We start from the raw sequence: 57,671 nt of genomic DNA, 5'->3' as shown, positions 1-57,671 counted from the left end.
TGCTGCGTGATGAGCGAGTAAGGTCCCGTGCTCCGAGCATGCACTTTGTCGTCGACCAAGTGATGCAACTTAAGCATGTAGATGTAACCGACCGTCGTTTCCTGCTCGAACTTCTCGCCAGTACGACCGTCGAACAACTTCGTCTTACCGTGGCGTGGCAAGCCGGCTTCTTGCAAAGCGTCGTTGATCTGTTCTTCAGTCGCTCCGTCGAACACCGGCGTCACCGAGCGGAAGCCAAGCTTCGCACCGGCCCAGCCGAGATGGGTTTCGAGAATCTGACCCACGTTCATACGGCTCGGCACGCCGAGCGGGTTGAGCATGATTTGCACCGGAGTTCCATCATCGAGGAACGGCATGTCCTCGATCGGCAGAATCTTGGAGATCACACCTTTGTTACCATGACGGCCAGCCATCTTATCGCCGACGGAGATCACCCGCTTGGTGGCGATGTAAACCTTGACCATCTGCAACACGCCGCTGCGGAGCTCGTCGCCGCGCTTCATCGAGTTGAGCTTACGATCGCGAATGTCGATGGCTTCATCCACCGCTGGCCACATCGTCTTGTAGGTCTTCTCGACGTCCTTGAGTTTTTGCGGGCTGTTGATGGCAATCGAATCCAAACGGAATCGCGTGGCCAAATCAGCGACGAATTGCGGTTCTTGATTGTGAACCTGCTCGTTGCCGTCTTCGTCGGTGATCTTCTTGCCCAAAATGCCTTCGATTTCGACGATCATCTGGGTGAACTTATTGGCGATCGCTTCGTTGCCTTCTTTTTCGGCCGTCTTGAGCGACTTCTCGAACAACTTGCGTTCGTCTTCCGACAAGCTCATGCGCCGCGAAAACTTCTGGGTGTCGATCACGATGCCTTCGATGCCCGAAGGAACTTCCAGCGAATCGTTCTTCACGTCTTCACCGGCACGGCCGAAGATCGCGTGGAGCAACTTTTCTTCCGGTGTGAGTTCGGTCTTCGACTTCGGCGAAACCTTACCCACGAGAATGTCACCCGGTTCGACAAACGTGCCGATTTGCACGATGCCGCTCTCGTCGAGATTCCGCAGGGCCTTTTCGCTGACGTTAGGAATATCACGAGTGAATTCCTCGCGGCCGAGCTTGGTTTCGCGAATTTCGACGTCGAATTCTTCAATGTGAATCGAAGTGTAAACGTCGTTGCGAACCAATTCTTCGCTAATGATGATCGCGTCTTCGAAGTTGTAACCTTCATAAGACATAAATGCGACCAACACGTTGCGCCCGAGAGCCAACTCGCCCTTGAACGTTGCGGCACCGTCGGCAATCACTTGGCCTTTTTCGACCTTATCGCCCACGCGCACCAGCGGCTTTTGATTCTGGCAGGTCCGTTCGTTGAGACCCACGAACTTACGCAGGTGGTGAATTTCGGGACCAATCTCGATCCGAGTGGCATCGACATAATTCACGGTGCCCTTTTGACCGGCGCGAACCAACATGCCCGAGTGCTGAGCTACGTCGCGTTCCAAGCCTGTACCAACGACCGGTGGATCGGCAATCAACAGCGGCACCGCTTGGCGCTGCATGTTGGAACCCATCAACGCACGGTTCGCGTCGTCGTGCTCGAGGAACGGAATCAAACCGGCGGACACGCCGATCATCTGGCTCGGGGCCACGTCGGTGTATTCAATCTTATCGACGGGCACCAACACGAAGTCCGACTTGTAACGGGCGACAACCGTATCACCTTGGATCTGGTTGTCCTTCACCGGTACGTCGGCCGAAGCCACGAAGGCTTCCGATTCTTGATCAGCACGCAGCCAAACGACTTCGTCGGTCAGCTTGCCACCCTTCACCTTGCGGTAAGGAGTGATCAAAAAGCCGTATTCGTCGACCGAAGCATACATCGCGAGACTGCTGATCAAACCGATGTTCGTGCCTTCCGGCGTCTCAATCGGGCAGATGCGGCCATAGTGCGAAATATGAACGTCGCGAACTTCGAAGCCCGCACGCTTACGGTTCAAACCGCCAGGGCCAAGGGCCGACAGACGGCGTTCGTGCGTAAGCATCGAAAGCGGATTCGTTTGGTCGACCACTTGCGAAAGCTCGCCACGGCCAAAGAAGTATTCGATGGCCGCTGAAATGCTCTTGGGATTGATTAAGCTGCGCGGCGTAATATCGTCGGCGTCCTTGAGGCTCATCCGCTCTTGGACCGTGCGGCGCAACTTGAGGAAGCCTTTGCGAATTTCGTCGCAAGCGAGCTCGTCAATCGTACGCAAACGGCGATTGCCCAAGTGGTCGATATCGTCGATCTCGACTTCTTGCTCACCGGCCGTCAGGCCCAGCAAGTAACGAATCGAGGCGATCAAATCCTCGGGCCGCAAAACCATTTCGGTCTCGGGCACGTTGATGCCCAACTTGCGATTCATGCGGAAACGTCCGACGCGGCCTAAACGATAGCGATTGGCGTCGAAGAACTTTTCTGAGAACAGCTGGCGGGCCTTTTCGAGTTGCGGCGGGTTGCCCGGACGCAAACGCTGATAGATACGCAGCAAGGCTTCTTCGTGGCTCGACGTGTTGTCGTCGGCCATCGCATTGAGCAAATGGGGCGACTTGGGCGGGTCCATGATTTCGACCTGCTTGACGCCCGATGTGCAAATCACTTCGGCGATGTTCTTGGTGATCCGCTGGCCACCTTCGATAATGATTTCACCGGCGCGATCACTACCGACCGGATAGATAATGTCGCCGACCGCGACCTTACCTTCGATCTTGGCGGCGCTGCGGCCGTCGACGATCTTCTCTTTTTTGGTTTCGTAGAACTGCTTGATGATATCAGCGTCGAGACTCAGCTCGGGGCTCATCGCGCGGAGCAACGTCACGGCCGAGAACTTGCCGCTCTGGTCGATGCGGACCGTGATGCTGTCCTTCTTGGTGGTATTGAGCTCGATCCAGCTACCACGCTCGGGAATCACGCGACAACTGTGCGTGCGGCGCTCACCGGCTTCGATTTCCGAAACGAAATCGATACCAGGGCTACGGTGCAACTGGCTCACCACGACGCGCTCGGCACCGTTGATGATAAATTCACCCCCACCGAGCATAATCGGCAGGTCGCCCAAGTAGACTTCTTCCTCGATCGGCTGCTCTTTCACCAAGCGCAGCCAAATACGGAACGGCCGACCATAGGTGAGCCGCAACTGCCGGCACTCGTCCGGTTCGTAGCGCGGCTTGCCCAAATCGTAGCGCAAGTACTCGAGCTTGATCGTCTTGTCGTAGCTCTCGATCGGAAAGATTTCGCGGAGCACACTCTCCAGGCCGTCATCTTTGCGAATGATCGTCGTGGTTCCGTCGTATTGCAGGAACCGCGCGTAGCTCTCGGTTTGGATTTTTGTCAGGTCGGGGATGTCGTAGGCAATACGTGCGCTCCCAAAGGTACGGACTTCGGGAACCTGTAAACGTCGTTCAGCCGGGACTGCCATAGGGCGCGTCTGCTCCGATATCACGAGTTAGAGTGAATACAGCAACACGAGCCCGCTAAACTCTCGGTTTTCGAGAGGCGGGCCCATTGAAGCCAAGCTAAACCGAGAGCGGGGACTCGAACCGCGAGGGTCCGAGCTACTATCGCGGGTAGGCTGCGATTGAGCGACTTCCGTGCCATCACCTTCCCCCCTTTGCCTCGGTACTAAGATTTGCACGTGGAAAATTCCCACGTGACTAGCGAACATCGAAGTTCGCGCTTCCGCGCGAGCTTCACTCACACCATCAAGCCATCGCGCGAGACCGCGTGCCGCATAGGCTGGCCGCGGTCTCGAACAATGCCAATCAATTACTTGACGGTGACAGTCGCGCCAGCTTCGGCCAATTCGGTCTTGAGCTTCTCGGCATCTTCCTTGGAAATGCCCTCTTTGATCTTGCTCGGAGCGGCTTCGACCAAGTCCTTGGCTTCCTTGAGACCCAATCCGGTTGCTGCACGAACCACTTTGATGACGGCGATCTTGTTGCCGCCGGCGCCTTCCAGCACAACGGTGAACTCGGTTTGCTCGGCTGCGGGCGCTGCATCGCCAGCGCCACCACCGGCAACCATCATGACGCCGCCGCCAGCGGCTGGCTCGATGCCGTAAACGTCCTTGAGGTAATCGCTCAGTTCCTTGGCTTCCTTGAGGGTCAGGCCGACAATCTTGTCGCCCAGGTCCTTGGTGGTGGCAGAGAATTCTGCAACTGCTGCATCGCTCATTTCAAAACCCTTTCTTGCTGTGCGGGCAAAAGACCCGCGTAAACTCTGATTCGATTTATGATTTCAAATTTCTAACCGTGGCTAGAAATCAGCTTTCTGCTGGACTGGCTTCGGGTGAACTTCCTTCTTCTTCGCTCTTCTTCTTGATCTGGCTGGCCAACTTGGCACCCGTACCAAGCAATTGGCTCGACAACTTGGCACCCGGGCTCAATATTTGACCCACGAGGATGCTGAGCTGCTCTTCGCGGCTGGGCCACTTGCTGACCGCCGTTACGTCCTCGGCGGAAAGCCTCGAGCCATCCATCGCGCCCCCCTTGGGAGCGAATGGCTTGTACTTGGCATCGGCTGCCAAACGGGTGATTTCCTTGGCGAGGGAGACCACGTCATCAGAGCCCCAGACAATCGCCGAGCTGCCGGTGGAACCCTCAAACGCTGGAGCCAAAGTCGAACCTTCGGTCGCGCGGCGGCCGAGGCTGTTCTTCAGCACCAACAGATGAATATTCTTCTTCCGCAACTCTTTGCGAAGCTCGACGTTGGAATTGGCTTCCATCCCGATGACGTTGACCAAAATCGCGTCGGAGACCCCTTCAAGGCGGCTCTTTAATTCGTTCGTAATCAGATCTTTGACGTACTTACTCATGACTGGGAAGGCTCTTAGCCGTTAGCTACTAGCCTTTAGCTCCGTATTCGTTGTTCTCTGCCTTGGCTAATAGCTGGATGCTAATAGCTGACAGCTTCTTTCTTAAACAGCCAACTCAACGCTGGGGCTCATCGTCGCGCTGATGTGAGCCGAACGCACGTAAGTTCCCTTCACGCCCGAGGGCTTCAAGCTCAAGATCATGTTGACGAAAGCTTGAATGTTCTCGGCCAATTTTTCGGAATCGAAATCGATCTTGCCGACGATCGCATGGACGTTGCCGCCCTTGTCGTTGCGGAACTCGACCTTACCGGCCTTGTATTCGCCGATGGTCTTGGCCACGTCGGGGGTCACCGTGCCGGCACGGGGCGAAGGCATCAAGCCACGAGGGCCGAGAACCTTACCCAACGGACCGACGACCTTCATCATGTCGGGGGTCGCGATGCAGACGTCGAAGTCGGTCCAACCGCCGAGAATCTTCTTGGCCAATTCGTCGTCGCCGACTTCATCGGCACCAGCGGAACGAGCGGCTTCGGCTGCGGGACCCTTGGCAAACACAACGATGCGTTGCACCTTGCCAATACCGTGCGGCAACACGATTGAACCGCGGACGATTTGATCGGCCTGCGTGGGATCAACGCCGAGCCGCATGGCGATCTCAACGGATTGCACGAACTTCGGGCCTTCGTATTTCTTAAGGGCGTCGACGGCCTCGGTCACGGCCAGCGCCTGCTTGGGCTGCTTTTCGACGGCCTTTTTCATTCTTTTTGCTATTTTTGGCATGATTCGATTCGCTTTTTCTTAAATTCACACTGCCCACTGAAGTGGGCGTGCCGAGCGTTATTATTAACCTTCGACTTCAAGGCCCATGCTGCGGGCGGTGCCGGCGACCATCCGCACGGCATGCTCCAGGTCGCGAGCGTTCAGGTCGTTCATTTTGAGGTTCGCGATCTCTTCCATCTGAGCGCGAGTCACCTTGCCCACTTTGGTCTTATTGGGGACCGAAGATCCTTTGGCCAAACCAACAATCTTCTTGAGCAACACCGCGGCGGGAGGACTTTTGGTGATGAAGTCGAATGAACGATCGTTGTAGACGTTCACCACGACGGGGATCATCATCCCGCCGGCTTCCTTGGTTTTGTCGTTGAATGCCTGAACAAACTGGCCCAGGTTCACGCCGTACTTACCGAGCGAAGTGCCCACAGGAGGAGCCGGAGTGGCTTGTCCACCGGGGATCTGAAACTTCGCGGTACCAACTAATTGCTTTGCCATGAAATTCTCGCTTTTCACCGGTCGCTCAAGCGACCAGCCCACTACAGCACTTCAACTTGCCAATATTCCAATTCGACCGGCGTACTGCGGCCGAAAATGTTAATCATCACCGTGATGCGACCATTTTGTTCGTCGATCAAGTTTACTTCGCCTTCGAAGCTCTCGAACGTGCCTTCCTTGATCTTCACGCGGTCACCAATCTTGAAGTTGATGTTCAACTTAGGCGATTCGGCGACTTCTTCCTCGTCCTTCTTGACGATGCGGGCCACTTCGTGCGCCAGCATGGGGGTCGGCTTCCCAGCCGAGCCCGTGAAATCGCCGATGCCCGAAGTTTCTCGAACCGCAAACCACGTGTCGTCGTTGATGCACATGTGCACGACGATGTAGCCGGGGTAGAGCTTCCGCTCGACGACTTTCTTTTTGCCTGCCTTGAACTCAGTTACTTTCTCGGTGGGAACAACCACCTGATCAAAGTAACGATCCAATCCCTCGACCTTAATCTTCCGCTGGAGCGCCTCGGCGATCGACCGTTCGCGGTTGCTTTGCACCTTGAGGATGTACCAATCCATGACGATTGGTCCTTCATCCTTTTTCTTGGGAAGCAGAGCCCGCTTAACGGGATCGAGTTCTTCTTCTTTTTCTTTCTTGGTGGCTGGCTTCTTCAAAACGGCTGGTTCTTCGACAACCACTTCGTCCGTGGCGCCTTCGTCGGTTTGGCCGTCGACTTCCTCTTCGGAGATCGCGGCTTCCGCCTGATCCACAGCCGCCTGCTCTTCTTGAGCGTCTTCGGTTGCGGTCGCGGCGAGGTTTTCATCCTCGGCGGTCGAATCGTCAACGATTTTTTCGGCTTCGTCGCTCACCGAGAGTTCCTTCGTTCTGATGCCAAACAGCCTAAATGCCTAACGATCCGCCACGTCCGGGGCAAATCGAAACTGATCCTAAAACCCGAAAACCCTGTGCAGGATCGAGCTCAACACAATGTCGTATAGGTAGAGAATCGCCGCCAGCAAAAAGATGACCGCAATCACTACCATCGAAGCCCGCCACAACTCAGTGCGGCCTGGCCACGAGACTTTGTTCATCTCCGCTTCAACCGAAATCAAAAAATCGGCAAAGCTGGGGATGTTCACAATCCGGAAAGCGATCCATGCACCCACGCCCAGGACGATCAACGGCACCACATAACGGCTGACGGCATCCGCCCCCGCCATGGAGTTAAGCTTCCATGCCGCCACCGCAAACACCAGCGCGATCGCGGCAAAGGTGACCTGTCGGGCAATCCTGCCCTGGCTACGCTTGTAACGCGAAGCCCCGAACATTCCAGAAATTAACTCGGCCACGGCCAATCTCACTCAGTTAAAACCAGGTCGTCGAGTAGTCCTCGACTCGCTTGCAACGCAATCTCGTCTTTTCTCTTCATTCCCAAGCAGGGGCGGCGGGAATCGAACTCGCAACCCCCGGTTTTGGAGACCGGTGCTCTGCCAATTGAGCTACACCCCTGTAGTGAAGGGGGAGGGCGGAAGGTGGAAGGTGGATTTAAATCCGAACCTTCCGCCTTCCCCCTTCCGCCCTCCGCCTTTTTCTTACTCCAAAATCTTCGTCACAACGCCTGAACCGACAGTCTTGCCACCTTCGCGGATAGCAAAACGAACGCCGTCGTCCATGGCGATGGGCTTGCCAAGTTCAATGCTCAAACGAACATTGTCGCCGGGCATGCACATTTCTGCGTCGCCCATCAAGTTGGCGGCACCGGTGACGTCCGTCGTGCGGAAGTAGAACTGTGGGCGGTAGCCGCTAAAGAACGGCGTGTGACGACCACCTTCTTCCTTCGACAGCACGTAAACTTCGGCCTCGAACTTGACGTGCGGAGTGATGCTACCTGGCTTGGCCAGCACCTGACCGCGTTGAATATCTTCACGCTTCACACCGCGGAGCAAGCAACCGACGTTGTCGCCGGCTTCGCCTTGATCCATGGTCTTGTTGAACGCTTCGACGCCCGTGCAGGTCGTCTTGGTCGGAGCAGCGGTCAAGCCGATGATCTCGACTTCTTCGCCGACCTTGACCTTACCACGCTCGATACGTCCCGTGGCTACGGTACCGCGACCTTCGATCGAGAACACGTCTTCGATGGCCATCAAGAATGGCTTGTCGGTCTCGCGGGTTGGCTCGGGAATGTAGCTGTCGATGGCGTCCATCAATTCGCCGATGCACTTCGACGCGGCGGGATCAGACGGATTGTCGTAAGCAGGCTTCGACGCACCACGAATGACCGGCACTTCATCGCCGGGGAAACCGTGGTGAGTCAACAGTTCGCGAACTTCGAGCTCCACCAACTCGAGCAACTCTTCGTCGTCAACGAGGTCGCACTTGTTGAGGAACACGACGATACGAGGCACACCCACCTGACGAGCGAGCAAGATGTGCTCGCGAGTCTGCGGCATCGGGCCGTCGGCAGCGGACACAACCAGGATCGCACCGTCCATCTGGGCGGCGCCGGTGATCATGTTTTTGATGAAGTCGGCATGGCCCGGGCAGTCAATGTGGGCATAGTGGCGATTGGCGGTTTCGTATTCAACGTGCGAAACGGCAATCGTCACCGTCTTGGTGGCGTCGCGGACGGTACCGCCCTTGGCGATGTCGGCATACGACTTACCCTTGGCGAGACCTTTAGCCGCCTGCACGGCCAGGATCGCGCCCGTTGTGGTGGTTTTTCCATGGTCAATATGACCAATCGTACCAACGTTCACATGCGGCTTGGTACGCGCAAAAGTATCCTTAGCCATTTTTCTCCCTACACTGATTTACTGGGTCGCTAACTTTGGAAACTACAAAAGGGAGGCACTCACCAACCCTTAAACTTTTACTTACCTACAGAGCTGCTGATGAGACTCGAACTCATGACCTCTTCCTTACCAAGGAAGTGCTCTACCAACTGAGCTACAGCAGCGACTTGTAAGCTATTAGCTCTTAGCTCTTAGCCATCAGCTATTAGCTCAAACGATCTTTCTCTAACTAACTTTTCTAAATTTTTCTGACTAAAAGCTAACGGCTCTCAGCTAATAGCTTTTCTCAAAGCGGGTGAAGGGAATCGAACCCTCGTCATCAGCTTGGAAGGCTGTTGCTCTACCATTGAGCTACACCCGCAATCATAAATGTCTGATTTATGACGTCTGATTTATGATTGCGAAATGCAATCCCGTCCAAGCTTTCCTCTTCACCCAATCAGAAATCATCAATCCTAAAATTTAAATTCAAATGGGGAGTGCAGGATTCGAACCTGCGAAGGCAGAGCCAGCAGATTTACAGTCTGCCCCGTTTGGCCACTTCGGTAACTCCCCGGTCTGCCAACCGCGCCCGTTCGCTTCCGCACCTCAGTCACTTCGTCCAATCAATCGTTAACGATCTTAGGAACCAAACAATCGACTCGCACCAATTGTCTGTTTCGTGATTACGGCGTATTCTGCTCCTGTGAGAAGCAGATTGTTTTCCACGAATAAGCAAAAGCTCACTCGCTTCAATCACTTAGGGCCACGTCCTTCAATCCGTTCGCATATGTCTCTTCATCACGCTTATCACTCGCTTGCTGAAAACAATTTTTCAACGCGCGAATTGATAAACTTCTGTAGCGCCGACAACGCTCCCCACACTTCAACTTGCGTCGAAACGAATGGGCGCACCGCGACTTGACGAGCTAGCGAAGGGAATTGAACCCCCAACCTGCTGATTACAAATCAGCTGCTCTGCCAATTGAGCTACGCTAGCCTGACTCCGACAAACTTACGCGAATCACCTAATATAGCTATGTCCAGAAGTGTGACAAGGCGACCCCAAGCGAATTTCGCGCCCAACTGTACATCAGTTGGGTAAGTTCTCGGCGGATTCTATCTAAGACGACCCAAATTGCCGCAAAGTTCACCTAATTTGACAAGCTAGCACCTACTTCGCCCAGGCCGCAGAACGAGGATTGGCACGATAAACTACGGATTCTTTCCCACCCTACTGCCTTGTTGGGCTAAAACATATCCTCTCATCGACTGGTCACTGGCACACCAATTGCCTCTGGATTGACGGTTTTCGCCGAGAATGGCGACCGATTCCTCAAGGAAAGGGCACGAAATAAATCCATGACCGACCAGCTGATCGTCTATGCGGTCCTCATCGTCTCGATGGTTCTCTTTGTTCAGGACCGGATTCGCTACGACCTGATCGCGGTCATGTCGCTCTGTGCGCTGACTTTTACTGGAATTGTGCCGTTTAAGGAAGCTTTTGACGGCTTTTCGAACCCTGCGGTTATTACCGTAGGCGCGATCCTGATCCTGAGTTTTTCCCTGGAAAAAGCCGGTTTAGTTCAATTAGTCGGCCAATGGATGACTCTCGTCGGTGAAAGCCAATCTCGGCAGGTAATCGCTCTGTGTGGGGCGGTAACAATTCTGTCAGCCTTCATTAATAATGTCGGGGCCGTCGCACTGCTGATGCCCGTGGCGATTCACTTGGCTCGCAAATCGAAGCGTTCTCCCTCGTTTATCCTGATGCCGATGGCCTTTTGTTCTCTGTTGGGGGGAATGGCAACGCTAATCGGCACGCCACCGAATATGATCGTGGCCGATTTTCGCAGCGACTATGCCGATGCTCCCTTTCGCATGTTCGACTTCACACCCGTCGGCGGCGGAGTGGCCCTGATCTGCTTTGCTTTCATTGTCTTGATCGGCTGGCGAATCGTTCCGAATCGCAAAAGCGGAGTCGAAGGCGATCTGTTTGAAATCGAAGATTACTTTGCCGAGCTTATCGTCCTCGAAGATTCCAAAGCCATTGGAAAATCGATCAAGGAAATCGTCAGTCCCGAAAGCGACATCAATGTCATGTCGATCAAGCGCGGCAAGGTCTTTGTCAAAGGTCGGCAGATGAAATCGCTCGCCCTGGACGAGGGGGATCGCATCCTGGTCCGCAGCGGTTCGCAGCATCTTCAGGAATTTATCGCCGAACAGAAATTGGTACTTAAAGGCGATCGCCCTATTCCCGATGACTCCCCCACGCCTGAAGAAGCGATCAATCCCGAAGAACTGGAAATTGTGGAAGCGGTCGTGATGCCGAACTCGATCTTGGTGGGCAACACGGCACGACAGGTTCATTTGCGCGAGAACTTTTATAGCAATCTGTTGGCCTTGGGCCGACGCGGCAGGCTTGTGGAGCAGCGGATGCGCGATGCGCGGGTTCGTTCGGGCGACGTGCTGCTGCTGCAAATGCCGCGTGACGAGATGGGAAATATCATCCGTGATCTCGGCATTCTGCCGCTAGTGTCGCGTGATTGGAAATTGCAGCCTTACCGAAAATTGCTCACAGCCATTGGGCTTTTTATCGCGGCCATTGTCGTCAGTAGCATCGGCTGGATGCCGGCCAGCATGGCGTTCGTCGCCGCCGCCCTGGGGATGGTCTTGTTCAAGGTCATCCGTGTCGGCGAAGTTTACGAAGGCGTTGATTGGCCACTGATCGTTTTATTGGGTGCGATGATCCCCGTGGGCGAAGCTTTTGAGACGAGCGGTGCGGCGGAATCACTCGCGAACACCACTGTCAATTTTGTCGGAACCAGCAGCCCGACTCTCTTGCTCGGTGTGATTTTAGTGGTATCCATCGTGCTCGCCGATTTGTTCAGCAACGCCGCCGCGGCAATTATTATGTGCCCCGTCGGCATCAGCATGGCCGAGCGAATGGATTTGTCAGCTGACCCTTTCTTGATGGCGGTGGCTGTCGGTTCCGCCGTGGGAATGGTCACGCCTATCGGTCACCAGTCGAGCACGCTCGTGTGGGGACCGGGCGGCTATCGGTTTAGCGATTATTTTCGCTTAGGCTTCGTTACCGAAATATTGGTGGCTGCCACTGCAATTCCGCTCATCCGTTGGTTCTGGCCATTTTAATGGTATGCTTGCAAAGAATGATACGTGATATGGCGATGCGAATAAAATGGAAAATACCGAACATCTTGAACTCTCCAAGCCCATCGTCCCGCAATTCGACGTTTCTGAACTGACACGTTCGGAGTACATCGGGGCGCTGGTTCATTTTTATCGTGGCGAACTGCACCGCTCGACCATCTGGCGTGTGCGACTCGACACGACAACCAACTGGTCAATTCTCTCGGTGATGGGTTTAGTCACCTTTACTTTCGGCGAACCGGCTCATTCACATGCTCCGTTGATTGTCGGCATGTTGCTCGTTCTTACTTTTATGGGAATTGAAGCGCGTCGTTACCGCATCTTCAACGTGTGGTGTGCTAGAGTTCGGAATTTAGAGGTGAACTTTCTCACGCCGATCCTGCAATTCGACATGAAGGCGGTCCGACAAGGTTGGGGTCGCTTGGTGGCCGAGGATTTGCTCCACCCGAGATTCAATATGACGTGGCAACAGGCCCTGCGAGCACGACTGTTACGGAACTACTTTCCCCTATTTCTCTTGTTGCTCGTGGGCTGGTTCGTGAAATTGCAGCCGGTCAAAGGAGACGAGCTACCGACTTTTTCTCAGTTGCTGGCGGACATGCGGATTGGCTTTATACCCGGCTGGGGAATTTTCGGGTTCGTGCTCGTGCTCTATACGTATCTCGTAGCACTCATGTTTACAGGGGGGAAAGTCGATGGCGAAGAAAAGTACTTCGGCGTCAACGACAGCCTGTTTCATAAATTTAGCATCTCAGATGTCGACGCGGCGGATTGAGCGCGCATCATTCACAAACACTTTGAGAGTGTTTGCCAAAATTGCCGATTCGCTTGACGCTCTTGCCGAGATAACTAGAGTGGATCGCACGAGCCGATCTCTCTTCTTGTCGCGCGGCGAGGCGGAATATGACGCGGTACTTTTTCTTGTCTGGAAATCTTGTGCTATGTGCGATTGCGCTGGCGGTATCCTTGCTTACGGTTACACAAGCATCCGCATACGACATCGTCAATCGTTGGTCGGCCACGCAGGTGAACGGTGGTGGGCTGTTGCGTGGCGACCCAGTGACGCTACGCTGGAGCGTTGTGCCTGACGGACAAAGTTATTCTCGGTCGGCCAACAGCCAACTTATTCAATTTTTGGACGATGGCTGGAACGTCCCGACAGGAGAACGTGGCTTCGACTATACCAACCGCCCTTGGTGGACCGTGATGAACAATGCGTACGCGCAGTACGAGCGCGTCGCTGGCTTCACGATGGTTTATGTGCCTGAACTGACTTCGGGCGGAGCAGATGCTGGCATGGAAGGCGATATCCGGATCGGCGGCGAAAATCTCGACGGCACTCCCGGTGGTGCCCTGGCCGACAACACCTTTCCCAACGATGGCGATATGCGGATCGATGTCACCCGCGAAACCAACGGCTCCGTGGGTTTTTATTTCGCCACCGAACCTGGATTTCGCAATCTGATCATTCATGAATCCGGCCACGGCGTCGGCTTGGGGCATGTCGAGTTTGTGAATGGTTCGGGGAAAGCGGTGATGGAAGGCGGCCTGCGAACCGACATCTGGGGCTTTCAGTTTGACGATATTTATGGGCTCAACCGCCAGTACGGCGATCCCCGCGAAAAGATCGGCGGCAATAATACTCCGGCCACGGCCAATCTGTTGGGCAACTTCACGACGTCTGCTGCGGTCTCGTGGGGGACCGATGCCACGGATGGAACCATTGAACAATTCGACGACGATTTTCTGAGTATTGACGGCTCGAACGACGCCGACTGGTTTCGCTTTTCAATCACCGGCGATACGTTCGCCAATATCAAGCTGTCACCCATCGGGCCCAGTTACACGACCGTTCAGCAGGGTTTCATCGACGCCACGATCTACAGCGATCTCAACATGCAGTTCTTCATTCAAAACCCAGGCGGCACGTTGAGTTTGCTCTCGACGGTTAATCAACACGGCCTGGGCGAAGCAGAGCTCATTCCCGCGTGGCAACTCACAACTCCTGGTGATTACCTGGTACGCGTGCGGGGCACGCAAGATTTCAACCAGTTCTATCAACTCGATCTCAATTTAAGCGAATTGCCGCTGCCGGGAATGTCGGCGGATATCAATTTGGATGGGCTCACGACGATCGACGATTGGCAAATCTTTGTCACCAATGCTTACACTGATCTCGGTGGTTTAAGTCAGCTCGATGCCTTCCAACTCGGCGATCTTGATCTAGATGGCGACAACGATTTCGCCGACTTTCGTTACTTCAAATCGGCGTACGATTTGGCCAACGGCTCGGGCGCGTTCGCAAGTATTGGTCAGATTCCCGAGCCCCAAACTTTGCTGCTCGCTTTATTCATAGCAACCGGCGGCGTCTGCTGGCGGCGACGGTCAGCACTCCGGTAATCAACAAGAGACTGCTCGGTTCCGGCACGGCAATTGTCGCGGTGAGCAAACCACCGTTGTATTCCACTTGCCACGTGGCAAGGTCTGCGGGGCTGAACGGATCGGGCGACTCACCACGCTGCCAGGCCAAAAAATCGCGACCATCGACGTCCCCATCGGAATCGAAATCGCCCAATGTGTTTAATATCTCGAAAGCGCCAACATCGGGGAGCGTGCCGCGGGGATTTCCGAAAATGTCGACTGCTGGCGACTGACTCGGCAAGGCGTGATCCACTCCAGCACTCGTACTTGCTGGCATGCCGTACTCCATCACCAAGTTTGTGAACACGTCTTCAATCGTTGCCGAACCGTCAGCAAATTCACTTGTCGCAGAATTCCAACGTGGGATGACAAGGCCACCGAGCGAAGTCAGGCCGGGATTGCTGACAATGCGATTAGGATCGGCCGTGTAGTTGATTGCTTCGCTTGGATCGGACGGAATCGCGGAACCGCCGTTGTAGTATTGATTGTTGAGCAACGTCCAATTATCAACTTCGCTTGGTGGTGCATCCGAGAAATCATTGGCCCCGCCGAAGGACGAACCCATCGTGCCCGTCGGGTCGCTCCAAATGTTGTTGTAAAAGTTGATTTGGTCGTTGGTCACGGCGGCATTTTCGACGTTCACCCGCATCGTATAGGCGAGTGACGGCAGATCGCCGGTGACCGTGTTGTTGCGAAACGTAATCTGCTCGCCGCTCTTCACGCCGAGCGCTGCGCGCATGGCGTTCGTCGAATTGCCGAGCATAAGATTGTTTTCGATCATCACGTTGCGTGCTTCGATAAACGGCTTGCCATCCTCGCCGATCAACACGAAGTTCGAGCCCGTGCTCCCTTGCCAATTCAGAAACACGTTGCGTTCGACATTGACTCGATCCGTGCCCAGAAAAATATCATCGTCGTCGTTGCTATCCTTGATGACGATGTAGGCCGACGTGTCGTTGCCGTTGGTGCGTCCTGAGCCGCCGAAATCGTTGAAGAAGACGTTACCCCGAACCGTTACGTCTTCGATCGAATTGATATCAATATGTTCATCCGACCCGGCTTGGTTGTAGAACATGTTGCCTTCGACCAGGACATCGGTCACGCCGTTATTGATCTTCAGCAGGTCATTGTTGTAGCTGTCATGAATGACGTTGTTTCGTAGCGTAATGTTACCCACGCCACTGTTGCCGCCACCGCCGTCGATATGAAACACGAGCGGTGAAGCTCCTGCACCAGAGTGCGCGATGTCGAATCCCTCGAATGTGATGCCGCTCGCGCCACGGCCATTCACATAAGCCACGACTGTTTGGCTAGAATGCCGAAGACGAGCTTGATAGGGAATTTCCGAGCGGACGGTCACCCCTTCCGCAAAGGTGCCCACCAACGATTGGCGACCCGTATACGTTCCTGGGCGCACCAAAAGGGTCGCACCATCGACGTTGTTGTCGTGCAATCGACCGAGCGCGCCGCCGATCGTGGCCCAGGGGCTCGCGAGTGAACCGTTGCCGGTTGAGTCATTGCCAGTAGTAGCGACGTAATAAGTTTGTGCTGCAGCGGTTGAAGCAAGCTGAATTAAGATGTGGCAAATAACAATTGGCGCAAAGCGAGCAATTGGCGCGAGAGAATGACGGTTCATATCGACGCCTGTTCCCAAAGGCCCCTGCCCAACACGTTAGAGGAAACGGCCACGAGAGTCAAAGACAATCACGTTAAAGGCTCGATTTGGTCAGTCAGCAGAACGCTGGCGGCGAATTCCTACGAAGCACAGAATCGAAAGCAATATCGTGCTGGCTGCGGGCTCGGGCACCGTTGTGCTGGCAGCCAGCAAACCATCGTTGTAAGCCGCTTGCCACTGGGCAAGATCGCCGATCTCAGGATTACGCTGCCAGGCTAAAAAATCACGGCCGTCGACGTCGCCATCGGAATCAAAATCTCCCGGCAACGAAGGTTCGGTGAGGATCACTTTCCAACTCACGAATTGTTCTAGTTGGTTTTGATTTCTGCGAACCCAACCATTCACGGGATCGAAGGCGGTAGGATCGTAACCACGTGCCTTCACCAGATACTCGCCTGCCCCGAAACCAAAATCTGCAATCGCGAATGTGGAACTCGTTGCCATGGGAACTAGCGTATCGTCCACAAACCACTGAACATCAATCACCGAGTCGTCGATCAGATCAACGCTTAATTCGTCTGGGTCAATCTTCGGGCTGTTGTTGATGGTCCACGAATCGAACGGATTTACGCGAGCGTAAATGTCGAGAATGATCTTCTCTCGCGAAACCGCATCAAAGGGATTCTGCAGCGATCGCATTTTGGAGTTGGGCGAGGGGCGATAGATTCCTTGATCGTAATATTTTCCTCCTTGATAGGCGCCGATTGTGCCGACCCCTGGTTGCTCGTAGCCAAGCCAATGCGACCACTTCGCGCCGGTTGAATTCTTAGTGACGTTGACTTCGCTCGGTTCCGAGCCAGTATAAGTTCCGGGGTTGCCGCCGTATTCATCGGCAAGGTTGCTGAAGGAATGGGCGACCTCATGCAGAGCGACTTCAGCGGCAAAGGAGTTACCTCCGGCGAAGGTCGCATAAGTTCCACCAGCACCACCATATTTGGTGTGATTGATCGTGACGTATTGCATTTCCGCGGTGAATGGAGCACCGACGAGTGCCGCATTGCGAGCTGCATTGGCCTTCGACGTGTTGACGGTTAGCAACCGCTCGGTTTGGCCATCGCCATAGTAACTGGCATCGAGCGCTGTGTTGCGGAAGATGCCTTCGGGTGGAATGTCCGCCCCCGACTGATTCGACACGACTTCAATCGTGTGGATGTTAAAGAAATTGCGATACCGATAGAACGGATCGGAATTGAGCGTGTTCGCAAACATGTAGTCGACGTACTGATCGACATGCTGGCTGTAGGTTCCCGCCGCGATATTCGCAGCCGTGTAACCATCGCCGAGAAACACGATGTCGACACGATTGCTGGACGGCCCATTATTGACAATCGTCGTGTACGCCGCGAAGGTGGACTCGCGACTTGCAAAAAAGCAGATCGCGAATGCTATCAACTTGAAAAATCGCCGGCGCAATGTGACATCCTTAATGATCAGAAGACCCCCAGTTGGCATCAAATTAGCAGCAGCGAGACCATGAGTCAACAAATCGGACAACTAAAAACGCTTTGTTCGACAGCAACCAAATCGAAAGGTGACGGCAAAACAGAAAAGTGCCTTAAAACCGAGCGTTCCTGGCTCTGGAACGGCGACTATCGCGGTTAATGAGCCTCCGCCATAGGCTGCTTGCCAAGTGGCGAGCGTGCCAACGCTTGTGTTCTGCTGCCACGCCAAAAAATCTCGACCATCGACGTCCCCATCCGCATCGTAATCACCGAGCAAGCTGGCAATATATTCATAGGCACCACGATCCACGCTGGCCCCCATGGGTCGCATATTTTCGAGCAGATCGTTGAGAGGTGCAAGCTGGGAGGTTCCCGAATCACGGGCAAGGGAGGTCGCCGAAAGCTGATAATTATCGGCGGCGAGATTCACAAACAGTTCGGCGTAGGCCGAGGGCGAAACTGCAATCGAATGAACATCTTGATCGGTGAAGTCCTGCCAGCCAGCAAAATTAAAACTGTCTTCGATTCCTTGCTCCTCGTCGTAGGTGACATTGAACCGTCCAATCATGATGTTGTAGTCGCTCGTGAAGCCCGTCAGCGCTTCGTCAGAGATATCAATCGCCCCTCGAAAGGAATGGTCTGTGATCAAGATGTTGTTGAGGACGGTATTGTTGATGCTCTCGTCTTGGATATTCAATGCCCAGCGACCATTTGCTGCTTGATGCACGGTGTTGTTAATCACAACGTTTCCGGATGCTCCGCCACCACCGTCAATCTGATAGAGCGAAATGCCACTGGCAAAGTTGTTGAACAGCAAATTGTTTTCGATTCGCGAATCTTGCACGCCATCCATATTGATGCCACTGCCACCGGCTGTGCCGTTGTTGAAGATGATGTTGCCACTCACGAGCGCGTTACTAATGATGCCATCGTTACCCAGGTTGGCATCGCCGTTCATGTGAATCCCGGCCCGCGTGTTGTTCCAACTCACGTTGTTGCGAATGACGGGCCGGTCGCCGCTGTTGGAAACGTAAATGCCGTGCTCATCGACCGAACCTGACGTTTTATTATTCTCTATCAACAAATCATCGACGTATCCTGTAAAGATGCCCCACACGCCGTTGTTGCTGGCCGTGACATTGCGAATCGTGACATGGCTTGCGAACTCATCTTCACTGCCCACGGAACGAACCCCTGCCCGGCCCATGTTCGCCACGTTGAAACCATCGATCACGACATGAGAAGCCCCTTCGAGATTGATGCCATCGTTGGTGGTAGCATTCTGCTGTGTGATATTGACTCCGGGTTGAGCGAAGAATTCAATCGGCTGATTGATGCTACCGCTCGTGGTGAGATTGAAACCGGTGTAGTTGCCGGGCAGCACAACGACACGATCACCAGAACTGACTTCGTTTGCAGCGTATTGCAGAGTCCGCCAGGGCGCGTTGCTGGTACCGCTATTAGAATTGTTGCCCGTGGTGGAAACAAAAAATTCCGCCGCTTGCAAGCTGACAAGACCGCATGACCACACGGCCACGCAAAGGCGCAGCATCCCGCTCGTGCTCAATCGCATCGTTCGATTCCTCTGTACCGAAAGAAAAGCCCCGCGGGCAGGCAACCGCGTTTGCTTGACTATTAGAACAAAGTCACCGCGAGCTGCCAACTTGTACATGCTGGTGCAACATGCTTCAGAATGATCGCACATCAACCGGTTAAACGATGATCACTTCGGACATTTTCTATACAGCGGAAGGCAAATTGGTTATGCGAATTAAATCGTTGCGGTGAAATGTTCAGGGATATCGTGGTCCTTGAGTGATTGGCATAGAGTCGTCGATTCGGTTTGTACGAAGAAATTCCTGGGCATAGCATTTGCCATTTGCACAACTTGCTGCTAATTCCGCATAGAATACGACCTACCATGTTGATTTCACCCTGCACAAAAGTCCTGCTTGTCGAAGACAACGATGGCTTGCGCCGTGTTTACAAACGGCTGCTTGAAGCTCATCAATTTGATGTCTTAACGGCCGAACATGGTGCGGCGGCTCTGGATGTCTTGGCCGACCAGCCAATCGACGTTGTGGTGACCGATATTGGCATGCCGGTGATGGATGGCTTTGAGCTAGCCCGACAAATCCGCGCGAACTCGGCGATCCAAGTCCGTCGCCTGGTGGCGTTGACGGCTTACAGCCAACCACAGCTTGTGGCACAAGCACAGAAATGCGGGATCGATGTTTATCTGGCCAAGCCGATTAACATTCTCGACCTCAAGAATGCGATTCTTGGCAATTGGGTCGAAGCCGACTATCTGCATCAACCGTCGCAGACCGACGAATACTCATCGCATGAATCCGAGAAGCCCACGGACTCGTTGCGATCGAGGCTACGTGCTGCCACGCACGACTTACACATGAATTTGGAACGGCAACTCGATCTGCTGAATCCTAATCAAGATCTTAGCGTTTATCGAAAACTACTCGCAGCCTTCTATGGCTTTTATGTTGCCATCGAAGCGCGATTGGCCCATGCAGTTGAGCATGAACCGTGGTCGAGTGAAATACTATTGCGACGTAAATCGAGCGCCTTGCGAACCGATCTTGTGGCTCTCGGAATGAGCGACAACGAAATCGATCAACTTCCCACCGCGCTTTCGCTGCCCGAAGTGCGCGGCTTGGCCGACGTGCTGGGGATCATGTACGTGCTGGAAGGGTCGTCGTTAGGGGGTGCTATCTTGGCCAAACATTTTCATTCTAGGCTGGGACTGACTCGCACAAACGGCGCTTCGTTTTTCAATTTCTATGGTGAGAACTTACAAAACAATTGGCGGCAGTTTTTGGTCTGGCTCGAAAGTTGCTCGCCACCTGCAAATGAGTCGCGCATGATTGCCGCGGCTCAAACGACGTTTCGCACACTCGGCGATTGGCTGCTCACGCAAGCGAAGGTCGTGAACACAGACAAAAACCTCTCGTCTCTGAATACGCATGGCTCAGCTCGATCTCACCACTTGCGATAGCGAACCGATTCATATCCCGGGGGCGATTCAGCCTCACGGGATTCTGGCCGTAGTTGATCCGTCGACTCATCTCGTGACGCATGTGAGCGCCAACGTCGAACAGTTGCTGGGTCGCGCACCGGCTACGTTGCTTGGCCAGAATATCGACGTACTCGTCGGCAACGGCGAACATCCCGGCGAGCTGAATCGGTTCAGTGGGAATATTCCGCCAACGCGGCCGCCGAACTGCTGACCAACATAAGACCCGAGCCTGTAATAAAAAACCACACGCCAAATTGCTGTGTGCCCGGCCAAAGAAACAACACGCTACCCGCGAAGAACAAAAAATTGCCGAACACCCCTTCGGCCACAAAGAACCAGCGATAACGGTCAAAGAACCTTCGCAACAAACTCTTCATCGAGACTTCCTTTGCTAGGCAAAGACTTGGAATAGGTTTGCCCAAGCCTAGCAAATTCCCTGACGGCAATCATCTGAAAAATTGTGTTGAACGCCGGCGTGGGAACCAAACTCCGCACAAAGCGACTAACAGCAATGTTGACGGTTCCGGGACGCTGGCAACACCTGCCACTGGGATGCCGCTACCAAATTGCCGTTGCCAGGCGAGAAAGTCACGGCCATCGCTATCGCCATCGCCGTCGGCATCCGCCAGATTAGTTCCGGCTTGATGAGCGGCCTGCCAATCGTCGAGATCGTTGGTGTCGACAAAGCCATTGCCATCGAAGTCGGCCGTGATGGCATTCACGTTAAGAACAACACGATCGCTGAGATAATCCAGTGACCACCAACGGCCGGAGAGTGCGGGGACGGTGAAGTTGTCGAAAGCACCGGTGATTGTGCCGCCCAGGTTGTTGATAATTTCAAAGCTATCGCCAACCAGCGGGTCGTAATCACTCACGAGTGAGACATCGAGCGTGCCGCCGAGCAGTGCCCCACCATTGGTAATGTTCAGCCTATCGAATTCGCCAAGATTGGGTGCCCCACCTAAGTCGATCTCCAACACGCCGGTCACATCCTGTTGGAAGTTCCCGGAAATATTGAACTCGTCGGTAGGATCATTCGAGCCCTCTGGCCACAGCGTCCCCGAGTTGCGAAACAATGTTTCGTGATTTGTTGTTGCACCATGTAAGTCGACGTTGCCATGCCCGGCAATTAACGCCCCCGCCTGATTCCATAAGCTGCTACCTGCATTGCCACTCAGAACCGTGAAACTGGAGTTGATACTCAATTCAGCCCCAGCCGTATTTCGAAACTCGATTGAGCCGGCGTTCAACCGTTCGATTTGAAAATCCCCTTCCGCGTTGATGATACCTCGATTCGAAAATCGCTCGTCGTTAATCTGAATTTCCAAGTCGCTTGAACTTTCGACCACTAACGAGCCTTCCTGTTGCATGCTGGTCCCTGCTGCGAGTGTGATCTTTAACGGCGTCGAGCCATTGGAGATAACCGTGCCGCGATTGACGAGGGTGCCCCGCGCCACGTTGATCGTCCCGCCTCCTTGAATCGTGTGCTCCGAGCCGTGAACAAATAGCCCCCCTGATGGCATACCTATCTCAATCGCGACGGGACTAGCTTGTGTACCCCACACGCCACTACCTGTCAGCTCAGTGATTGTCTCGCCGACGTAAACCTTGTTTGTTCCATTTTGAGTTAATGTGCCGTCGTTAATGATTCGTCCGCGGAGTTCTGTGTATGAATCGATGACCAAGGTCCCTTGATTATGAACGTCAGCAAGGTAGGATCCGTTAGTTATGGAGCCACCAAAAACAACAACTATCCTCCCGGTTCCTTCCGTGCTGAGAATGCCACCGTTCACTTGCACGACTCGAACTTCGGAGGCGTCACCCGCGTGGATCGTGCCAAGATTGCTTCCTTCGTAGTTGACGATCGGAACTTGGATTTCAAGCGTGCTACCCTCGATTGCCCTAAACACTCCACTATTGAAAAGTGGCGATGGTATGTTTGAGAACACCCTGAGCGTATCGCCAGGAACATCGGCCTGAACGGTCCCGCGATTGGTGAATGCCAAATCTCTCCCAACGTCACCTGCACCGTGAATCAGGTTATCCTCATTCACTAACTGTGGGCGGGGGTTGCTATACTGTGGATCAATGCGTCGTATTCCTCCCCCTTGTTCAATACGAATTTCACCGCCGCCTGTAAGGGTTGTCGGTTTAGCAATCGAAAAAACGCCGCTTAGAATGCCTGTGTTCTCAATTCGACCAGCCAGATTCCATCGGCTGTTACTTTGGTTATCACCAATCTTGCCTTCCAACCTCAGATCTTCCAACGTCGCGCTGAGTGTTCCGCTAGTTATGACTTTGCCCGCTTGCGAGGTGCTACCCTCTTCGGAAGCAACCGCCCTCAAGATTCCACCGCGTAGGGTCATCGCTCCGAGAGAAACCGTCGAATCCAAGGCTGCTTCTACGAGTCCTGATTGAACTCCGCTATAATTCGTTAGTTCATCATTAGGATTGGTACCAAGGATTTCGATCATGCCGCCCGATCTCGCGCGGATCGTTCCCGAATTGATCGAGGACCCACCGCTCGTCGAATTGGAAGACCGCAAATTGATTTGCAGTGTGTCAGGGTTTAACCACGGCAAGTTATCTTCGCACTCGATCACTCCGCGATTGTCGAAAGCAAGCCGATTCGGACCAAACGCCCCTGAATTAATTTTACCAGGCCCCTTAATCGTATGATTCACGTCGTTCACAAAGCCAGGAGTTCCAACAAACTGGCCGCCGTATAGCCCTCCCGGAATATTGACATATCCTCCATTGAGATCGAGCGAGCCATTGCCCGTGATCGTGACATATCCCTCGACATAAAACGAACTGACGACGCTGTGTGTATTGTTGACGACTCGGTCGCTAAAAGTCACCGAATTGAGCGCCAAGTTTCCTTCAAGCGTAACGTTTTCAAACATCACGCTGTTGAATGTAATCAAACCTTCATTAGACCCGCCGGTGGATGAAGTACTGAGTTGTCCTCCGACCAGCCGAATGTTCGACATACTGATCTTCGAGTCTCCCCTCGCTTCGATAAGGCCAGTGGAGTTTTCGAGCGGCGTAAAGAAGCCTTGATTCGAAATATCTCCTTGTCCAATGACCCGCAGCTCGCCGCCATTCTCGGCGATCAGTTCGCCTGTATTGAGATGCACACCTCTTGCATTAGTACTTAATAGATTGATGTCCAATCGTTTGCTGGGGACATTTGCAACGACCGAACCCTCGTTGTTCCAGGCAAATCGGTGATCATAGAACAAAAACCCTCCAGCCCCCTCAACACGTCCTTGATTCATGATGGGAACATACAGCGCGTTGCCGACCCGCAAAATTTGGGCACCATCAGCCAGTGAGAGCGTCGCTTCAGGTTCGATCAAAATGTAGTCACTCACCTTCAACTGCGACGAGGCGGCCAAGCTGAGCTCTCCTCCAATAGTCACTGAGTTTGCCGTGAGTACGCGGCTAGGATCGAATTGGAGCACGTCGCCCACATCGACCACAAGATTTTGAATCGTTGCATTTTGGTCGAGCACGACCGTGCTCTCCTGCGACCAGTTGTCGTCGATCGACACGTTGGTGGTTGCCAGATTCGGCACGACACCCGTCGACCAGTTGGCGGGATCCGACCACGCACCCGCGGGACCACCTGTCCAGTAGGCTTCAGCAGCAAACGCTGCTTGGCATGTGCTGAACACCACGAGCATAGCGAAAGTAGCAAGCAGGCCGGGGCCACCAAAGCTCGGGGCAACTCTGTGTGGAACGACTCCTGACTTTCCGCTTAGCCGGCGCGCAGAAATGAATATGATGCCGACAAATAATAAAACAATGCCACTCGGTTCGGGAACCACGGCGACCAAGCCTACGGGCCCAATACCACTCCCATATTGCCGCTGCCACGCGAGGAAGTCGCGGCCATCGCTGTCTCCGTCTCCATCTGCATCCGCAGCATTGCTGCCCACTTGGTTAGCCGATTGCCAGGCAGCCAAGTCGAAACCATCCACGACACCGTCCGAGTTGAAGTCAGCCGTAATCGGGTTCACTTCCAGCACCAATCGGTCGCTCTGATAATCGAGACTCCACCACCGGCCCGACAACGCGGGGGCATCGAACTGATCAAACGTGCCGCTAACCAAGCCAGCGATGTTCGTTAAAATCTCGAAGCTGTCGCCGATGGATGGATCGTAAGCATCGAGTAACGAGATCTCCAACGTTCCACCCAAGAGGACATGGCCCTCCGTGATGTGCAGCGCGTCGAACTCTCCACTCGCGGGGCTACTCAGATCAAGCTTCAACAGTCCCGACGAATCTTGCTGGAAATTGCCAGAGATCGAGATCTCGCCGACCTCGGTAGCCGTCCCTTCCGGTCGTATCACGCCCGAATTGCGAAGCAGTGTTTCATGATTGGTAGACGAGCGATACAGGTTCACATTGCCGTGACCCGCCATGAGCGCCCCTTGTTGATTCCAAAGGCTGACCTTGAAACCGTTTTGGTTGGCATTGAAAACCGTATCTATGTGCAGTTCCGCCCCGGGTGCGTTTCTGAACTCGACAGGCCCCGCATTCATCCGTCTAAGTTGGAACGTGCCCATCGCATCGATGATGCCGCGGTTGACGAACAACTCGTCGTTGAATTGGATTTCCATTGTCCGCGTGCTGTTAACGGCAAGCCAACCTTGCTGTTGAATCGTCGCACCTTGCGCGATTGCGATGACCAGCGGTGTCGCACTATTTGCGATCACCGTGCCGCGATTGATGAACGCGCCGTTAGCTACGTTGATCTTCCCGCCCCCTTGAATCGTGTGCATCGCACCATGAGTAAAGATCGACGGGATCGTTGAGGAGCCCACCTCAAACGCTAGGGCAACATTCGTCGTGCCCCAAACGCCATTTCCAGTCAGCTCGGCAAAAGGCCCGCCGAAATAAACTCCCGAGGCATACGTCTGGGTGACCGTACCGTCGTTCGTGGTCTTTCCCAGGAATTGAGTAGCTATTGAGCTACCAATGACAAGCGATCCCAAGTTGTGGACATTGGCCAGCGAGCCATCGGATCCCACGATGATTTTTCCTGTTCCGTCGGTACTGAGGATGCCGCCGCTCACTTTGGCGATAGTCACTTGCGAACCGACACCTGCATGGATCGTCCCCAGATCGCTACCCTCGAAGTTGACAATCTGCGCGGTGATGGTCATCTTGCCGCCATTGATCGCCTTGAATTCACCGCTATTCATGTAAGGCTGTGGCTCAATAGAAGTGTCGGGGGGACCGACAATCGATAACGTGCCGTTGGGAATATCGGCTTGCACAACCGCGCGATTGATGAAGATCATATTTCCTCCGATGCCACCCGCACCGTGGATAAAGTTATCTTCATTGATTAGGGGATCATAAAAGACATCTAACTGCGGCGAATATCCACCAATTCCGCCGAAGGTTCCGAAATTGATCTCTCCACCACCCGTAAGGGTCGTTGGCTTGAAAATTGTTATTCCACCAGAAATCACGCCGGTATTCTCAATCGTGCCCGCAAAGCCGAACCGACTATTGTCGATGATGTCGCCAATTCTGCCTTCCAGACGCATGTCCTCTAAATAGGCGTACTGTGTCCCATTTGTTATGACCTTACCTGCCGCCCCGGTGGTCCCCTCATCAGGTGCAACAGCTCGCAGCACCCCGCCGCGGAGAGTCATATTCCCCAATACGACCGTTGAATCCACACCGGCTTCGACAAGACCCATCGTCGATCCAGCGGAGTTTATGAGCACTTCGCCACTTGGTATGGGGGTCGTCCCCAAGATTTCGACTCGGCCACCTGCCTTCGCGCGGATGGTTCCAGAATTGATGGAGAATGGAACAACGGACTGGGATTGGGTGATCGTGCGAAGATTAATCTGAAGGGTCCCTTCGCTGGTTTCGATCACGCCGCGATTGTCGAACACAAGTCGATCCGTGGAACTAGCACTATTAATCACACCGGGACCTTTGATCGTGTGATTCACGTCGTTCACAATCCCCGGAATTCCCAAGTTGTCGACGACGATATTCGAGGGAGGTACGTTGAATCCACCGTTGTTCAGCTCAAGCCAGCCATCTCCCGAGATTGTGGCATTCCCCTCGACATAAAAATTATTTGCTGCCATTTCCTCCAATCGCGTGTTGTTGATCACGCGACCGCTGAATACAACCGAATCAAGCTTCACATTTCTTTCGAGCGTGACATTTTCCAACGCGGTATATGACAATGTCACAGCTCCCTCCTGGACGCCCCCCGCCGTGGACGTTGACACGAGTCCACCCACGAGTCGAATTCTTTGTAGTAAAGCTGTCGAGTCGCCGCGTGCTTCGATCAGTCCATCCGAATTTTCGAGAGGTGTAAACCTTGATGATTCGACGACGACGTTAAGTGCACCGCCAGTCTCAGCGATGAGCTCACCTCGATTGAAATGTAAGCTCCTGTCAGTAGTACTATACGGATTGATCAACAACTGCTTGCCAGGAACGTTCGCCACCACAGTGCCCTCGTTATTCAGCACGACACGCTGATCGAAGCGACCTGCCCCTTCAACGCGACCTTCATTCCAGAGCACATAATAAGGACTCGTGTAAACATAAATCTGCGAAGCGTCGACAAGCGAAAGGCTTCCACTTCCTTGAACCCAAAGTGAGTTACCTACATGTAATCGCGACGACGGAGCGAAGTTGACGTTGCCGGCAATCTTCGCGGAGCTTGCAATTAACACTCGACTAGCATCAAAGTTTAGGGCATCACCACTGTCAATCCAAAGATTGCCCACCGTCGCGTTCTGATCGAGCGTTGTAGTACTCTCCTGTGCGGAACCATCATCGATCGTCACATTTGTCGTTGCTACACTTGGAACCACTCCCGTCGACCAGTTGGCTGGGTCGGACCAGTTGCCTGAGGAGCCACCGATCCAGACCGCTTCGACGGCGTCAACCTTGGCGGGTGCAAATAATAAACATGCAATAAAAAGCATGCCGAGCGGCACGCGGAGTATTCTGGCGTACATGGCGACCCTGCCCAAGGAGGTGTAAAAGTCAGCCTCCATGATAGCCGCGTTTGCAGTAGCCAGCAAACAAACCCTTGGGGTCAATGCGCCAAGGGCTTTTTTCGCTGGAAAAGTGAAACCACCGCAATTAGTGCTAAGTAAATTGCCGATGGCTCGGGCACACTCGTGCTCGCCACCACGGGTAGTGCGCCCGTGAATTGTCTTTGCCAGACGAGAAAATCACGGCCATCGACGTCGCCATCGTCATCGGCATCGCCATCTTCATGATCGGCAGAGTTCATGCCATAGTTGTTCTGCCAAGTGAGAAGGTCGTCGCCATCGACGTCGCCGTCTTCGTCGAAGTCGGCGCCAAATTGAGCGAGCAAGCGCACAACATTGGGGAGATATTCCACGCGCCAGCCAAACAAGCCGTCCCAAGTAATCGTGTTAAAGACACCCGAGATGCTGCCCGTGGTGTTGATAATATCGATGCCCGTGCCATAGACAGGTGTGAAACCCGCGAGGGGCGTGATATGCAAATTCCCGCCTAAACTCGCGTCGCCGTCGATATCGATGGCATCATACTGCAGCACGCTCGAGGCTTCGATCCGCAACTGGCCGCTACTACCTTGCTTAAAATCCCCTTCAATTTCAAGCTCACCAATTTGATTGTTAAATCCAGGCCGCAAGCTGCCGGCGGTATTGCTCAGATCGGCCTGCACCGTGCCCGTGGCTTGAAAGTTTGTGCCGGCGCCCAGTTCAATTTCCTGGCCGTGCATTTCACCGCCCGTGTTCAAGAACATTTCGGTATTGGTGACCGTGGTTTTGCCCGCGGTGCGGAATTGAATCGACCCGTTGGTGTCGGCCAAAATGACTTTGGCGTCGGCATTGTTCGTGGGAGCGAATGTCGCCAAGCTTGCAAAATCGATGTGACCACCACTCGTCGCGCGAACGTCGGTGCCGCCGGAGACCATGGTTGTTACGCCGCCGAGATCGATCGTACCACCAACCGCATAGACGTCGGTGTTGTTGAACGTTCCCCCTGCAAAAGTTGTGACGCTCGACAGATCAATCAAACTTCCCACATCCGCTCGTAGAACGGATCCATTGCTGCCGGCAGAGTAACCGGTGAGCGCGGGGGCTGTGATCACGCCGCCATTGCTGGCCAAGAAACTCGTCGTATCGACGCTCGTTAGCGAATCCAAATCGACGACGGACGTTGCTCCTGAGATCTCAATATTGACCGGTCCTAGAGTCGTCAGATTCGGCGATTCTATGATCCCACCATTGGCCGCACGAAGCCTGCCGAGATCGGCATTGTTTGTTCGAGAGAATGTTGTCAGATCGGTCAGCACAACGCGGCCACCATCGTTGGCTTCGACGTTGGTCGATCCGTTAACAATTTGTGTCACATTGTCGATCTCCACGCGTCCCCCCGCAGCCACAACGTTCGTGCGATTGAAGGTGCCGCCGCTGAAGTTTGTCAACGACGAAAGATCGACCAAACTCGTCGCACCAATGGCGATTAGACTACTGCCTGTACTCCCCGCGTTGTAAGTGGCTAGCACCGCCGGAGCCACCGTGCCGCCATTCGTCGCTGTGAAACTCGTGCTATCGACGGATGTCAGATTCGACAAGTTGATCGACGAAGCCGCCCCATCGATTTCGACGAGCACCGGGCCCAATGTTGTCAGACTCGATGTCAAAATGCTGCCCCCGCCCGCAGCTCGCAGGCGGGCCGTATCGGCAAAGTTCGTGCGAGTGAACGTCGTCAGAGCTGAAAGATTGATGGTTGCCGAGTTGGTCGCATCGATCAAAAACGCTCCCGTATTGAGTGACGTCACATTCTCTAATTCAATGATGCCACCATTGTTGGCGATCAGCTTGGAATTGTTAAATGTACCACCATTGAACGTGGTAAGTGGCGACAAATCGAGCTTGCTTCCCGTTCCATCGGCCTGGAAGGTTGAACCACTGCTGTCGGCGATATAGCTTGTCAAGGAATTCAAAGGAACGACGCCGCCATCCAGGGCATAAAATGAAACCGTATTGGCGCTCGTGACGTTGCTCAAACCAATCGACGAGGTGGCACCACTGACTCGAACCGCGATGTGGTTGCTCAGGGTCGTGAGGTTCGGTGTGATGAGTGTTCCGCCGTTGATCGCGCGGAGTTCGCCAAAATCGGTCGTAATGCTGCGGCTGAAAGTCGTTAAGGCATTCAGCGCAATCTGGCTATTCGCTCCATTCGCTTCGATGTACGTCGCGCCACTTGTCATCGATGCGACGTTCTCCATTTCAATCGTGCCACCGCTTGTGGCCGCAAGTACCGCATTAAAGAACCCACCGCCGGTGAACGTGGTTACACCCGAGAGATCGAGCAGACTGCTGGTGCCATCTGATTCGAGCGTAGTGCGATTGTCGCTACGGCCATTGATGGTGCTTAGCACTCCTGGTGAGAACAGCATATTTCCTCCCGCCGAGGCTCGTAGTCCCGAGACATCGCTATTCACCGTGTTGAGAATGTTGAGAGTGCCCGTCTTGCTGATGAGCCGCCCATTCTGCAGATCGATTGTGCCGCTGATCGATCCCCCACCGCTCCCCACCACGAGATCGGAAGGTGTGGTAATTAACAGATTCTCACTCATCGAGAGCGAATTGATCTCGGGTGCCGAACCGCTGAGTGTGATCGTGAGCGTCCCCGGCTGACTGATCGTGACCTGATCAATAAAACTGGGAAGTGCGGGATTGCTCGACCAGTTGCTGGGAGCGAGCCAATCACCACCACTGCCGTTGACCCAACTCACCGGGGCCGCAACGAGTGATAAAGGAGAAAAACTAAGCCCGCAACACACAAACGTCACAAACGCCGAACGCGACATCGAAGCTCCCCCCACTTGGTGCATGAATCTCTTTTTAGCACCGGCAATCTAGTCCTGCGATTGCGGGGTGTCAAACAGAATTAATGTTTGCTTCATATTGCTATCGCGAAAGATTTGCCGACGAGCCACGGCTTAATGTCACGAATCCCAGCAGTAAAAGTACTAAACTCGCAGGCTCGGGCACGCTCGTGCTTGCCGCGAATTGACCAGCATAACCTGATTGCCAATCGGCCAAGTCCCCCAGATTAGGGTTCCGCTGCCACGCAAGAAAGTCACGACCATCGACGTCGCCATCACTATCAAAGTCGCCGGGGAGGGATGCGGAGTAAAGCACTAATGTCGAAACACTGTAAGCGGGCATCGTGTATTGAAACGCGTTGACGAGATTGATGTCGATGTCAGCCGCCTGCTGCGGGTTGGCACTCGCCGATGTAAGCTGGAAAACCTCGGCACGATCAAAACGCAAATCGCTCGTCACGGCGAGTCCCGCATCAAGGGGCTGATTGGTGCGATTGATCGCCACGAGAATCATTCGCGACGGGTCTTCGGAATCGACGCTCGCATACACGGCCGACTGTGCGATGTTGTTGGTGCTGGCGTTGATCGAAGTATCACCGAATTGGCCCCCTTGGCCGTCGTAGTCGAGATACATTTGAAATGCACCATCGGTAAAAGCCTGGCTAGCATCAATGGGCCACAAGGCGGCAGCGAACAATCCTTCGCGGCCAAAGACTCCTAGTGCATCCGCTTGGGCAATCCCGCCCGAGATATGCGCACCACCGCCGTAGTTGTATTCGGTGATCGAGAGTTTTGTGCCAGGATTGAAATCGTTGATATCTCGTTGCAGCCTAGGCAGGAGTGTTACTGGCCCATAATTTCCTGGTGAACCTTGCCATGTGCCCCACTGGCTGATCCAACTTGTCTCGGCATAAGTCGGGTCCCACAACGAACGGGGCGCTTGAATGCGAGCTTCGATCAACCCCGCCGAGGGATTGGGATTGTTGTCGAACGCGATCCGCGTCCCGCCACCCATGGCTTCGGGATACCAATGCACGTCGAGTACGTCCATCAGCTTGCGACCTTGAGCAAGTTCTTCGGTGCGGACTTCTTTGAGCAGCCACTCCAGATAGTGATTCTCGCCGTTCTGGTCGCCGCCGGGATGCGCGGGGGAAGTCGTTCGGTCCGTCGCGTCCTGTAATGTTGTGAACTCGGAATACCCATACGATACTGCCCCCAACACCATTGCATCGGGAGCAACATCTTTGATCGCCGAGGCATGGGCGATCGTTCTAGTTTTCATCTCGGCGAACGTGGGCTTGTTGGGATGAAGTCGCGAATGGGTTTCGCTCCATAAGGCAGGCTCGTTGTCGAGGCTGTAAAATACTTCCGGCGGACTGGATTGTTGTTCGCGGGTTGTCTCGACCCAATTCACAAATTCATCCGTAAAGACATAGTTATCACTTTCATTGGGCGCAAGGCTCAAACTGCTGCCGGGATAAACCGACGATTTCTTGGCGGCCACCTGATGCCACCGCGATGACGGAGCAGTCTGTGCCACGCTCACGGGACCCGCAACATCGGCAGCAACATAACCGGCCATCGGAACCGTGACGACCAAAGCTCGGTTGCTCTGCGCTGCACTCACGAGCGAAGGACGAACAGCTTCGCCCGGCGGCGTGTTGCTCGCGAAATTCTCGACGAGATAGTTGTCGCTTTGATGATTCCAATCGCTCCCAGCATTCGAGGCGTTGGTTTCCCAGTTATAGCCAGACCAACGATTGCCGCCTAAGCGGTCGAGTGTGGCTGGAGCCTCGAAGCCCGCGTTTTCATAAAAGTTAATGCCATAGATATGTGGCGAGATCGCCCGCACGTTCTGCCCAGCATTAACCGTGAATTGCACGTCAGCGGGGCCTGGATTATCGGGAGAGATGGCATGGAGTTGAGCCAGCGTCGTCAATACGCTCAGCGCAAGCACCAACCCACGGATGCAATTCGTCATGATGTCGTTCCCAAGAAAAGCGCCCCTGCGAGGCCACGGCCTCACGGGCACTTATTGTACCAGACGGAATGCGTGTCGGGCATACCGAAATGGTGGATTGCAACAAGTCTCGCTCCGGATTTCCCTAGGATCACGCCGGGATGGAGCGCTTTTGGAACGGGATTTGTAGAATACTATTCGTGGCTTTTTGAACGAACCTTGTCGTCGTTTTAACGTACTTTTCTTTAGAGAGTGATCAGCTTTTGCTCTCGTGTTTTCTGTCTCCGCAAGATTGGGGGAATTATGCAAGTTCAACTCGGCACCGACAACCATATTGAAGGCACTGCGAAACTCGCCGATTACGTACAAGCTCTCGTTCAAGACACGCTCGAACGATTTCAACGACGCATTACCAGCGTGCACGTGCACCTCTCCGATGAAAATAGTGGGCACAAATCGGGCAGTAATGACAAACGGTGTGCGATGGAGGCACGCATTTCGGGTCGGCAACCGCTCACCGTGACCGCCACGGCGTCGACTGTCGATCAATCCCTAGATGGTGCCATCGCGAAGCTGGAAAAGGCTCTGGCGACGCACTTCGATCGACTCGATCAGGCCAAGGGCCGCCCTTCTTTTGCGGGCGAAGAAGCTCTCTAACAAAATCCGCTTGACGACAACCTCCAGCAGCAGTAACCTCTAAATAGTTTCCTAGGAAACTGTTTAGAGGTATGTATGTCTAAGTCGTCTATTAGCAATCTCGAAGATCATCTCGGCTATTGGCTGCGGCTCGTGTCGAATCACGTGTCGCATGCCTTCAAAGCGAAGGTAGAATCCCACGGCGTGACCGTCGCCGAATGGGTCGTGCTGCGCATTCTTTTTACCACGGATGACATTAATCCCAGCCAAATTGCCGAGCAACTCGGCATGACGCGGGGGGCCATTTCCAAGCTGGTCGACCGGCTTGTCGAGAAAAAACTCGTGCAAATTCGCGTAGAAAAAGCCGACCGCCGATTTCAATCGATCTTCCTCACTCCGGCCGGGCGAGCAATGGTCCCTAAGCTTGCTGCGCTCGCTGATGAGAACGACGAAGAATTTTTTAGTTCGCTCAACGACAAGCAGCGGTCTCAACTAGCTTCACTTCTAAAGCAAATCGTCGCCGAGCGTGGGCTTAAGGAAACACCCACCACTTAACAAGGAACATTTCATGACTGTCGAAGCCACCACTCACCTCGCTGAATTAACCAAACGCTCTCGCGCTGGCGAGATCATCTTTCCTGATTTCATCCAAGAACTCGCTGCAATCGGCGTCGAGCGTTACCACACCGATTATTGCCGCCAGGAGAACACCTATTACTTCTCAAGCGGCGAATCATGCGTCGTGGCGGTCCCGCATCCCGCTGAAACGATCGACTCGGAGTTTTCAGAAGCTCGCGTCGAACAGGCGATCCGCCAAAGCCAACGAGGCGAACACACTTATCCTGAGTTCCTGCAAAAGACGATGGCCGCGGGCTGCGTCGGCTATTTCGTGCAAATCACGGGGCGACAAGCTCTTTACTTTGGTCGACGAGGCGAAGTTCACGTCGAACCGTTCCCGCAACCTTCACAGAATTGATCCTCACGCGGCATCGGTCTGGCGTGGATAAGAAACAGCGAACACAATAGAGAACCTCTTAAGTTCGTCGTTGCTCCAGCCCGCGTTGCCCGATGCCTACCAATCCTGAACGAGATCGACTTGTCGAACAAAATGCCGGCAAGGCGGACTGGAAACGCTGGGGCACTTACCTGAGCGATCGTGCCTGGGGCACGGTCCGCGAGGATTACAGTGCGAATGGTGATGCTTGGAATTATTTCCCGCACGATCATGCCCGCAGCCGCGCATTCCGTTGGAGTGAAGACGGCATCGGCGGGTTTTGCGACGACAAACAGCACCTCTGCCTGGCCGTGGCATTCTGGAACGAGCAGGATCACATTCTCAAAGAGCGAATGTTCGGCCTCACCAACCAGCAAGGCAACCACGGTGAGGATGTCAAAGAGTACTATTTCTTTCTCGATGGAACGCCGACGCACTCGTACATGCGGATGCTGTACAAGTATCCGCAGACGGCTTATCCCTACGATGATTTGGTTAAAGTCAACGGCAGCCGTGATCAATCGCAGCCTGAGTACGAATTGCTTGACGCACTCCACGACGAATTTCTCGCCAACAAGTATTTCGACATCACGATCGAATACGCTAAGGCAAGCCCCGAGGACATTCTCTGTCGCATCACGGCTGTCAATCGGGGACCTGATGCGGCACCGCTGCACATTCTGCCGCACCTTTGGTTTCGCAATAACTGGAGCTGGGACGTAAATGGCCAACGCGAGACGATACAAGCGTTCGCCCCCGGTGCCGTGCATACGGCTCATGACCTTTTGGACGAGCGCTGGTGGTATGTCCGTTCGGAAGATGGCCAGCCACTTGAGTTGTTATTCACCGAGAACGAAACAAATTTTGAGCGACTCTACAATGCCCTCAACAATACTTCACCGTACGCCAAAGATGGAATTCATGAATACGTCGTCGACAAGCATCAAGATGCCGTGAATTTTCAGCAAGGCAGCAAGGTTGCGGCGCACGCCCGGGCGGTGATACCCGCGGGAGGGTCGTTCACTGTTGATGTACGATTCTCGCCAACCGAGCTCACCGCACCATTTGGCGGCTTCGACGAAACATTTGTCGCTCGTCGCGCGGAAGCAGATCAGTTTTACGACGCCCTGCATCCCCCCACGATGACCGAAGACCAACAGCTTGTCGCGCGGCAGGCGTTCGCGGGATTGCTGTGGTCAAAGCAATACTATCACTACGACGTGTATCGTTGGCTCAAGGGGGATCCCACCCAACCCAAGCCTCCGGAATCGCGCTGGCAAGCCCGCAATTCTCATTGGAAGGAATTGCACAATGCCGAGGTGATTCTCATGCCCGACACGTGGGAATATCCCTGGTATGCCTCGTGGGATTTGGCGTTTCATTGCGTGGCGATGTCACATATCGACCCCGCATTTGCGAAGCAACAGCTGCGGCAGATGGGCTTCGAGTGGTATCAGCACGCCAACGGCCAGTATCCGGCCTATGAATGGAACTTCGACGACGTGAATCCTCCCGTGATTGGCTGGGCCGCATGGCGGGTTTATCAAATTGATTGCGATATCACCGGTAAGGGCGACACGGCATTTCTCAAGGAAATTTTCCAAAATGAAATGCTCAACTTCAATTTCTGGATCAACCGCAAAGACAGCGAAGGACGCGACGTTTTTGGCGGTGGCTTTCTGGGAATGGACAACATCGGCGTGTTCGATCGCGACCGCCCACTTTCCAACGGCGAACGGCTTGAGCAGTCCGACGGCACAAGTTGGATGGCGTTGTACTGTGTGACGATGCTTACCATGGCGATTGAATTGTCGCAGGAAGATGCCATCTACCAGAACATGGCCGTTAAGTATTTCGAGCACTTTCTGTATATCGCCCACGCGATGACCAACATCGATGGCTGCGGCATTCATTTGTGGGACACCCAGGATGAATTCTTTTACGACGTGATTCAACTTCCCTCCGGTGAAGGCCAGCCGTTAAGAATTCATTCGATGGTCGGACTCATCCCCTTGTTCGCGGTCTGCGCGGCCACGTCTGAGAGAACCAAAGAGCTTGTTGACTTTCGCGAGCGAACACAATGGTTTGTCGAGAATCGTCCCGACTTGCTAAAAAATGTCGCCTCCGTGCTTGAGCCGGGCGTGGGTGGAACGCAACTTTTGGCGATTCTTTCCACGGATCGTTTGAAAGCCATTCTGCGGCGAATGCTCGACCCCGAGGAGTTTCTTTCCGATTACGGCATCCGAGCGTTGTCGCGTTATCACAAAGATCATCCCTATGAGTTTTCACTCGATGGCGAAGAGTTCGTCATCAAATATCTGCCGGCTGAATCCGACAGCCGATTGTTCGGCGGCAATTCCAATTGGCGAGGGCCCATTTGGTTTCCTGTGAATTACCTTATCATTCGCTCGCTGCATGAGTTCTCGCTGTATTTCGGGGACAACCTAAAAGTGGAATGCCCGACGGGATCGAGCCAGATGCTTGGACTTGATGAGGTCGCCCACGAAATTGCGCATCGGCTGACCAATATCTTCTTGCGCGATGAGAACGGCCGCCGTGCCGTGTTCGGCGGTAACGATCTTTTTCAGAATGATCCCGCTTGGCGTGATTGCATTCCCTTTAATGAGTACTTCCATGGCGATAATGGGGCGGGACTCGGGGCGAGCCATCAAACCGGCTGGACGGCGTTAGTCGTGTCGTTGCTCTATGAATACTGGGAACAACATGGACGCAGCTAAGACAGAACTTATTATTCGCTTACACTTACCTCTCGCTCATCGGTTGTGTTTGTCAGCCTTCCCACTTAAACCCGCGCGGTAATAGCCATGGCCAACACTTACGACGTCATCATTATTGGCAGTGGCGCGGGGGGCGGCACCCTGGCCCACCGGCTGGCCCCTTCTGGAAAACGCATTCTGATCATCGAGCGCGGCGACTGGCTGCCGCGCGAGCCGCAGAATTGGCTCACCGAGGAAGTTTTCGTCAACAATCGCTATGTGTCGACAGACATCTGGCATGACAAACAAGGCAAGCCGTTTCAACCCGGCACGCATTATTTTGTCGGTGGGGCAACCAAGATGTATGGCGCCGCGCTCTATCGCCTCCGCCAAGAAGACTTCAGCGAACGGCAGCACGAAGATGGTATCTCGCCGGCCTGGCCGATCAGCTATGACGAACTTGAACCTTACTACACGCTAGCAGAGCAGATGTATCACGTGCATGGTGTGCGGGGCGAAGATCCGACCGAACCTCCTTGCAGTGCCCCCTACCCTCACCCGCCGGTGTCGCATGAGCCTCGCATCGCAAAACTTGCCGAGGACTTGGCTCGCGCCGGTTATCATCCGTTTCATACACCCTGCGGCATTATGCTCGACGAAAGCAACATGCCGTACAGCCGGTGCGTACGCTGCATCGATTGCGACGGCTTTCCTTGCCTAGTGCATGCCAAAAGCGATGCCGAAGTACTAGCCGTTCGCCCCGCGATTGAGCATCCCAACGTGACGCTACTCACGAAGGCGTTGGTCGAGAAGTTAGAAACCAATTCCACGGGGACTGCCGCCACCAAAGTGATTGTTAACCACGATGGCCAGCAAGAAACCTATGAAGCGGGGATCGTCGTTGTTTCCTGCGGTGCCGCCAACTCGGCGAAGTTGCTGCTGATGTCGGCCAACGACAAGCATCCGCGTGGGCTTGCCAATGGCTCGGATCAAGTTGGTCGCAACTACATGTTCCACAACAGCCAGGCTGTGCTCGCGCTCTCCAAAGAGCCTAACCCCACGCAGTATCAAAAGACGCTGGGGATCAACGATTTTTACTTCGGCATGCCAGGCTATGAATTCCCGATGGGGAACATTCAGATGATCGGCAAGTCGCAGGCACCCATGTTTCGTGGCGAGAAGCCGATCGAGACGGCGCTCGCTCCGCAGTGGTCATTGGAAATGATCGCAAGGCATGCGGTCGATTTTTGGCTTTCGACTGAAGATCTCCCGCGCAGCGAAAACCGCGTCACGGTCGATCGCCAAGGCAATATTACGCTCAGCTACACACCGACGAATCAAACGGCCAAGCTAAAGCTCTACGAGAAGCTCAAGTCGATGCTCAGCAGCCTCGACATGCACGATCATTTGATCCCCCGCAATCTTTACATGAAGAACGAAATCGACGTGGGGGGTGTTGCGCATCAATCGGGGACCTGCCGCTTTGGTAGTGATCCCCAAACATCGGTGCTCAACACGAATTGCAAGGCACACGAACTCGACAATCTTTATGTGGTCGACACCAGTTTTTATCCCAGCATTGGAGCGGTGAACCCTGCCCTGACGGCGATGGCCAACGCCTTGCGCGTCGGCGATCATTTGCTCGAACGCATTTAATATAAGGAAGTGCCAATATGAGTCTCAAAGGAAAAGTCGCCATCGTCACGGGCGGTAACAGCGGCATCGGCATGGCCATCGTCTTGGAATTGGCCAAGCAAGGAGCAAATATCGCCATCGACTATGTCTCGAATCCGCAGGCTACCGAAGACCTTGAAAAACGAGTGGCTGCCCTTGGGGATCAAGCCATCGGTATCAAGGCCGACGTGAGCCAGGTGGCCGATCTTGAAAAGCTCATCGCCGGTGCGGTCGAAAAATTCGGACGAGTCGACGTGATGGTGAATAATGCCGGCGTCGAGACGCGCACTTCCATTTTGGATACCACCGAAGCGCAGTACGAAAAGGTGCTCAACATCAATCTCAAGAGCGCCTTTTTCGGCACGCAAATCGCCGCCAAGCAAATGATTAAACAAGGGAGCGGCGGGCGGATTATCAACATCACCTCGGTGCATGAAGACTGGCCCATGCCGGGAAACACGGCCTATTGTCTCTCCAAAGGGGGCATGCGGATGCTCACTCGCACGGCCGGAGTGGAACTCGCATCGCACAACATCCTCGTGGTGGGAGTCGGACCAGGTGCCGTGGCCACGCCGATCAACACCTCGACCATGAATGATCCGGCGTTGCTCAAGAAACTCGACGATGCAATTCCCATCGGCCGGATGGCCAAGCCGGAAGAGATTGCCAGCGTCGTAGCGTTTCTGGCCGGCGACGGGGCGAGTTACATCACTGCCACCACGATTTTTTCTGATGGCGGGATCATGCACAGCAGTCCGGGGTTGTAAGGGGACTCTTGCGAAGTCCTTCCCCAAGCACTGGGAGGGGGCTGCGCTTACTCTTCCATCGCTCGCGCTTTGGAGAGAGCCGACGCGACCAAGCCCGCGGGGACTGAGACGATACCCAAGCCGATCAGAAGAATGGCAAGCGTGAAAACTTTGCCACCGACTGTGACGGGAATTATGTCACCGTAACCGACGGTGGTCAGTGTTTCCACGGACCACCACATGCTGTGGAACACCGACGAGAACTTGTCGGGCTGGGCCTCATGCTCGAAGTAATAGATTCCCACGGCGGAAAAATAGAGCAGCAATATTGCCACGCAGACAAAGAGGATCAACTCCTCCTTGGCGATGAGAAATGCCCGATGAAAGCGGCTGATTGCTTTGCTGTAGCGAACCAGTTTGAACGCTCGAAACAACCGCAAAAAGCGAAACGCACGAATGCTGCGCAGATCGAGTTCTGAGAGAATGTAAAACGGCAAGATCGCCAGCAGATCGATCAACCCGTAAAAGCTGAAAATATAAGCCAGCGGCCGCTCGGCGACGAATATTCGCAGCACATACTCAACCGTGAAGATGGCCACAATCAGAATATTGAGCCGTTCCAGCGAGCTTTCAATCCCCGGGGGCAAGTCCGGCAAGGTTTCGATCGAAAACGAAATCAGCGACACCAAAATGGTCGCTTGAATAAACAAGTCGAAAGCGCGACCCCACCGGCTACGGTGGTCTTCGATCATAGTTTTGAGAAATGACATGCGGCCATGATACTGGCAGCCCGTCATCCGACAAAGTTCACTTAAAGTCGGTGAGTTGCCGTGGTCGAAGACCGGCACGCAGCGCGTTAAGCACGGCCAAAACGTCGATCACTTCTTGGCTGACGGCCCCCGCGACGGGAGTTAAGAGCCCGACACTGGCGAGTCCCATTCCCAGAACGCTCAGCGCCATGCCACCGACTGCACTTTGCAAAGCAATCTTTCGCATGCGGCGGCTGATGTGCATGAATTCGTCGACCCGTTCGAGCGTGCTATCCATAATCACCACGTCGGCCGACTCGGCCGTGATGTCAGAATTCTTGCCGATGGCCACACCCACGCTGGCTGTCATCAACGCGGGGGCATCGTTGATCCCATCCCCAACGTAGAGCGTGCGAGCTTGTTCGGTTTCACGCCTAACGATTTCCACCTTCTCTTCCGGAGTCTTTTCCGCATAAACATCCTTGATCCCCAGCCGATTGGCTAGATATTGCACTTCGGATTCTCGGTCGCCCGACACGATCATTACCCGCGAGAAGGCATGACGGGGTTCTAAATGCTGAATAAAGGAAGCGCCTTCGGCCCGTGGTTCATCGCGAAAGCGGTAAAGTCCCACGTAGCGATCATCGACGATGATGACGCACTCAAGCCCACCGGCGTGAGGCGGAAGTTGCTCGACCCCCACAACACGCAGCGCATTCGCGGCGTTGCGACTACAGATGCGCACGCTGTGACCATCAACGGTCCCTCTGAGTCCTGCGCCCGGTGGTTCGCTGATTTCCGTGGCTTCGATCAGTTTAATCTTCTGTTGTGATGCTTTATCAAGCACCGCCAATGCCAATGGATGCTTGGAGTAGCGCTCGACGCTCGCGACCAATTGCAAAATCTGCTCAACATTCTCGCCTAGCACGAGGATTTGTTCGGTCAGCACCGGCTGACCGTAGGTGAGTGTCCCCGTTTTATCAAAGATCGCCGTACGGCATGTCGTGACCGTCTCCAGAGCCACGGGATTTTTGACGATGATGCCGCGTCGCGCGGATTGGGAAATCGCTCCAATAATGCACACCGGAATGGCGATCAACAGCGGACAGGGAGTCGCCACAACCAGCACGGCCAAGAAGCGTTGCGACTGGCCGCTAATGATCCAAGCGATCAAGGCAATCGCCACCGCGAGCGGCGTGTAGTAAGCCCCCAGCGTATCGCCCAAGCGCCGTAGCCGCGGCCGACCCAGCTCAGCCTCGTGCATCACTTGCATAATTTTGGCGTAACGGGAATCTGCCGCGACGCGAATCGCTCGAATTGTTAAAGCCGCTTCGCCATTGATCGCACCCGAGATGACCTCCGACCCAGGTGTTTTGGACATCTGAAACGGTTCGCCCGTGAGAAACGATTCGTCCATCACACCCCGCCCTTCGATTACAACACCATCGACGGGGCATATCTCGTGAGGAAACACAACGAGCGTATCGCCAATGGCGACCTCGGGCAGACCAATATCCGTGACGGTGGTAGCGACACGCCGATGGGCAACCGCCGGCATACGTTGCGCAAGTGCACGCAAGACCGAAGACGCACTGCGAACAGCATAAGCCTCGAGGGCTTCCCCGCCCGAGAGCATCAGAACGACTAATGCCCCTGCTAAGTATTCGCCCAGGATCGTGGCCGTGACAATGGACATGCCAGCAAGCAGGTCCGAGCCGAACTCGAACCTCACCAGCTTCACAAGTAGCTCATAGACCAACGGGATTCCACCGCCAATCAGCACCACCCACAGTGGCAAGTTGTAAACATCGGCCGTAGTTTGCCAGCCGAAACGTAGAACGAGATGCGCTGCGATTCCTAGAATCGCCAGGGCGGCAATAAGTAGCATCCGCCGGGCGGTAATGAACTGCAAGACTTTGGGTATCAACGAGACGAAGAGAATGGGCATACCGTTATCATAAGACTTCGGCAACCGTTTCGACAGCACACCACAGGGTTATGATTCCGCCGTTTCTTGATACTCCTGGCTGATCGTATGCACAAATTCGGCACCAAAGAAGAGAACCGTCGCGGCATAATAGGCCCAAAGCATGATTGCGATAAAAGCTCCGATCACGCCATAGGCACTGTCGTAGCGGTCACCAATCACGAAGCTGGCCAGCACCTGTCGGCCGATTTCCCAAATTAACGCGGCGAAGACTCCGCCGTTGAGCGCCGCCAGCCAGGGGACCTTGGTGTTGGGAATCGCATAGTACAACACGGAAAAGACCGCGGCGTTTAGAACCCACGACACAAGGATCTGAGTCGTCCAGGTTAACCATGGGATCGTCGTAAACCATTGGCTCGTGGCCGTGATCGCCACACCGCTGGCGAAGATTACAAACAACACGCATAACAAACCAAGCAACATCACGAACGCTTTAAGTCGCACGTAGACGACTCCGACAATGGTTCCCCAAATGCCGCGAGAATCGTCGGCCTTGATCTTCCAGATGCGATTGAACGCGATATCGATTTCGGCAAACAGTGCGATCACTACGACTAAAAGCGTAATGATACCTGCCGGTCCTCCCAGCGAGGCTCGCTCTTGCACTTCACGCAGCGCGCGGGCCACCTGCTCCTGCAAATTCGGTGAGAGTTGATCGCCGATCGCTTCGAGAATTTGCTCCTCGGCTCGGCCACCGGCTTGCGTTACGTTTAGGAAAATGCCAAAGCTCGACAGCAGGATCATCAGCAAAGGAAAGAACGCGAGCGCCGTGTAGTAGGCCACCGACGCGGCCAGGGTCGAGCAACGATCGGCCGACCAATTCTGAGAGGTGGTATAAAGCAGGTGAAAAAAATGCCGAACGTGAATCATAGCTCGGCATTGTAGCATGCCAGCGGCCATGACTCACTGCGAATCTGCGCTGATCGTTTCCTCACCACTTCGGGTCGCCAGCGCTCGCCAAACGGCGGGATTGATGTCGTCGCTATAGAAACGGACCGACCCATCGACTCGTGCGGCGTTCACTCCGCCCGGGTGCATGCTCCGCGCGGAACGCCAGCCAAAGGCTGCGTAACGCTCACTAAGCGGAGAAAGCAACTTAGCCGACATGCAATCCAACTCCGAGGAATTTGGCGGACGATAATGGTTGTACATCGCCGAACGATACTCGCCATTGGCCCATGAGAAGCCCGGCGGATCGGTGAAGTTAAATAGTATCGTGGCATCGCAAGCCGTCTGAGTCAGCGGCGCGGCACTGGCAAACACATAGGCCGTCCGCTCTTCGACCTGATCGCGTGGGGTGAGTTGTGGAATAAAGTCTCCTAAAGTCGTTTCCGCCAAATAGACCGTTTGGCTCGTGCCATCGGCGATCTCGGCTAACGAGACGCGCGAATTAATGTAAAACACTCCATCCGCGGTCAGCGGTGTCCCCCCCTCGATGCCGCTCCCCGCCGAGGCCGCGTAGTTCGTGGGTCCGAAGCGCGGGCTCACCCGTTCCATACGATCGCTGGGGCAAAGCATGCTTGGAATGATCTGCTCGAGTGTCGCCTGATTTTCGTCGGGGATTGAAAAGTCTTTGCGATACATCGGCAAGGACAAATCAAGTTGCGCGTAGAGTGCGGCGTTTTCAAAATGAGGCATCACTTGTGCGAAAGCTGACCAACGGTAAAACGTGTGCGGCATTGCGGGATCGTTTGGATCGGCTTGAGCGACCGAGCCCGACGGAAAGTGGCCCTGTGCCGCTTCGTAGTTGTGCATGGCCAAAGACAGTTGCTTGAGCCGATTCAAGCAATCGTTTCGGCGTGAGCTTTCACGCGCGGCTTGAATCGCGGGCAGCAAGAACCCCACGAGCAGACTGATGATCGCAATCACAACCAACAGTTCCACCAACGAAAAAGCACTGTTGCGCCATCGAGCGCGAAGCACGAGCATCCTGTCATTCCAATGATGCTCGTGTTCGTTCATAGGCCTCTCTGCTGAATATCGAGTTCAATTATCCCCGATGTGATCGGCGGAACCAAGCCCCGCAACTCAAGGCAAGTAGCGCAATAACGGCGCTACTTGGTTCGGGGATCGCTGTGGTCGCTAGAACTGGCACGTAGCGAGCCAGCGCGGTCGGCTGAAACGAACCGGAAACGCCCGAGTTGCCGAAGCCACGTTGCCACGCCAGAAAATCTCGGCCATCGGTATCAAAATCGCCATCGAGGTCAGCGCTCGCGGCAGGATTCATGGGGTCGTAAGTCACGCCGTAGTACTCTTGCCAAATGAGCAAATCCGCTTCATCGACAACCGTATCGCGATTCACATCACCCACCAAGAATGGTGCTTGTCCTTGAAAGAATTGATTAAACCGCGTGATGCTGCCAGGAAATAAATTCGGACCGTAAAAAGGATCGCTGGGATTATCGTTGCCCAGGCTTGTGGCCAAAATGTTCCCGTCATCACCAACAAGCACACCAGACGGATAAGGCAAAGGTGCGCCGAAAGGGCTGCCTGAAACAACTTCTCCTGCTTCCACGTCGAATTTGATTACTGCCTGACCAATCAGGCTCGCAACAAACAAGTCGCCGCTGGAATCAAATGCTAAACCATTGAATCCAGATGCTGGAGCGGGAATCGCTAAGGTGACATCAGAACCCGCAGCAAATGTTGTGGCCATCGTGCTAAAGGGATCGGAAGGATTCACCAACGGGGCGTCGTATTTCAAGATCGAGCCAAAGCCAACAACATTAAATTCGCTCACATAGAGATTGCCAGCATCATCAAAAGCAATCCCTCCACGCCCTGAGGGCGACGAGCCTGTTCCCAAAGTTTGGAGGGGTGCACCACTCGCATCATAGCGAAACACTTCGTCGCCGTCGAAGTTGCCAAACTCGGAAACAAAGAACGAGTTGCTGGCGGCATGATAGGCAATGCCCCCGGCTCCACCGACATTGGTAATAAAATCCGTCGTAGTGCCATTCACGGGATCGACCTTAACCACGCTGGCTGCTGAACCGGGAAAGCCTGAAACAGAATTCGTAACGTAGAGAAATCCATCGCCACCGAAAGTCATGCCCGAGGGTTGGTCGAGCCCCTGATCGGTCACGACGCGCAAGAAATCTCCACTTGTTTCATCGAACGACAAGATGCGATTGGTGGCGCGATCGGCCACGAACACTTCACCGGCCTCGGCCGTAAGAGAAACACAATTCAATAGCAAGACACAACAGATCGAGCGTGTGGAGCGAACACAGAATAGCAAACTCATAGCAGCAGCTTCCCCGATGATGAATTTCAAACCTCGGCTGCCCGCATAATGCGGACATCGAACCGATAGATTGCCGCCCGACTGCTTGGCTTGCTGTAGACAGGTATGGCTACCGCGCAGAAGGCAATACAACGCGCAAGGCGGGATGAATGGCGAGAAACGTGTTGTTCCGATAACGAATCGCCTATTGTCCCCAGCGCTAGAAACAGCGTCAATACGCTGCTCGAACCGATTGGTTCACACGGTCCACAAAATTATAGGAAAAATGTTGCAGGCTATTTCACAACCAATGACGCGATTTGCCGCAAATGAATCGCTTTCTTGAGACGCAATTAATGCGGCAATTCGGCCAAGGCTTGTTCAATGCCGTTCCACAATTGAAGCCGTGCTTCCAGGGCCCCCACCGCGGCGGCTTCAGCTGCTTGCCAGCGAACGGGATCATCGCCACACAGAAATTCCACGAGCCGCCCCGCCATGGGGCCATGCTGATCGCCGTCCAAATCAATATGGCGCTCGAGGTAGTATTTGAACGCATCGAGATTCGTCCCCTGTGTCGCACTCAGCTGCTCGACGATTTGCCGAAATAAGTCGGGTAACAAATCTTCCCGACCAAACGCGAACGCCGAAGCAATCGCACAGAGATCGCCGCTGTCGATGACTTTAAACGTATGTTGCACAAAGTCTCGTACGCTAGACGGCACGCTAGAAACTTGCAAAGCCGCTTCAATCTTCAATCCTTGCCCTAAGCCTAAAAGAAACTGATCGATCTGCCGCGTGTCGGCACCGCAGCCTTGCATCGACTGATAATACAAATCGAAATGACTAGCGAATCCGCCCGAGCCATCCTCATCGCTTTCCTCGGCCAGCACGATTTCATTCACGAGCCGGCAGCCCTCGCGATTGATCGGCGGCAACCACGGCACGCTCACCGAGCAGAGTTGCAATTGCAACGCCTTCAGCAGTGACATGAAATCCCACACCGCGAACACATGATGCTGCATAAAGATGCGCAAGGCATCGATGCTTTGCATCCGCAAATACAGTGGATGATCGAGCAAAGCTTGGCGCAATGGCTCTAAACGGCCATGGATTTCGGCAAATGAACTCACAGTGATCCCTCGGGTTTGCTGTCGAAGTCAGCAATGTACCATGCCGAGAGAATTAACCGTAGCGACGGCTGACCGTAAACAAACCCAAAACGGTCATCGCCAGCAGAATGCAGGCGGGTTCCGGCACAGCAGTAGCAGCTGAAAACGCCATCAGCGGTGCACTGCCCGCTTGCTGTTGCCAGATCAGGAAGTCGCGACCATCGCTGTCGTTATCTCCATCCGCATCACCAAGCTGATTGAGTTTGTAGGCACCCTGCCAGATGGCCAAATCCGTGGGGTCCACATCCCCATCTTCATCAAAGTCGGCCGAGAAAAATGGCTTGTTGACGACTTGCAGCTGCACGGCATTCCCTAAGTATTCGATGTGAAAAGCCAACCCGGCGGGCATGCCCGACACGTCGGCGTAGTCAAATACGCCCGTCACCGAGTTACCTGTGATGATGTTGAACGTGTTGCCCAAAGCTGGCACAAAACCGCCGTCGATATCGATATTGAGATAGCCATCGACGATCGCATCGCCATCTGCCACCAGACGATCGAAGGCATTGAGACCCGTGCCAGTAATCTCAACGAACAATTCACTCGTGGTCGATTGCTGGAAGTCAAACAGATCGACGCGGCCGATGCCCTCTGAATTGCCCGGTCGAAATGCGCCCTGCATATCGAGCAGCACGCCGATGTCGGCGCCGTTTTCGCCGACCATGTGACTGCCATCGGGGACGATCAGCGCTCCCGTACCACTGAATGTCGCGCCATTTTCAATGATGATGTTGTTGTTTTCGAGGCGGAGATTCGCATTCAAAGTTGTTACACTGCCAGATTCAAAACTGAGAAATCGGTTATTCTCGACTTTGATCCTGGATTGACTACCCGCTTCGACGGTGACCGTGCCGCCGATGTCCGTACTGTTGGTCGACTCGTACGTGCCGCTGGAGAGGATGAGTTCTGAACCGGGGTCAAAGTCCAGCGCGAAACCATTGGTAAACACTCGACCCCCAGGTGCTGCACCCGCCGTACCGGTGAAACCAAAAGCAGCCCCCACATCGCGCAGCTCAAGGACCGCCCCGGCGTTGGCGATCAGTTCGCCTGTGTTTGTCGTACCGTCCCAATCGTTGTCGTTGCCGGCCGTCTGGAAGATCAGTGTCCCTCCGCCGTTGCCGCCCAACAGTTGAGTATTGTTGATCACCCGAGCGGTAACCGTTCCAAAACCTTGAATGCCGTTGCCGGTGTCGTTGGTGATCGTGCCACCCTGCAAGGTGCCGCCCAGCATGGAAACCGCGGCAGCGACACTATTGTTCCACGCCGCGGGAATATTTAGCACGCCGTCTTCGTCGTCAGTACCAATGATGTTGACATCAATGATGTCACCGTTAATGGTCAAGGTGCCATCGTCGGCCCGCAAGTTGGCAGTGCCGTCGAAGTCGACATCTGTATTGATCGTGCCGAAGCCATGCAGAGCCCGCGCCGTATCGGCCCCCAATATGCCGACGCCAGTAATCGTGCCGCCAGCAATCGTGTTGTGATCGTTCGTCGTGCCGCCCGCTAGCCGCAACGGTTCCGCCGCGGTACTGATGTTCACAGTTCCCGCAATATCCAATCTTGACGTCGTTCGCACATCACCAATGACATTCACTGTGCCGTTGAGATTGACATCATTTCCCGCGAGTAGCGTTGCAGCAGTAGCGTCGTTCACCAAATTCATGACGCCCTGAGCATTCATGGTCCATTCGGCATTCGGGTCGTCAAGATTCACCGTCAGCACGCCCGTACCCCCATTGTTATTAATGTCGAGCAGATTGGTTCCTCCGCCAGCGTTGTTCTTGCCAAACGAACGCATCAGCTCGGCATTGATCGTGAGCGGCGCGTCGATGTTGATCGTGTCGCCAACACTGTCGGCACCATCCAAATCAACCGTGCCACCCACCATGTTGAGCGTCGTTGCCTCGCTGAAATTTACGCCAGCGCTGAAAATGATTTCGCCGCTGCCCGTGAACTCCGCATTGTTCCCACCGTTGACGCTGTTGAAATTCACGAGTGCCAGAAAGTGAGCCGTTGCCCCACCGGCCACGTTCACATCCGCATCGGAATTAAAATCTACTTGAGCGCCAAACTGTGTCGGCTGAGATCCGCTGATATTGACATCCGCATCGAGCACACCGGAATCGTTGCCAATATCCAGCGCATCACCCGTCCACAAGCTTTGATTGCTGCCACTGGCCGTCGAGTTCAACACGCCATCCATCACAAATTCCGCGTCAGTCACACTGACCGAAATCGTGCTACTGTCGAGATTGACCGTGCCGTCAAACACATTGGTCACTGAATCGGTGTCATAATCGCCCGTGTTGATGGTCAGATTACTATCACCCGTGACCGTGATCACATTCGTGGCAGCGTTGGCACCATCCATGTTGAAGTTGGCTTGGTTGATCGTGACCGTATGGCCTCCCTCAACGCGTAGGCTCGAGGATGTGGTCGGCAACGTCATGTTGGCGGCGTTGGCGATTGTTGTGTTCGAGTTGAACACCACCAAACCATTGTTCACAAAATTGCCACCATTCAGGGTAAACGGCGCATCGAAGTGCAAAGTGCCGTCCGTGTCGACGACAGTAATTGTCCCACTGTTTTGCGAAAAGCTGGCACCGGCTATCGTCGAAGTGCCTGCTGCAACGGCAGGAAACCCACCAGTCGCGCCGTTGTCGATATCGAGTGTGGCATTGGCACCCAAAATCCAAGCGCTTGACATATCGAGCTTCGTATCATGAAACATTTCTATCGTACCGTTAAAAATATCGGCAAGCGGGATATCGATATCGAGCGTTTGATTGCGTCGGACGATGACGCTACCAGACTCGCCAGCACCATCGAGGTCAATCCGTGCATCATCATCGGACGCTACTAACAGAAGTGTTCCCACCTGCGGCGCACCAAAGATCACTAGCGGGCTACGCTGGGCGGTAATTGTGCCATCGTTGATGATCTGTGTCGTTACCACGCCTAGGATGTCTGCCACCCTCAACGTGCCATGCCCCAAGATCTCGCCACCCGCATTGATATCGACGAGGCTCGCATTGGGCTGGATATCCAATCGGACCACCCCTCCATCGATTTCCACGTCAGCTCCATTATTGATCGTTAGATTGTCAATCTCTAACTGCGAGTTGGCCCCACCGACGATCAGATTTGTATTTGCGTCACTGACTTGGACCAATCCATCAACGGTTAAGTCGAAATCATTCGTGAATAAGTCGATTCCGCCCGACAGAGTCAGGCCGATGACGGTATTGGTGCTTGCCAAACTTACCGCGTTGTTCGTGTTAAATATGGCGACATCGTCGCTATCGGGTTCGTCAACTGGATTCCAGCCGGCAGTGACCCCTTCCGTCCAAGTGCCATCTCCCCCAATCCATGTGATATTCGCGGCGTATGTCGCCGAAAAAGTTAGAACTGACATCAAAGCCAACACGAAGCGCAGCGCGGCCCAAGAAAGAGTCTTCACGGAAATCCCCTCAATAGAAAGAGATGTGCTCTACGATCGCAGTCCTCGCGATCCATAAAACGAGAGCAGGCGCAGGTGATTGTAACTAGGCTTGCCACCAAACGCTATCTATTTTGCGCACGCGACAATCGTGGCAGTAAAATTCCCAATAATAGAAGTAACCCGCCAGCGGGGGGTTCCGGAACAGCAACAGTTACCAACAAATGATTCGGTGCATAACCATCTTGCCAATCGGCCAGATCGCCAATCGCTGGATTCCGCTGCCAAGCCAAAAAGTCGCGGCCATCGACGTCGCTATCGCAATCGAAATCACCCACGCCACAACCGATGGGAGCATCGAACACGACAACCGCGTCCAGAAACTCGCCAGTCGGGACGAGTTCGAAATCCAAGATCTCGCCTCGCAGCACGGCACCAAGTTGCCCGGAGTCGTTAAGCCCCATCCCAACGCCGTTTCCCGTTCCGCTGATCGAACCGGTAAGCCCCTGGAAGAAAATCTCGTCCACCCGCATCGGCGTGCCCTCCAAATCGATGATGTCATCCGAGGCCACAATTTTTTGGACTACACCCTCGGAATCTGTGGCGAATAGAGCAGTCGATCCGATGTCACTGAGCTGGGCACGAAATGCTACGTTTCCCGTGCGGTTCAATGCCAGATCAGTAATATTCAGGTACTCCAGCGAAGTACCGGGAGCAAAATCCCCCTGTAGGGCAAGATTCGACAGAACTCCCGGAGCGGTTTCGCGCCAGACTCCATCTTTGCCATCCGCAAGAGTGGCTGTAAATGCTGTGAGTCCAGCAGAATCGATCAAGGGTTCATTGAGCGTATCAAACGTGCTGGTCGATCCAGGAGCAGATTCGCTCTCAAAGGTAACTTTTTCCACAACTCCATCTCGCTCAGCCCAAATCCCAAGTCGTAGGTTTCCAGCAATCAGTCCGGTCAACGTGGCAGAAAATGCTACATCGCCGTCGTCATTGATTACGGGGATCGAATCGTACACATTAAAACGGCCAAAGACGGTGCTGAATGTCGTTGAAGTGCCAGGAGCAGCTTGGCCAGACAGCGCCACTGGTCGCAGTGATCCGGCGGGCGAAGTCGTCCAAATCCCTTCGGCGCCAATCGAACCTACACTGGCTCCGGCATTGGTCGAGGCACTAAAAGCTATGTGACCGGAGTCGTTTATGGTGGGCGCACGGAATTCCGTGAACAGGGCTATCCCTAACGGAAATGGTCTTGATGTTCCTGGTGCTGAATCGGCCAATTGAGCGACGTTCGAGAGGACAACACTGAATCCTTCGTTGTAAACGGAATCGCTAGGAAAATCGTTGGGAGAAGTCCCCGGGGCCAACAGTGCTCTAAATCCGATCCCACTGTGAATGTGTGCCATCGCCAGTACATCGAGTCCGTTGTAGATGCGTCCTGGGTCGGTATCGACCGCTGGCTGGCCCTGGCGGGCAATCTCCAGTAACGGATTCCCAAAGAATCTCTCGCGATCCGTGTAAATCGCCTGGATACCGCCCGTAATTTCACCCATGAAGACGACGTCTCCCAAGTCGTTGAATAAATAACTGCGCTCGGGATCATAAAAGTCAGTAAACGGAAACGAGCCCACGGTGGGTGCAATATCTCCCTCCAGCGCGACGGCTCGTAGGAGGCCGAGACCATCTCCTTCAGACCAAAGTCCGGAAGTAAAGTTAAAGTCACCATCGTTCACCGAGCCGCCGAATGCCACTAACCCACCTTCGATTAATGAGGGTGCGTCAAAACTAGAGAAAAAACCGGAGACACCGGGTGCCGAGGCATCGGTCCTCGCGACCAATCTCGGCTGAGCATGAGTGGAGGAGAAATTGACACTCAGCAGCGTTATCAAGACGAGCGCAGGTACTCTCATAGAAACGTCCTCCACAATAGGTGAAACGCCCAGTATTCTAACCGAGCAAAATCGCCCTCGCAATAAAATAGTTCAGAAGGCACCGAAATAATGCACCCGAAGCTAGGCACCTAACGGCGGAGAATACTAAAAGTTAGAACAGCATACGCAAGCAAAAGTGAAGATCCTGCAATAGGTTCGGGCACCGCGACCCCCACGACAAGAGGGTCTGTCCCAAATTCCCCCTGCCAATCAGCCAGATCGCCAACCGAGGGATTCCGCTGCCAAGCAAGGAAATCGCGGCCATCGATGTCGCCATCTCCATCGAAATCGCCACTCCCTGACGCAACAACTTCTAGCGATAGCGAATTCGCCGTTCGCAAAGTTCCCCAAGCGAGGCCCACCGGCAAGGCGGGATAATTCTCTTGAGAGAAATCGCCGCTTAAGTTTTGGGCAGAAATCAACAGCGGAAACACATCGCCCAATTGTGGTTCGTAACCTGCCGATAGTGTGACCGATAGCTCACCGTTCAAGTTCACTAAGTCACTCGCTTCGATGGGAAAGAGCTCGTCAAAGGCATCAGACGCACTCAATCGAAAATTGAGCACCGACGAGCTGCCACCAAAGTTGATCTGATCGGTCGCAAACAAACTGGCTCCAGGCATGATGAACAAATCACCATTGTTGGTCAGCGTGTCATGAAATACCGCTGAGGCACCGTTGCCAACGACAATCTGGGCGCCGCTATCATTCTGCACGCTCCCAAATATGTCGACACTTCCGGCAGTGATGGCCAATTGCGAACCCGTATTGTTATCAAGTCCTAAGTTGCCAAATCGCAGTTTCGCCCCGTTGCGACCGTCGATATCGAAGTCGTTGGTGACGCTGCCCATGGATTCTAATTCGCCACCATCTACGTCGACGAAACCAGCATTATTCAATATGCCAGTTAGGAACAATCGCTCTTCAGGGGCAACCTGCAAGCGTCCGCGAGTTGTTTGACCTTGATTATTGTTAAAGCTCGTGACTTTGATCGTGCCACTGCCTTCAATCAACCCGTGATTCGTCAGCGACTCGGAGGCTTCTAATCGGCCTTCCTCGAGTTTCAAGCGAGCTTTTGTGCCCCAGATGCTGCTTCCAACGCTCACGACGCCACCCGAAGCGATTGTCAGGAGCGAATCGCTCGCACCCGTGCTGACCGACCCAGCAGTCAGTATCGAATTGTTCCCTTCAACCAGCACCTCGCCGAGCGAACCTGCGTTGTTGGCCAACTGCAAGCTGCCCGCGATGTTCGCCTTGCCACCATTGAAAATTCTAAGTCGCCCTGTCCCTGTCGCGCCGACGATGAGACTCCCATTGGCCACGTCGAGAGTTGAGCCAGAATCCGATATCTCGATCAACCCAACCGAGTTAATGGAACTTCCCAGTGTGATACCTTCCGAAGTGCGCACGCGCCCCGCATTCGTAATGAATAAGTCTCCTTGACCCGAAGAACCGATGTTCGTTGAATCATTCACCGTCAGGTACGACATGGGATCAGTTACCAGAATTCGTCCATGCCCGGAAGCATTCACACCAACGGTCAACACACCGGTGCTGAGACGGCCTCCCAAGGTAAGATTGACCACGCCGTTGCCGCTCTGCCCGACGATTAAATCGTCAGTGAGCCATTGGCTGCCAATTCCCTCAACGACGACTTCACCGTAACCAGAACTCGCACTTCCCAATATCGTTTGGTCGGCTACGTCCATCTTGGCGAGATTCGAAACATAAACCGACCCCGTACCATTAGCCCCGACAGTAAGGTCTCCACTGGCCGAGCTCAGGCTCCAATTGGACCCAAAGCCATCCATCGTCACAATTCCAATGCTATCCGTGGCATTGCCAACCACGGAATTATTACTGCTTGTCAGCGCAGTCCCATCGGCGATGTGCATAAATCCCAAGTCATTGTCACCGATACGAAACGGGCCCGTGACAGGTCCCCCACCGCCCGGCGGGGCGGGACTTACATTGCCACCATGACTGATCACGGCATATAACTTGGAAGTAAAACTAAAGCTTATGGCCAGAAGTGCAATGACACCCACGACGGCCAGTCGGCAGAGAGAATTCATAGTTGCACCATCAAAGAAGTAAAGACTTGTCACAGGGGTAAAATTCCCTCCAGTGACAAGCCTCACATTCTCGTGCCGTCTCGAGACGGTGTCAACAAATTTTTGGAAATCACACAGCCAGCCATGTTTGCCGCAATAGCTGCATGGGCGACCGCTCGCCGCGGAATTGCCAATTCCACGATTGATCGACCAATAAGCACCGCATCATGTCGCTCATAGCCCGGGGACTGGCGCGCCATTTTTTCGCCAACGCCCACCATACCCCAGGATTTGTGGCAAGCGACCACTTCAATTTCCGCAGCCAATACTCGCTGGTGAGATAATAGTCATGCGTGCCGTCTTCTTCCTCAACAAGTGCGAAGCGCTGCTCGGCACATTTTTCGAGTTGCCCCGGCTCAGGATACCAACCACCAAAGGCTTCCACTAAATTTGCATAGTGATAACCAAAACTACCGCGCTCAAAGCTGCCATGACGACGGCGAATCTGCCGTGGATCGGCTTGCCCTGGATCGCGAAAATGAATCGCCGTGGTGACGAATTTTTGCCCCGGAGATAGCAGTGAACGGCAAATGCGAAACAGTTCTTCATAAACCAAATCATTGCGATTGGCTAACGCATCATTTAATTGGACAAAATGTTCAAGCGAACCGTTGGCTACAATGCCATGGACATGGCCGATCCAACGCTGCCCCATCTTGGGAATGTCGCGATAATCGAGAACCATCGCAGACAATCCCCGTCGCTGGCAGTCACTCGCCTGCAAGGATGAGAGCGTCAATCCCACCGCCGCGATGCCACGCTGTTGAGCTTGCTGCAAAATACGGCCGTAACCACAACCGATCTCCAAAATTTGCTCGCCCGGGAAACAATCTACTTGATCGAGTAAGTATTCCGCCTGAAGATGTTGGGCCGCGAGATATGCCTGGCGATTGTTCTTGTCATCGACGTATTTGCCATCGGTAAAGTCCTGGACCCCACCAGCGAGACAAATATCAAGCACGTCGTAACAATCGACCACGGCGTGGCGCGATGTTGTGTCAGGAGCCGCGGTTTTCGGTGCAACCACATCATGGGATAGAGCAAGAGCAGCCATAGGAATCTCCTAGCAATCATCAAGTTGAGCTGGTAAATATTTGCACACACCGTGCCGTCATCAGTGAATCAGGCGAAAACTTGACAATGTTGTTACAACAATTCAGTTCCCATGACGATTTTCCCGGCGAAACTGCCCAATCCAATTCTCCTGGTTATGGTGAGATTATTCTCGGACGCTCAAACTGGGCGCGCACCGGCCATTGGCTGGTCATTTCTAATACATAAACACCAACACTGTCATAGCCGACGTCGATTGACATCGCGACCTGCTGGTTTGCCTAACGCCGTGGAAAGGCAGCTTGCCAGTGCTGATGACTTTTCCATATTGCAAGAACGGCTATCGCATTCCAACAGCTCGTTGGGCGAAGTCTCGATTGCCCACGATCAGCTGATTGGCCGCATGGTAACTTTTAATCAGATCAAAAGTGGCTTTGGCCGATGACATCGAGAAATGGTTGGTTGATGAATACGTCGTCGGTTATCAACCAAGCCTGAAAGAGCGACTCTTGCGTTGGCTCAGGCAGCGTTCTTAGGTTACCGCAAGAAAAAATTGTACGCCGCAAAACCGGCCGTCACGCTCGTGATGAGAAACGTCATGGCGACAGCCACTCGCCCCAGCGATGACATGCGTTTCCAAGTCCGCACCAGCCAATTCCAAATCGCTCGCAACTTGGGTTCGCACCAATCAAGGGCCACCGCCATCGGCCGAAACTCTTGAGCCAGCAAGGCGAGCCCAAAAATCGCCACGAACCCGCCCGGGCCCGGCAGCCAGCCAATCGCTGCGCCACCGATCGTTAATATAAGACCGAACCCAATGGTGAGCATCCGCGCGACCGAAAAACCCGGGTTGCGTTGCCTTTGGCGAAAATCATAGAAATCGCAAAACCGACTGCCAGACTCGCCCCGTTTAAGCTGACGCAAATCGTCTTTAATAAATTCCAACATTCGTCGCCTCGTCGAGATGAAACTCCATTATCTCTACGTCGGCTAATTATAGGCAGGTTCTTGCCGAACATCAGGATTTATCGGATCCGGTCCCCCAGGAACGGGCGGTTGTGGGGGTGGATCGCCAGGCGAAGGGGGTGTGCCGATCGGATCACCCGGGTCCGGCGGTCCAGGAGAAGGCGTGGGTGGGGTCGGCACTTCAGGGTCCTGTTCCGAGTCCGTAAGTTCCGGGTCTCTGGGGTCGGGGGTTAGCTCGGGGTCTTCTCCTGGCAGACTGGCGACCACACCGTGCGACCACAGATCATGCGAAGACAAAGCAATTGTCATGGGAATCAACATAGCGTTCTCCTTGGCCACAAAGTGCCTGAAATACTTACCACATGGAGAAACGCAAATGACGTGCCTACCTGCACCGTCTATTTTTCCTTGCGAACGACCAATTCCAACACTCCAACGGCAGCATCGGCCTGCGGCCAGACTTTCATCCGCAGTCGGTCGGTCAGAAACGGTCCCGCAGGATGCACGACGTTGAACTGGTCGCGCTCGTTGGCATATTCATCTGTGTTGTATAACGGGAACGCCTGCCAAGCATTTTCCCGCCACACTTCCAGCTCCCAGCGCTGCGGGACCTGAACGCCGCCACGATCGTCGTACCAATAAACTTCAATGCTCCGCGGTTCCATCGGCTCAACCAGTTCAAATTCGAGGGTTTGCTCTTTGCCGCGCTCGGGCCAACTCGTCCACCGCGGTATCAACGTATCAAACGAATTCTTCGGTAAGCGTCCATCGATCATCGCTTCCACGTGATCTTGATCGTACGTGTGCTTGGCTTGAGCCGATTTGAACATCTGGGCATTGTCGTCGACCACAAAGGCACCTTCGCGCAACGTCGCGATATTGTCGGCCAGCCAGACAATCATCGAGCCCACGCCGCGATTATTCCAAGCGTAATAGGGAACAAGTGTGAGAGGTGTTGCTTGCAATTGGCCGTCTTTATCGAGTGATTGAGTCTCGACATTGATCGCCACGACTTTTTGTCCTGTGATGGCGAACTGTTCCACCCGGGCAGCAGCTAAATCATCCACCGATGGCGCTAGATAGTTGTAAACATGCCCCGGATTGTCGGCTGATTCCGCACAATAAACCAACGGCCCGCGCGAGTATGCCCTACGACCGCGATTTGCTTCAACTTCAGTGCGGCAGACATTGGCTCGCACTGGCATGGGAAGCTCCAAACGAACTCGATCGCCCGCCGACCATGTCCGCTTCACTTTGGCAAAGCCATTTTCGATTTCAAACGAGACCGCTTCATCATTAACAAAGAGTGCGACTTTTTCATCACTGAGATTGGCGTAACGATAAAGCTTTCCCGGCACGAGTTGATCGCCCGTCCACGTAGGGATTCGTAGCCGCACGGCAAATTCGACTGGCTGCTGGGGATTGAGGGTCAATTCAATGCGGCCATCAAACGGATAGTTCGTTTTTTCAACAACTTCAACCGGCGTGCCGTTGAGTTCAACCTTTGTTTCACTCGCGGCATACAAACAAAGCGTCAGCTCTTCGTCATCCTGGGCAAAGAGCATCCCCGGTACTTGGGGCACCAGCCTTGCGATGTTCGTCGGGCAACAAGCCGTGCCAAACCAAGGGGAACGCTCAGGTCGTCCATGATTGAAAGGCCGCAAGCCATCGGCCGCAAGTGGATTGATATAGAAAAAGTGATTCCCCTCCAAATTCATGCCGGCCAAGACATTGTTGTAGAGCGACAACTCGGCCACGTCCAAATACTTGGCTTCGCCAGTCAACAGAAACATGCGCCAATTGAAA

At 54.1% G+C, this 57,671-nt stretch carries 39 protein-coding genes and 5 tRNA genes (2 of these 44 only partly in view); 11 read left to right on the top strand and 33 right to left on the bottom strand.

Translation table 11 applies throughout. The annotated features are described in order from the left end of the window. From rpoB to AC6T8Q_RS02585, 13 genes are all read right to left on the bottom strand, one after another. Positions 1-3,449: the 5' portion of a DNA-directed RNA polymerase subunit beta gene (rpoB, locus tag AC6T8Q_RS02645; RefSeq protein WP_500677611.1), read on the bottom strand. 268 nt of this gene lie to the left of the window's left edge; only the first 3,449 of its 3,717 coding nucleotides appear in the window; its start codon is at positions 3,447-3,449; its stop codon lies beyond the left edge, outside the window. 347 nt (positions 3,450-3,796) lie between these two features. Continuing rightward, positions 3,797-4,204, bottom strand: a complete 408-nt coding sequence (gene rplL, locus AC6T8Q_RS02640) for a 50S ribosomal protein L7/L12 (RefSeq protein WP_496920898.1) — start codon at positions 4,202-4,204, stop codon at positions 3,797-3,799. Between the two features lie 88 nt (positions 4,205-4,292). Continuing rightward, positions 4,293-4,844: a 50S ribosomal protein L10 gene (gene rplJ, locus AC6T8Q_RS02635; RefSeq protein ID WP_496920897.1), complete on the bottom strand. Its 552-nt coding sequence runs from the start codon at positions 4,842-4,844 to the stop codon at positions 4,293-4,295. Between the two features lie 102 nt (positions 4,845-4,946). Then, the gene (rplA, locus tag AC6T8Q_RS02630; RefSeq protein ID WP_500677610.1) at positions 4,947-5,624 is read right to left on the bottom strand and encodes a 50S ribosomal protein L1; all 678 of its coding nucleotides are present in this window, start codon (positions 5,622-5,624) and stop codon (positions 4,947-4,949) included. Between the two features lie 63 nt (positions 5,625-5,687). After that, positions 5,688-6,113 (bottom strand): 50S ribosomal protein L11, encoded by a 426-nt coding sequence (rplK, locus tag AC6T8Q_RS02625; RefSeq protein ID WP_496920895.1) that lies wholly within the window; start codon positions 6,111-6,113, stop codon positions 5,688-5,690. A gap of 41 nt (positions 6,114-6,154) precedes the next feature. Next, the gene (gene nusG, locus AC6T8Q_RS02620; protein ID WP_500677609.1) at positions 6,155-6,973 is read right to left on the bottom strand and encodes a transcription termination/antitermination protein NusG; all 819 of its coding nucleotides are present in this window, start codon (positions 6,971-6,973) and stop codon (positions 6,155-6,157) included. A gap of 78 nt (positions 6,974-7,051) precedes the next feature. Continuing rightward, positions 7,052-7,453, bottom strand: coding sequence for a preprotein translocase subunit SecE (gene secE, locus AC6T8Q_RS02615; protein ID WP_496920893.1), 402 nt, complete (start codon positions 7,451-7,453; stop codon positions 7,052-7,054). Positions 7,454-7,540: 87 nt separating this feature from the next. Next, positions 7,541-7,613: transfer RNA gene (locus AC6T8Q_RS02610), tRNA-Trp, on the bottom strand. An 83-nt stretch (positions 7,614-7,696) separates the two neighbouring features. Next, positions 7,697-8,896 carry an elongation factor Tu gene (gene tuf, locus AC6T8Q_RS02605; protein WP_496920892.1) on the bottom strand — a complete coding sequence of 400 codons (1,200 nt, stop codon included), beginning with the start codon at positions 8,894-8,896 and terminating at the stop codon, positions 7,697-7,699. A 91-nt stretch (positions 8,897-8,987) separates the two neighbouring features. Further along, a tRNA-Thr gene (locus AC6T8Q_RS02600) sits at positions 8,988-9,060 on the bottom strand. Positions 9,061-9,186: 126 nt separating this feature from the next. After that, positions 9,187-9,257 (bottom strand) — tRNA-Gly (locus AC6T8Q_RS02595). A gap of 112 nt (positions 9,258-9,369) precedes the next feature. Further along, positions 9,370-9,451: transfer RNA gene (locus AC6T8Q_RS02590), tRNA-Tyr, on the bottom strand. Positions 9,452-9,802: 351 nt separating this feature from the next. Then, positions 9,803-9,875, bottom strand: a tRNA-Thr gene (locus AC6T8Q_RS02585). Between the two features lie 362 nt (positions 9,876-10,237). On the opposite strand from AC6T8Q_RS02585, the gene AC6T8Q_RS02580 reads away from it, so the two are divergent. From AC6T8Q_RS02580 to AC6T8Q_RS02570, 3 genes are all read left to right on the top strand, one after another. After that, entirely contained in the window at positions 10,238-12,025 is a 1,788-nt protein-coding gene (locus tag AC6T8Q_RS02580) for an SLC13 family permease (protein ID WP_500677608.1), read from the top strand. A 46-nt stretch (positions 12,026-12,071) separates the two neighbouring features. Then, complete coding sequence (locus AC6T8Q_RS02575) at positions 12,072-12,818, top strand: DUF2270 domain-containing protein (RefSeq protein ID WP_500677607.1); 747 nt, start codon at positions 12,072-12,074, stop codon at positions 12,816-12,818. A gap of 128 nt (positions 12,819-12,946) precedes the next feature. Further along, positions 12,947-14,443 (top strand): zinc metalloprotease, encoded by a 1,497-nt coding sequence (locus AC6T8Q_RS02570; RefSeq protein ID WP_500677606.1) that lies wholly within the window; start codon positions 12,947-12,949, stop codon positions 14,441-14,443. Here AC6T8Q_RS02570 and AC6T8Q_RS02565 read toward each other — a convergent pair. The 3 genes from AC6T8Q_RS02565 to AC6T8Q_RS02555 all read right to left on the bottom strand — a co-directional run bounded on the left by AC6T8Q_RS02565 (position 14,394) and on the right by AC6T8Q_RS02555 (position 19,154). Further along, positions 14,394-16,100: a PEP-CTERM sorting domain-containing protein gene (locus AC6T8Q_RS02565; RefSeq protein WP_500677605.1), complete on the bottom strand. Its 1,707-nt coding sequence runs from the start codon at positions 16,098-16,100 to the stop codon at positions 14,394-14,396. The two genes, AC6T8Q_RS02570 and AC6T8Q_RS02565, sit on opposite strands and share 50 nt — an antisense overlap. Before the next feature lie 90 nt (positions 16,101-16,190). Continuing rightward, complete coding sequence (locus tag AC6T8Q_RS02560; RefSeq protein ID WP_500677604.1) at positions 16,191-17,552, bottom strand: M64 family metallopeptidase; 1,362 nt, start codon at positions 17,550-17,552, stop codon at positions 16,191-16,193. 81 nt (positions 17,553-17,633) lie between these two features. Beyond that, entirely contained in the window at positions 17,634-19,154 is a 1,521-nt protein-coding gene (locus AC6T8Q_RS02555) for a right-handed parallel beta-helix repeat-containing protein (RefSeq protein ID WP_500677603.1), read from the bottom strand. A gap of 348 nt (positions 19,155-19,502) precedes the next feature. Here AC6T8Q_RS02555 and AC6T8Q_RS02550 point away from each other — a divergent pair, with 348 nt between their 5' ends. Together AC6T8Q_RS02550 and AC6T8Q_RS02545 are read left to right on the top strand one after the other, a co-directional pair. Beyond that, entirely contained in the window at positions 19,503-20,594 is a 1,092-nt protein-coding gene (locus AC6T8Q_RS02550) for a response regulator (RefSeq protein WP_500677602.1), read from the top strand. Next, a complete protein-coding gene (locus AC6T8Q_RS02545) occupies positions 20,563-20,826 on the top strand; it encodes a hypothetical protein (RefSeq protein ID WP_500677601.1) in 264 nt (87 codons plus the stop codon). The genes AC6T8Q_RS02550 and AC6T8Q_RS02545 overlap by 32 nt, the downstream gene beginning before the upstream one ends. Here AC6T8Q_RS02545 and AC6T8Q_RS02540 read toward each other — a convergent pair. From AC6T8Q_RS02540 to AC6T8Q_RS02525, 4 genes are all read right to left on the bottom strand, one after another. After that, positions 20,786-20,992, bottom strand: a complete 207-nt coding sequence (locus AC6T8Q_RS02540; protein WP_500677600.1) for a YrhK family protein — start codon at positions 20,990-20,992, stop codon at positions 20,786-20,788. The genes AC6T8Q_RS02545 and AC6T8Q_RS02540 overlap by 41 nt on opposite strands. A 69-nt stretch (positions 20,993-21,061) precedes the next feature. Continuing rightward, positions 21,062-27,625, bottom strand: a complete 6,564-nt coding sequence (locus AC6T8Q_RS02535; RefSeq protein WP_500677599.1) for a PEP-CTERM sorting domain-containing protein — start codon at positions 27,623-27,625, stop codon at positions 21,062-21,064. An 80-nt stretch (positions 27,626-27,705) separates the two neighbouring features. Then, positions 27,706-30,483 carry a beta strand repeat-containing protein gene (locus AC6T8Q_RS02530; RefSeq protein ID WP_500677598.1) on the bottom strand — a complete coding sequence of 926 codons (2,778 nt, stop codon included), beginning with the start codon at positions 30,481-30,483 and terminating at the stop codon, positions 27,706-27,708. Between the two features lie 100 nt (positions 30,484-30,583). Continuing rightward, positions 30,584-32,482 carry a glycoside hydrolase family 44 protein gene (locus tag AC6T8Q_RS02525; protein WP_500677597.1) on the bottom strand — a complete coding sequence of 633 codons (1,899 nt, stop codon included), beginning with the start codon at positions 32,480-32,482 and terminating at the stop codon, positions 30,584-30,586. Between the two features lie 282 nt (positions 32,483-32,764). Here AC6T8Q_RS02525 and AC6T8Q_RS02520 point away from each other — a divergent pair, with 282 nt between their 5' ends. The 6 genes from AC6T8Q_RS02520 (at position 32,765) to AC6T8Q_RS02495 (ending at position 39,249) form a co-directional block, all read left to right on the top strand. Further along, positions 32,765-33,118 carry an HPF/RaiA family ribosome-associated protein gene (locus AC6T8Q_RS02520; protein WP_496920879.1) on the top strand — a complete coding sequence of 118 codons (354 nt, stop codon included), beginning with the start codon at positions 32,765-32,767 and terminating at the stop codon, positions 33,116-33,118. Between the two features lie 75 nt (positions 33,119-33,193). Then, entirely contained in the window at positions 33,194-33,652 is a 459-nt protein-coding gene (locus AC6T8Q_RS02515; protein WP_500677596.1) for a MarR family winged helix-turn-helix transcriptional regulator, read from the top strand. A gap of 13 nt (positions 33,653-33,665) precedes the next feature. Beyond that, entirely contained in the window at positions 33,666-34,073 is a 408-nt protein-coding gene (locus AC6T8Q_RS02510) for a DUF1398 domain-containing protein (protein WP_500677595.1), read from the top strand. Positions 34,074-34,165: 92 nt separating this feature from the next. Continuing rightward, complete coding sequence (locus AC6T8Q_RS02505) at positions 34,166-36,829, top strand: MGH1-like glycoside hydrolase domain-containing protein (RefSeq protein WP_500677594.1); 2,664 nt, start codon at positions 34,166-34,168, stop codon at positions 36,827-36,829. Positions 36,830-36,916: 87 nt separating this feature from the next. Further along, on the top strand, positions 36,917-38,464 hold the full coding sequence (locus AC6T8Q_RS02500) for a GMC oxidoreductase (protein ID WP_500677593.1): 1,548 nt from the start codon (positions 36,917-36,919) through the stop codon (positions 38,462-38,464). 17 nt (positions 38,465-38,481) lie between these two features. Beyond that, entirely contained in the window at positions 38,482-39,249 is a 768-nt protein-coding gene (locus AC6T8Q_RS02495; RefSeq protein WP_500677592.1) for an SDR family NAD(P)-dependent oxidoreductase, read from the top strand. 47 nt (positions 39,250-39,296) lie between these two features. Here AC6T8Q_RS02495 and AC6T8Q_RS02490 read toward each other — a convergent pair whose 3' ends face one another. The 13 genes from AC6T8Q_RS02490 to AC6T8Q_RS02430 all read right to left on the bottom strand — a co-directional run. Then, positions 39,297-39,998: an ion transporter gene (locus tag AC6T8Q_RS02490; RefSeq protein WP_500677591.1), complete on the bottom strand. Its 702-nt coding sequence runs from the start codon at positions 39,996-39,998 to the stop codon at positions 39,297-39,299. Between the two features lie 37 nt (positions 39,999-40,035). Beyond that, positions 40,036-41,925, bottom strand: coding sequence for a heavy metal translocating P-type ATPase (locus AC6T8Q_RS02485; RefSeq protein ID WP_500677590.1), 1,890 nt, complete (start codon positions 41,923-41,925; stop codon positions 40,036-40,038). A gap of 48 nt (positions 41,926-41,973) precedes the next feature. Further along, positions 41,974-42,864: a YihY/virulence factor BrkB family protein gene (locus AC6T8Q_RS02480; protein WP_500677589.1), complete on the bottom strand. Its 891-nt coding sequence runs from the start codon at positions 42,862-42,864 to the stop codon at positions 41,974-41,976. Positions 42,865-42,867: 3 nt separating this feature from the next. Then, entirely contained in the window at positions 42,868-43,926 is a 1,059-nt protein-coding gene (locus AC6T8Q_RS02475; RefSeq protein ID WP_500677588.1) for a DUF1559 family PulG-like putative transporter, read from the bottom strand. Positions 43,927-43,954: 28 nt separating this feature from the next. Next, complete coding sequence (locus AC6T8Q_RS02470; protein WP_500677587.1) at positions 43,955-45,211, bottom strand: dockerin type I domain-containing protein; 1,257 nt, start codon at positions 45,209-45,211, stop codon at positions 43,955-43,957. A gap of 332 nt (positions 45,212-45,543) precedes the next feature. Then, entirely contained in the window at positions 45,544-46,320 is a 777-nt protein-coding gene (locus AC6T8Q_RS02465; protein WP_500677586.1) for a DUF3050 domain-containing protein, read from the bottom strand. Positions 46,321-46,372: 52 nt separating this feature from the next. Next, positions 46,373-49,819, bottom strand: a complete 3,447-nt coding sequence (locus AC6T8Q_RS02460; RefSeq protein WP_500677585.1) for a beta strand repeat-containing protein — start codon at positions 49,817-49,819, stop codon at positions 46,373-46,375. A 104-nt stretch (positions 49,820-49,923) separates the two neighbouring features. After that, complete coding sequence (locus tag AC6T8Q_RS02455) at positions 49,924-51,711, bottom strand: DUF7453 family protein (RefSeq protein ID WP_500677584.1); 1,788 nt, start codon at positions 51,709-51,711, stop codon at positions 49,924-49,926. Between the two features lie 110 nt (positions 51,712-51,821). Beyond that, on the bottom strand, positions 51,822-53,807 hold the full coding sequence (locus tag AC6T8Q_RS02450; RefSeq protein ID WP_500677583.1) for a hypothetical protein: 1,986 nt from the start codon (positions 53,805-53,807) through the stop codon (positions 51,822-51,824). A gap of 109 nt (positions 53,808-53,916) precedes the next feature. Beyond that, on the bottom strand, positions 53,917-54,900 hold the full coding sequence (locus tag AC6T8Q_RS02445) for an SAM-dependent methyltransferase (RefSeq protein ID WP_500677582.1): 984 nt from the start codon (positions 54,898-54,900) through the stop codon (positions 53,917-53,919). A gap of 536 nt (positions 54,901-55,436) precedes the next feature. Beyond that, a complete protein-coding gene (locus tag AC6T8Q_RS02440; RefSeq protein WP_500677581.1) occupies positions 55,437-55,847 on the bottom strand; it encodes a PGPGW domain-containing protein in 411 nt (136 codons plus the stop codon). Between the two features lie 42 nt (positions 55,848-55,889). After that, a complete protein-coding gene (locus AC6T8Q_RS02435) occupies positions 55,890-56,186 on the bottom strand; it encodes a hypothetical protein (RefSeq protein WP_500677580.1) in 297 nt (98 codons plus the stop codon). A 77-nt stretch (positions 56,187-56,263) separates the two neighbouring features. Next, positions 56,264-57,671, bottom strand: partial view of a glycoside hydrolase family 127 protein gene (locus tag AC6T8Q_RS02430; RefSeq protein WP_500677579.1) — the 3' portion only. Its footprint extends 971 nt past the window's final position; 1,408 of the gene's 2,379 nt are visible here — the last part of the coding sequence; its start codon lies beyond the right edge, outside the window — the gene reads right to left on this strand; the stop codon is at positions 56,264-56,266.

The organism is Bythopirellula sp. (assembly GCF_041737835.1).
GTDB lineage: Bacteria > Planctomycetota > Planctomycetia > Pirellulales > Lacipirellulaceae > Bythopirellula.
The sequence above is the reverse complement of the archived record's forward strand: the minus strand, read 5'-3'. Positions and strand labels throughout refer to the sequence as shown.

Coding starts and splice junctions, on each gene's coding strand:
- AC6T8Q_RS02520 (WP_496920879.1), top strand. CDS start 32,765: ATGCAAGTTCAACTCGGCACCGACAACCATATTGAAGGCACTGCGAAA.
- AC6T8Q_RS02570 (WP_500677606.1), top strand. CDS start 12,947: ATGACGCGGTACTTTTTCTTGTCTGGAAATCTTGTGCTATGTGCGATT.
- rplJ (WP_496920897.1), bottom strand. CDS start 4,844: ATGAGTAAGTACGTCAAAGATCTGATTACGAACGAATTAAAGAGCCGC.
- AC6T8Q_RS02535 (WP_500677599.1), bottom strand. CDS start 27,625: ATGTACGCCAGAATACTCCGCGTGCCGCTCGGCATGCTTTTTATTGCA.
- AC6T8Q_RS02475 (WP_500677588.1), bottom strand. CDS start 43,926: ATGAACGAACACGAGCATCATTGGAATGACAGGATGCTCGTGCTTCGC.
- AC6T8Q_RS02455 (WP_500677584.1), bottom strand. CDS start 51,711: ATGAGAGTACCTGCGCTCGTCTTGATAACGCTGCTGAGTGTCAATTTC.
- rplK (WP_496920895.1), bottom strand. CDS start 6,113: ATGGCAAAGCAATTAGTTGGTACCGCGAAGTTTCAGATCCCCGGTGGA.
- AC6T8Q_RS02505 (WP_500677594.1), top strand. CDS start 34,166: ATGCCTACCAATCCTGAACGAGATCGACTTGTCGAACAAAATGCCGGC.
- AC6T8Q_RS02490 (WP_500677591.1), bottom strand. CDS start 39,998: ATGTCATTTCTCAAAACTATGATCGAAGACCACCGTAGCCGGTGGGGT.
- AC6T8Q_RS02510 (WP_500677595.1), top strand. CDS start 33,666: ATGACTGTCGAAGCCACCACTCACCTCGCTGAATTAACCAAACGCTCT.
- rplA (WP_500677610.1), bottom strand. CDS start 5,624: ATGCCAAAAATAGCAAAAAGAATGAAAAAGGCCGTCGAAAAGCAGCCC.
- AC6T8Q_RS02545 (WP_500677601.1), top strand. CDS start 20,563: ATGGCTCAGCTCGATCTCACCACTTGCGATAGCGAACCGATTCATATC.
- AC6T8Q_RS02565 (WP_500677605.1), bottom strand. CDS start 16,100: ATGAACCGTCATTCTCTCGCGCCAATTGCTCGCTTTGCGCCAATTGTT.
- AC6T8Q_RS02515 (WP_500677596.1), top strand. CDS start 33,194: ATGTCTAAGTCGTCTATTAGCAATCTCGAAGATCATCTCGGCTATTGG.
- AC6T8Q_RS02440 (WP_500677581.1), bottom strand. CDS start 55,847: ATGTTGGAATTTATTAAAGACGATTTGCGTCAGCTTAAACGGGGCGAG.
- AC6T8Q_RS02435 (WP_500677580.1), bottom strand. CDS start 56,186: ATGTTGATTCCCATGACAATTGCTTTGTCTTCGCATGATCTGTGGTCG.
- AC6T8Q_RS02485 (WP_500677590.1), bottom strand. CDS start 41,925: ATGCCCATTCTCTTCGTCTCGTTGATACCCAAAGTCTTGCAGTTCATT.
- AC6T8Q_RS02480 (WP_500677589.1), bottom strand. CDS start 42,864: ATGGCCGCTGGCATGCTACAATGCCGAGCTATGATTCACGTTCGGCAT.
- AC6T8Q_RS02555 (WP_500677603.1), bottom strand. CDS start 19,154: ATGCGATTGAGCACGAGCGGGATGCTGCGCCTTTGCGTGGCCGTGTGG.
- AC6T8Q_RS02530 (WP_500677598.1), bottom strand. CDS start 30,483: ATGTCGCGTTCGGCGTTTGTGACGTTTGTGTGTTGCGGGCTTAGTTTT.
- AC6T8Q_RS02470 (WP_500677587.1), bottom strand. CDS start 45,211: ATGAGTTTGCTATTCTGTGTTCGCTCCACACGCTCGATCTGTTGTGTC.
- AC6T8Q_RS02575 (WP_500677607.1), top strand. CDS start 12,072: ATGGAAAATACCGAACATCTTGAACTCTCCAAGCCCATCGTCCCGCAA.
- AC6T8Q_RS02550 (WP_500677602.1), top strand. CDS start 19,503: ATGTTGATTTCACCCTGCACAAAAGTCCTGCTTGTCGAAGACAACGAT.
- AC6T8Q_RS02525 (WP_500677597.1), bottom strand. CDS start 32,482: ATGACGAATTGCATCCGTGGGTTGGTGCTTGCGCTGAGCGTATTGACG.
- AC6T8Q_RS02495 (WP_500677592.1), top strand. CDS start 38,482: ATGAGTCTCAAAGGAAAAGTCGCCATCGTCACGGGCGGTAACAGCGGC.
- tuf (WP_496920892.1), bottom strand. CDS start 8,896: ATGGCTAAGGATACTTTTGCGCGTACCAAGCCGCATGTGAACGTTGGT.
- AC6T8Q_RS02540 (WP_500677600.1), bottom strand. CDS start 20,992: ATGAAGAGTTTGTTGCGAAGGTTCTTTGACCGTTATCGCTGGTTCTTT.
- AC6T8Q_RS02500 (WP_500677593.1), top strand. CDS start 36,917: ATGGCCAACACTTACGACGTCATCATTATTGGCAGTGGCGCGGGGGGC.
- AC6T8Q_RS02445 (WP_500677582.1), bottom strand. CDS start 54,900: ATGGCTGCTCTTGCTCTATCCCATGATGTGGTTGCACCGAAAACCGCG.
- AC6T8Q_RS02450 (WP_500677583.1), bottom strand. CDS start 53,807: ATGAATTCTCTCTGCCGACTGGCCGTCGTGGGTGTCATTGCACTTCTG.
- AC6T8Q_RS02580 (WP_500677608.1), top strand. CDS start 10,238: ATGACCGACCAGCTGATCGTCTATGCGGTCCTCATCGTCTCGATGGTT.
- rplL (WP_496920898.1), bottom strand. CDS start 4,204: ATGAGCGATGCAGCAGTTGCAGAATTCTCTGCCACCACCAAGGACCTG.